Consider the following 57545-nt stretch of genomic DNA (forward strand, 5'->3'; position numbering starts at 1 on the left):
CGGAAAACGCAAAGACGGCCGCACCGAATGGCGACCCCCACCGCAGTTGGACACCGGCCAGGCCCGGGTCAACAACTACCACCACCCCGAGCGTTACCTGATCCCCGACGACGGCGCCCACGACGCCAGCGACGACGACCGCGCCGAAAGACCCGACCCCACCGACACCGACCGCGACGCCAACTGACACCGCGGAACCCCACACGCGCGTTTGACGCAAGCTGCGCCGGGTAGCCCGCGAACATGGCACAGGCACGACCGCTCGCACTAGTCACCGGCGCTTCCAGCGGAATCGGATTCGAGCTCGCGAAGCTGTTCGCCGACGACGGCTACGACCTGGTTGTCGCCGCCGACGACGACGCAATCCACGCCTGCGCCGAGAAACTCCGGGCCAGCGGCGGGGAAGTGCGTGCAGAGCAAGTCGACCTTCGTAAACCCGACGACGTGGATCGGCTCTACCGCAGCGTCACCGAGAACGGCCGTCGTCTCGACGCCGCCGCGCTCAACGCCGGCACCGGCGGCGGCGGGCGCTTCGTCGACCGCGGGCTCGAAGAGGACCTCAACACCATCGACCTCAACATAAGAGGCACAACGCATCTGGCCAAGTTCGTACTGCAGGACATGGTGAGCGCGAACTCCGGCAAGGTGCTGTTCACCTCATCCCTGGTGGCGACCATGCCCGGTTCACATCAGACGGTCTACAACGCATCCAAGTCGTTCGTTCAGTCCTTCGCTGAAGCCCTGCAGGACGAACTCCGCGACACCGACGTCACCATCACCGTGCTCATGCCGGGAGCGACGGAAACCAACTTCTTCCGACGCGTCGGCATGCCCGACACGCTCGTGGGTCGGATACCCAAGGACGATCCCGGCAAGGTCGCCAAACAGGGCTACGACGCGTTGATGCGCGGCGAGAAGAAAGTCGTTGCGTCGTCACCACTTTCCAAGGGAATGGGACTGATGAACAAGTTCTTGCCCGATTCGGTCAAAGCCGCGTCCAATCGGCTGATCTCGAGGTGAGTATCCCGACCACCGCCGACGCCGTGGTGATCGGAGCCGGTCACAACGGTCTGGTGGCCGCCGCCATGCTCGCCGACGAGGGCTGGGACGTGGTGGTGCTCGAAGCCCAGGACCAACCCGGCGGCGCGGTCAAGAGCGCCGAACTGTTCCCCGGCTACACCAGCGACCTGTACAGCGCGTTCTATCCGCTCTCGGTGATGTCGCCCGCGCTCAAGGCCCTGCACCTGGAGGACCACGGCCTGCGCTGGTCCCACTCACCCGCCGTCGTCGGGCACGCCCGCAACGCCGAGGACGACGACGCACCGGTCCTCTGGCGTGAACTCGACCGCACCGTCGCCGATCTCAACCGCCGCACCCCCGGCGACGGGGACCGCTGGCGCGACCTGTTCACCCAGTGGCGCCGCATCAGGGAACCGCTGCTCGAGACCTTGTTCTCACCGTTCCCGCCGGTGCGCGGAGCGGTCGGGCTACTGAAGGAACTCGGCACCGCCGAAGCGTTGCGCCTCGCGCACCTGCTCCTGCTGCCGGCGGGGATCATGGCCGAACGACTCTTCGAGGGCGAGGACGCCCGACTCCTGTTGCTGGGCAACGCAATGCACGCCGACGTGCCGATCGACGCCCCCGGCAGCGGCGTCATGGGCTATATGCTGATCATGATGGGCCAGGACGGCGGATTCCCGGTCCCCGTCGGCGGCGCCGGACAACTCACCGCCGCACTGGTCAACCGCGCCACCTCCGCGGGCGCCCGCATCGAATGCGGCCACGAAGTCGAGGCCATCGATGTTCGCGGCCGTCGCGCAGTCTCCGTCAGAACCACCGGCGGCAACACCGTACGCGTACGCCGCGCGGTCATCGCCGACACGTCCGCCCCCGCGCTGTACCGAAACCTGCTGCCCGCCGACGCGCTACCCGCCTCGGTCCTGCAGGACTTCGACCGATTCGTCTGGGACACACCGGTGCTGAAAATCAACTACGCGCTCGACGCGCCGATTCCGTGGCGCTCGAAAAGCCTCAGCGACGCCGGCACCGTCCACCTCGGCGCCGACCACGACGGCCTGATCCGCTGGATGGCCGACCTCAACACCGGCACCGTACCGCTGCACCCGTTCCTGCTGTTCGGCCAGATGACCACCGCCGACCCGACCCGCTCACCGGAGGGCACCGAAAGCGCCTGGGCCTACACGCATCTGCCCCGCGGTGTCGACGACGACGCATCGGCGGACCAGCTGTCGGCCGCCGTTGACGTCGTCTTGGAGAAGCACGCACCCGGATTCAGCGACCACATCGTCGGCAAAACCATCCAGCGGCCGTCCGACCTGCAGGCCAGCGACGCGAATCTGCACGCCGGTGCCGTCAACGGCGGAACATCACAGCTGTTCCAGCAGTTGATCTTTCGACCCATCCCCGGATTCGGCGGCGCCGACACCCCGATCGAGAACGTGTTCCTCGGCAGCGCCGGCGCCTCGCCCGGCGGGGGAGTGCACGGCGTCTGTGGCCGCAACGCCGCCCGCGCCGCGCTCGGCGGCGACGGGAAATTGGGCTGGCCGCGCCGCCAGTTCAACCGCGCAGTCCTGGCTCTGACGACGAAGTGAGCGACAGCGATCGGCTGCACAAAGCACCGCCGATGTTTTCGGCTGGCATGAGCTAGCAACTCGAGGCGATGACGGGCTCGGGAAAGTCGGCGATCTACCAGGTGCCCGCGGTGCTGCTGCCGAAGCCGGTGATCGTCATCTCCCCGCTGATCGCGTTGCAGCACGACCAGATTGCCGCGCTCGAGAAATCCGACGCCGCGGCCGCGGTCGATCGCGGCGACGCCCGCTACGTCTTCCTCGGACCCGAGCAGCTGATGAAGGACGACGTGATGAAGCGCCTCGCCGCGACCGAACCGCACCCGCGTCGAGATGATGCGCTCCTACGCCGAGACCCCTCGAACCGTGCGGCAACTGCGACCGGTGCCGTGACCACACTGCCGCCGACCGCGGCGTCCCGCGCTCGCACCGGGCACGGCGGTCGACCACCGCGAATGGGCGCGGGCACGGTCCTCGGCGGCAACCCGCAACGGCTCACCGTGCGGGCTCCACGCCGAGCAGACGCAAAGTGACCCTCATGCGGCCGAAAACAGGGCACTTTGCGGCTGTTCGCGCGGGATGGGCGGGTGCGCGAAACCGCGGATCAGTAGTCCGGGGTGCTGACGGCCTCGAGCTCCTGCTCCTCCGGCGAGGGCTGAAACGGCTTGGGTGTCGCGGGTGCCGCCGGCTGCGCCGGAGCCGTGCACTCCGCGCCCGAGACGCCGGTCGGGCAGGCGACGTTGCTGGCCCCGGGCGTGTTGGGCACCAGGTAGGGGACGCAGGCGCCGGTGTAGAGGTCGCCTTCCTCCCCGGTGGAGCATCCCGAGTCCTGGGCGACCAGGGGACCCGGCGTGGCCAGGACCGGCGCGATGCTGGACAACGTGGCCGCGACGGTGAACGCGCCGGCGATGATCAGGTTCCGAGCAGACAGCTTTGAGGTTCGCACGCCGACAGTATTGCCTAACCCGTGGCTACATTGGGGAGATGGCTCGGATCCTGATCATCGGCGGCCACGGCAAGGTGGCCATGCACCTGTCCAGAATCCTGCGCGAGCGCGGCGACCAGGTCACGTCGGTGTTCCGCAACCCGGACCACTCCGAGGAGGTCATGGTGACCGGCGCCGAGCCGCTGGTTGCCGACATCGAGCAACTCGACACCGCGGCCCTGGCCGAACTGCTCGACGGGCACGACGCGGTGGTGTTCACCGCAGGCGCCGGTGGCGGCGACCCGGCGCGCACCTACGCGGTGGACCGCGACGCCGCGATCCGCGTGATCGACGCAGCGGGACAGGCCGGCGTTGCCCGGTTCGTGATGGTGTCGTACTTCGGCGCCCGCCCGGATCACGGTGTACCGAAGGACAGCTCGTTCTTCCCCTACGCCGAAGCGAAAGCCGCCGCGGACGCTCACCTGCGCGACAGCGACCTGCGGTGGACGATCCTCGGGCCGGGCCGGCTGACGCTGGAACCCGCGACCGGGCGCATCGCGGTCGGTCCCGACGCCGCCGACGGCGAGGTGTCCCGCGAGGACGTCGCAGCAGTGGCCGCCGCGTGCCTGGCCGACGACTCCACCGTCGGCCGCACCATCGAGTTCAACAACGGCGACGTGCCGATCGCCGAAGCGGTGGCTCAGGGCGCAAAGCGGTAGCCCATCCCGGCCTCGGTCAGCAGATGCACCGGGTGCGACGGGTCGTCCTCGAGCTTGCGCCGCAGCTGCGCCAGGTACACCCGCAGATAGTGGGTCTCTTTGGCGTACGCCGGGCCCCACACCTCTTTGAGTAGCTCCTCGCGACCGACCAGCTTGCCGCGGTTGCGCACCAGCATCTCGAGCATGCCCCATTCGGTGGGCGTCAGATGCACCTCGACACCGTTCTTGGTCACCTTCTTGGCAGCCAGATCGACTGTGAACGAGGAGGTTTCGATCACCGGCTCGTCGGTGTCGACGACCGTGGCCCGTCGCACCGCCGCGCGTAGCCGGGCCAGGAGTTCGTCCATGCCGAACGGTTTGGTCACGTAGTCGTCGGCGCCGGCGTCGAGGGCCTCGACCTTGTCGGTGGAGTCGCCGCGCGCCGACAGCACGATCACCGGCGCGGTCAGCCATCCGCGCAATCCCGCGAGCACATCGATGCCCGACATGTCCGGCAGCCCCAGATCCAGGATGATCACGTCGGGTTTGTGGTCGGCGGCGGTCGTGAGCGCCTCGGCGCCGGTGGCCGCGGTGAACACCTCGTAGCCGCGCACCGACAGGTTGATGCGCAGCGCGCGCACGATCTGCGGTTGGTCGTCGACGACCAGCACCCGCGTCTTGCGTTCGGTCATGGCGCCGCCAGGTCGATCTCGACGGTGAGACCGCCGCCCGGCGTGTCGGTCGCCGAGATCGTGCCGCCCATCGCCTCGACGAACCCGCGCGCGACCGACAGCCCCAGACCCACTCCGCTGGTGTTGTCCTGGTCTCCGAGGCGCTGAAACGGCGCGAACATCTGCTCCTCGGCGCCGCGGGCGATGCCCGGTCCCTCGTCGATCACCGCGATGAGCACCCGGTCGCCGACCCGTCCGGCGGTGACCCGCACCGGTGCGTCGGGGGCGTAGCGCAGCGCGTTGTCGATCAGGTTCGCCAGCACCCGCTCCAGCAGTCCGGCATCGCCGAGCGCCGTCACATCGCCGACGTCGACCTTGACCCGGCGCTTGGATTCGTTGTCCCGCCCGGTGATTTCCAGCAGCGCCCGCTGCACTGTCTCTTCGAGATAGACCTCGCGCAGTTCCGGCTTCACCACCCCGGCGGCCAGGCGCGAGGAGTCGAGCAGGTTGCCGACGAGCGCGGTGAGCTGGTCGACGGACTCCTCGACGGTGGCCAGCAACTCGGCGGTGTCTTCAGGCGAGAAGCCGACGTCGTCGCTGCGCAGGCTCGACACCGCGGCCTTGGCGCCCGCCAGCGGTGTGCGCAGGTCGTGGCTCACCGCAGAAAGCAGTGAGCGCCGCATCTCGTCGGCCTGTGAGATGGCTTCGGCCCTGGCGGCTTCCGCGGTCAGCTCGCGCTGCCTGATGAGGCCGGCGGCCTGCTTGGCGACGGCGGTCAGCACCCGGCGGTCGCGGGCCGCCAACTTGCGGCCGGACAACAGCAGCCAGAACTCGTCGGCGTCGATCGCGGTGTCGGCGGAATCGACATCGACGCACGGGTCCTCGCCGACGCAGGCGACGACACCGCCGGGCGAGCGCAGAATGCTCACCGCGCGTTGGGAATACGTCTCGCGGACGCGTTCGAGCAGCGACTCCAGATCGGCACCATGCAGCACGGAGCCGGCGAACAGCGCGAGCAGCTCGGCCTCCTGCGAGGCGCGTCGGGCCTCGCGCGCACGGTTGGCGGCGCTGTCGACCAACGCCGCCACCGCCACCGCGACCGCGAGCAGCACCACGCTGGTGATCGCGTTGTCGGGCCGCGCGATGTCCAGCGTGTAGCGCGGCTCGATCAGGAAGTAGTTCAGCAGCAGACCGGAGAGCACCGCCGACAATGCCGCAGGCGCAACGCCTCCCAGCAGCGCGACGATGAGCACACCGACGAAGAACAGCGCGCTCTCGCCGCCCACGTCGAGATAGCGGTCGAGGGCAAGCGCCGACAATGCGCACACCGCCGACGGCACGACGAGCGCCGCGCACCAGGACGCGAGGTGTCGTCGCCGTGGGGTGGCGCGGGCCCACAGCGACGGCCTGCGCGCCTCCGGGTGGGTGACCATGTGGACATCGATCGAGCCGGACTGCTGGACCACGGTGGCGCCGATGCCCTCGTCGAAGATCCGCGCCCACCGGGACCGCCGCGAGGTGCCGATCACCAGCTGGGTGGCGTTCTCGTCGCGGGCGAAATCCAGTAGCGCAGTGGGCACGTCGTCGCCGACGACAGTGTGCAGCGTGGCGCCGAGATTGGCGGCCAGCTCACGCACCTTGCCCATCTGCGGTGCGGACACCCCGGACAGGCCGTCTCCGTGGACGACGTGCACCACCATCAGTTCGGCGCTGGACCGTGACGCGATGCGTGATGCGCGCCGCACCAGGGTCTCGGATTCGGGTCCGCCGGTGACCGCGACGACGACGCGCTCGCGGGCCTCCCAGGTGGCGGTGATCGCGTTCTCTTCGCGGTACTTGTCCAGCGCCGCGTCGACCTGATCGGCCAGCCACAGCAGCGCGAGCTCGCGCAGCGCGGTCAGGTTACCGCGGCGGAAGTAGTTCGACAGCGCCGCGTCGATCCGCTCCGGGGAGTAGACATTGCCGTGGGCGAGCCTGCGGCGCAACGCTTCCGGAGTGATGTCGACCAGCTCGACCTGGTCGGCGGCGCGGACCACCTCATCGGGCACCGTCTCCTGCTGTTCGACTCCGGTGATCGTCGCGACGACGTCGTTGAGGCTTTCGAGGTGCTGCACGTTGACCGTCGAGATGACCGTGATGCCCGCGGCGAGCAGTTCCTCGACGTCCTGCCACCGCTTGGGATTGCGGCTGCCGGGGGTGTTGGTGTGGGCGAGTTCGTCGACCAGCACCACCTGGGGGCGACGGCGCAGCACCGCGTCGACGTCGAGTTCGGCCATGCGCTTGCCGCGGTACTCGAGGTAGGTGGGCGGCACGGTCTCGATGCCCGCCAGCAGCTCGGCGGTCTTTGCGCGGCCGTGGGTCTCGACGACTGCGGCGACGACGTCCGTGCCGCGTTCCAGTCGCCGGCGCGCCTCACCGAGCATGGCGTAGGTCTTGCCGACGCCCGGTGCCGCACCGAGGTAGATGCGCAGTTCACCGCGCTTCCTCGACGGCCCGGGCGCGGTGCTCACCTGCCCATCATCCACCCGGATACCGGGCGTCGAGCGCCATGTTCAGTTTCAGCACGTTGACCGTGGGTTCTCCGAGGAAGCCGAGCGTGCGCCCGTCGGTGTGCTCGGCGACGATGCGCCGCACCTCATCGGCGCTGACACCGCGCGCCTTCGCGACCCGGTCGACCTGGATGGCGGCGTAGGCGGGGGAGACGTGCGGGTCGAGGCCGCTGCCGCTGGCGGTGACCGCGTCGGCGGGTACCGCCGGATCGAGGGCCGGGCCGTGGATCGGCACGATCTGGCCGATGCGGTAATCCTCGCCGGGTGCCGCGCATTCGACGCGGACGTTCTCGTAGGTGGCCAGGAACGGGGTCCGGGTCGTCGCGCAGGGTTCGTTGACGCTGACCACCCGCGTCGGCCGGACGACGTTGCCGGCGGCGTCGGGGGGCCCGATCACCGAGAGCACCGCGCCCACACCGTCGCCCGTGCAGAACGGCCGGGCGCCGTCGACGCCGTCGAGTTCGCCGACGGCCTTGCTGCGCTGGCAGACCAGGGTGAGCAGGCTCGGCTTGTCGGGTTGGTCGACGATGCTCTCGGGCCCGAGGTTGCTCGCGCTGGTGGACATCGGGTCGTAGCCGTCGCCGGCGGACGACGGCCGGCTCTGGAAGTATTGCGGCAGCGGGTTGCCATCGGCGTCGGTGAAGGACTGCCCGATCAGGCTGCTGCCCACCGGTTTCCCGTCGACCTCGAGTATCGAGCCGGTGGCGTTGTCGCGCAGGCCGGGCAGCTGGGCGAGCAGCCAGATGAACACGGGGTAGGCGATGCCGAGGATCGCGGTGAGCACGAGCAGCGCGCGCAGCGCAGCCCAGTGCTGGCGGACGAGGGTGGTGAAGGTCATGTCACATTCCCGGGAAGAGTTGGACGATCAGGTCGATCAGTTTGATACCGACGAACGGCGCGATGATCCCGCCGAGGCCGTAGACGTACAGGTTGCGGCTCAACAGTTTCGACGCGCCGCCGGGGGTGTATCGCACACCGCGCAGCGCCAGCGGAATGAGCGCGACGATCACGATCGCGTTGAAGATCACCGCGGACAGGATCGCCGACTGGGGGCTGTGCAGCCGCATGACGTTGAGCAGATCCAGGCCGGGGAACAGGGACACGAACAGCGCGGGGATGATCGCGAAGTATTTGGCGATGTCGTTGGCGATGGAGAACGTCGTGAGCGCGCCACGGGTGATCAGCAACTGCTTGCCGATCTCGACGATCTCGATGAGCTTGGTCGGATCGGAGTCCAGGTCGACCATGTTGCCGGCTTCCTTGGCCGCCGACGTGCCGGTGTTCATCGCGACGCCGACATCGGCCTGCGCGAGCGCCGGGGCGTCGTTGGTGCCGTCGCCGGTCATGGCCACCAACTTGCCGCCGGCCTGTTCCTTGCGGATCAGCGCCATCTTGTCCTCGGGGGTGGCCTCGGCCAGGAAGTCGTCGACGCCGGCCTCGTCGGCGATGGCCTTGGCGGTCAACGGGTTGTCGCCGGTGATCATCACGGTGCGGATGCCCATGCGACGCATCTCGTCGAAGCGTTCCCGCATGCCCTGTTTGACGACGTCCTTGAGGTGGATGACGCCGAGCACCTCGGCGGCCTTCGGGTCGGTGTCGTCGGTGACAACGTGCGCGACGACCAGTGGGGTGCCGCCGGCCGCGGAGATCGAGTCGACGAGATCGCCGAGTTGAGTTGGCACCGTGCCGCCTTCGGAGCGCACCCACTCGACGACGGCTGAGGCGGCGCCCTTGCGTACCCGGTGTTCGCCGATGTCGACGCCGGACATCCGGGTGGTGGCACTGAACTCGACCCAGTGCGCGTCGTCGAGTTCACCGGAGGTGCGCGCCCGCAGCCCGAAGTGCTGTTTGGCGAACACCACGATGGAACGGCCCTCCGGGGTCTCGTCGGCGAGGCTGGCCAATTGTGCTGCGTCGGCGAGGGTTTCGGCGCTCACCCCGGGCAGCGGAACGAACGCCGCCGCCTGCCGGTTGCCCAGCGTGATGGTGCCGGTCTTGTCGAGCAGCAGCGTGTTGACGTCACCGGCCGCCTCGACGGCACGGCCCGACATCGCCAGCACGTTGCGCTGCACCAGGCGGTCCATGCCGGCGATCCCGATGGCCGACAGCAGCGCGCCGATGGTGGTGGGGATGAGGCACACCAGCAGCGCGACCATCGCGATGCCGCTGATCCCGTCGCCGTTGAGCGCCAACGAATCCGGGACACCGGGATTGTTGGCCTTGGAGTAGATCGCCAGGGGTTGCAGCGTGGCGACGGCGAACACGAAGATGATCGTCAGCGACGCGAGCAGGATGTTGAGCGCGATCTCGTTCGGGGTCTTCTGCCGGTTGGCGCCCTCGACGAGCGCGATCATCCGGTCGATGAAACTCTCGCCCTGGCGCTGGGTGATCCGCACGACGAGGCGGTCGGAGAGTACGGTGGTGCCGCCGGTGACGGCGGAGCGGTCGCCGCCGGATTCGCGGATGACCGGGGCGGATTCCCCGGTGATGGCCGATTCGTCGACCGAGGCGATGCCTTCGATCACGTCGCCGTCGCCGGGGATGGTCTGGCCGGCTTCCACCACGACGATGTCGCCCTCGCGCAGCAGCGATGCGGCGACCTCCTCCTCGACGCCCGACTCGATCAGGCGGCGGGCCACGGTGGCGGTGCGGGTGCGACGCAGGCTGTCGGCCTGCGCCTTGCCGCGGCCTTCGGCGACGGCCTCGGCGAGGTTGGCGAACACGACGGTCAGCCACAGCCACACCACGATCAGCCACGCGAACCACGACGGGTTCAGGGCAGTGAGGATGGTGCTCCAGACGGCGCCCAGTTCGACGATGAACATTACGGGGTTACGCCACAGTGTGCGCGGATCGAGTTTGCGTAGAGCGTCGGGGAGGGCCTGCCACAACATCTTCGGGTCGAGCAGCCCGCCCTGCACCCGCTTGGGTGCGTGACGCTGGGCGTGGATGCGATGTTCGATTGCGGTGACGGTCATGGTCAGTGGATTCCTTCGGCGAGGGGACCGAGCGCGAGCATCGGCAGGAAGGTGAGTGTCACCAGGATCAACGTGACGCCGGTGAGCATGCCGACGAACTGCGGACGGTGGGTGGGAAGTGTGCCGACTGACTCGGGCGTCTTGCCCTGCCGGGCCAGCGAACCGGCGAGCGCGAGAACGATGATGATCGGCAGGAAGCGGCCGAAGACCATCGCGAGGCCGAGTGCGGTGTTGTACCACTCGGTGTTGACCGAGATGCCGGCGAACGCCGAACCGTTGTTGTTGCCCGCGGAAGTGAACGCGTAGAGCACTTCGGACAGGCCGTGTGGCCCGGTGTTGAGCATGCCGGCGCGTTGACCGGGCATCGCCATCGCGACAGCGGTGCCGGTGAGCACGATCAGCGGGGTGATCAGGAAGTATGTTGCGGCCAGCTTGATCTCGCGGGGGGTGATCTTCTTGCCGAGGTACTCGGGGGTCCGGCCGACCATCAGACCGGCGACGAAGACGGTGATGATCGCCAGGATCAGCATGCCGTAGAGCCCCGAACCGACACCGCCGGGCGCGATTTCGCCGAGCTGCATGTTGAACAGCGTCATCATGCCGCCGAGGCTGGTGTAGGAGTCGTGGAACGAGTTCACCGCGCCGGTCGACGTCAGCGTCGTCACGTCGGCGAAGACGGCGGAGTTGGCGACGCCGAAGCGTTGTTCGACGCCCTCGGTGGCGGCGCCGACGGCGGTGGGAACGGTTCCGTGGTGCTGCAGTTGGAAGGTCAGGATCAGCGTGACGCTGGTCAGCGCGATGGCGGACATGGCGGCGACGATCGCGTAACCCTGCCTGCGGGATTCGACCATCCGGCCGAAGGTGCGGGGCAGTGAGAACGCGATGCAGGCCATCAGGAAGATCTCGACCCAGTTGGTCCAGGCGGTGGGGTTCTCGAACGGGTGGGCGGAGTTGACGTTGAAGAAGCCGCCGCCGTTGGTGCCGAGTTCTTTGATCACTTCCTGGCTGGCGACGGGTCCGCCGGGGATGGTCTGCTGGGCGCCGTTCAGTGCGGTGACGACCTGGTCGTGCACGGCGAAGTTCTGGATGACGCCGCCGGCAACGAGGATCGTCGCGCCGATTACGGCTATCGGCAACAGGATTCGCAACGTGCCGCGGGTGAGGTCGACCCAGAAGTTGCCGAGGTCGCCGGTGTTGCGGCGGGCCAGGCCGCGGATGAAGGCCATCGCGACGGCCATGCCGACGGCGGCCGAGACGAAGTTCTGCACGGCCAGGCCGGCCATCTGGACGAGGTGGCTCTGGGTGGACTCGCCGGAGTAGGCCTGCCAGTTGGTGTTGGTGACGAAGCTGACCGCGGTGTTCCAGGCGAGGGCCGGCGTCATCGGGGTGGCCGGATCGTCGAGGTGCAGCGGGAGGCGGCCCTGGACGAGTTGCAGAACGAAGAGGAACAGGATGCCGACGGCGGAGAAGGCCAGCACGCTGCGGGCGTAGGAACCCCAGGACTGTTCGGCGCGGGGGTCGGCGCCGATGAGGCGATAGACGAATCGTTCAGCGCGCAGGTGCTTTTCGGTGCTGTAGACGCGGTACATGTAGTCGCCGAGCGGGACGTGGACGGCGGCGAGCGCGACGATCAGCGAGAGCAGGAACAGGATGCCCGCGGTGGTGGTGGACATCAGAACCGCTCCGGGAACAGCAGCGCGGCGAACAGGAAGATCGCGACGAGGACCGCCAGCACGAGGCCGACGGTGTTGGCGTAGCTCACAGGCGCTCCACCAACCGTTGCACCAGGCCGAGGACGGCGAAGACGCCGACGGTCAGCACGGTGTAGACCACTACGGACATGTCACTCCGAGACGTTTACGACCCGCCGGATCTCGGCGGCCTGGTTCAAGGAAACGCCCAGTTCAGAGGGGCTGCGAGCGCCTTGACGGTTTCTTGACGCCTTCCCCCGGCGTCTTAACGCTTCTTGTCGGCCGAACGTGGGTTACCCGCACGCTTTGAGCGGCCGAAGCGGTCATTGATCCCACACTCGGCGGGGTGGGTCCGATTTGGCGCAACGCTGGCACCGATGTGCGTCGTAGTCTGGAATGGCTAAGTGGGGATAGATGGTGGCAAAAGACTTGGACGTGGATGCGAGCGGGTTGATGTCTGCGGCCGCTGACAGCGTCGCTGTCGCCGGTGATGTGCTCGCCGGTGGCTTTGACGGTCCGGTGACTGCTCGCCCGAGTGGTGCGGGAATCGCCGCATTTGAAGCGGCAAGTGCCACCGCACGTACGCGTGTTTCTGTTCGTATCGCAGGTCAGGCCGGTGCTGTCGCTGCGGCAAGCGATCACTATGACGCCACGGACGGGGGCAGTGCCGACGCTATCTCGGTGACCATGTGAGCCCGGCGGCCGCACCAATGGGTCCACCCAGCAGGTCGGGCGTCGAGGCCTGGGACAGTTCAGAGCTCGATGCTTCCGCTACCCGCTGGCGGACATTGGCAGGCGTACTGGAATCAGCGTTCGAGCAGCACAGGCAGAACATCCTGACCCCCGGCGGCACCTCATGGGAAGGTGACGCCAAAGATGCCGCTGTGAACCGAGTAACCGCGGATACCTCGGTCGTGCGTCGGCAGGGCGATGTGCATCGCGAAGCTGCCGATACCGCCACGCGTGGCAGTGAGGACATCCGGGGTGCTCGCAGTCGCGTGCTCGAAGCGATCGCTGACGCCGAGCAGGACGACTTCACCGTGGGTGAGGACCTCTCGGTAACCGACAACCGTGCCTACGACGAGGAGATGCCGCCGCCCGCATGAGGGCTGCGACCGAGCACGCGGAATTCATCCGATGGCGGGCTGAGCAGCTCGTCGCCACCGACGCCCTGATCGGGCAGCAGCTTAAAGCGAAGGCTGCTGACCTGGAAGGAGTTCGGTTCGAAGGTGATCGCGGTGGAAATGAGACCGATCCGACGATCCGGCTCGTGGACAACAAGACTGAGGACACCGGCTCTAGCGCCGAGTCGTCAGAGAACACGGACGCGGGATCGTTACCGAAGGAATCTGCGGGCAGCTGGCAGGGCATGTTGGTACCCGAGGGGTCCTCTGAAAGAGCTGAAGGCGCCGAAGCAGGTGAGTCGCCGTTGGAGGCGATGCTCGGTGAAGGAAAGACCGCAGAGGGGCAACAGCCGTCGAACCTGGACGAGGCGTTGACGGAAGTCGCGGGGAAACCGGTCGAAACACCGCCTACGGCGGTGGAGCGCATCCTCAATCCGCACGCTGGAACTGGCAGGGAAGAGGATCGCCGGTACACGCGACACCCCTTGGAGGCGCCCATCGTTGGCGCCGATCCGTCAGTGATTAGTGATCAGCAGGCCAGGGTGGACGCTGCGCGTGAGAGCGTGGCGTCGGCTCAAGGCGCGCTCGACGATGCGCTGGCTCAGTCGACTGTCGCTGTTGCGGGTGCCGGCCCGACCCGCGACCAACTCGACGCTTTGGGACAGGCCTTGTTTGATGTACGCGGTGAGGTAACCACTCAGACCGAGGTTCTGGAGAATCTCAACGCGGCGGCCGGTGAAGTCGGTCAGGGGCGCGTGCCGATCCCGGCGCTTCCAGAGAATGCCGATGTACAAGCGTTTCCTGCGGAGCCTTCCGCGTTCGCCGAGGGAAGCCGTGCACTGAGCGAGGGCAGTTTCGGTTTGATTCCCGATGTCGCCCACGACATCGATGTCTTTCGAAATTGGAGCGAAGCCTCACTCGAGGATCGGATTGGTGCTGTGCTCGACGTGGCCGGGGTGGCACCCATCCCTGGCGGCAAGTTCGTCACAGAGGGTCTCGAACACGCTGTTGACGCCTTCAACGCCGGGCGCCACGTCGACGACGCCCTGGACGCCGGCAGTGCGGGCGCACATCACCTACCCGACACGCCATCGGCTCCCCATATCGACCACACCCCGGATGCGGGCGGACCGCCCGGTGGAGGCGGTGCCGACGCAGGGCCTGTCGGTAACTTCGGGTTTGAGGATGCCACCGCGATCTTGCAGAGCAGTGAAGCGAATGGGGGACACCTCATCGAGCGTCATGTTGGAATGACCCCTGACGATTTAGCGGCACGGATGGAGTCGTCTGGCCTACAGACGGTCTCCACTTTCGCAACATCTGATGAAGCGGCATCGGCGGTCAGCGCCGCCATCCGAGAGAATCAGGACCTGTTGAACAGTTGGGTCGCGGAGGGGGCACCTCGCAAACTTGAGTTGGATGCACCGTTCGATGGCGGTTCCGTACTGGTGCAAGGAGCGACCGAGGCCGTGACAGGTAGCACCGTTAGAGTTGTTCTGAAAGGTGATGGAAATGGCGGGTGGTACGTGCTAACAGGGTTCCCTAAACCATGAATGACGGGTCGATCTCTCGCGAGCTGTACCAGTTTCTGGCTACCAATTTTCACCAGGACTGGGACCTTGAAGCGGACGACTGGCAGGGAATCGTTGACAACTATGTCGACGCAGATCCGACGCCTGCGCCACTGCAGCTGTTGGCTGAGCAGATTGACGAGCTGCGTGGATCTCGTCAGGAGCCGGAGCTAAAGGAATTTCTCGTCCGTCAAGTCGGGGTGGACTACGGCCCAGCGCCGTTGACGTATGGCGAATGGTTGAAAGAGATCGCTAACCGACTCCGGCTGCGTAGCACCCAGACTGGCCCTGGGACTACACCTCCGCAGGTTTGACAACGAATTGGTAGGAGTGATGCGGAAACGGCCGTGAACGACGATTCGATGTCGGAGGAGTTACGCCATTTCTTCGGCGCCTACTTCCACGAGGATTGGGGCCTGGAAGCCGCAGACTGGCAAGAGGTTGTCGACAGTTACGTGCAGGATGAAGAGCCCTCTGTGGACCTGCTCCGATCGTTGGTCCATGAGATCGATGATGTGAGTGCTAGGTCCGCCGAGTCCGATATGAGGCGACTCGTGACGCGCACGTTAGAGGCCAACTATTACCCACTGCCGGAATTCACCTACACAGAGTGGGTCAGGCAGGTCGCTGCACGGCTGCGCAAGCATGCCAACGAGATTGACGGTCGTACTGCGTCGTCTGATGAATAGCCTCGGCGTCTGAAAGTGCGGAGGGTGCGTCAGGTGTCCGAATACACATCACTCGCGAAAAAGTGGGTCGACGTGACCAGAAGTATCGCCGCAGGTTCGTGGGATGGCGTCGTATGCCCCAAGAATGCTGACGCGGATGTGTTGATCGAGGTCCGTGAACAGGGCAGTGGCGCCGACGATGCTCGGTTTGAGTACTGGGTCCACTGCCCGGGATGCAGCGCTGAGATCTACTTTCACAGCAAGGATCGGTACGGTCCGGTGACTCCTTCGGCCAGCTAGATTTCGCCAGGTCGTAGCCGCTATCCGACCGCAGATTGCGGCGGGCAGCTTCCGTGATGGCCACCTATAAGGCGGATGACTATCACGGATTACTGCGGAATGTTCAGGCCGTGACGACCCGGAACGAGCGAGCGGGGATCGACGACCGTTGGCACAAGCGCGTCAAGGATCCGGACGGCACGATGCGCACCGAGAGATCTGCGGTATGCGGCAAGGTCTCCCGCTGGCGTGTCAGGTGGGTCGACGCCACCGGAGCCGAGCGGACGAAGAGTTTCCAGCGCAAGCCGGATGCGCAGGCTTATCTGAACGGACTCACTGCGGATGTCCAGCGCGGGGAGTATGTCGACCCCCGTAAGAGCGCGGAGACGTTTGGCTCGGTCGCCGAACGGTGGTTCGCCACCAAGCAGCACCGCAAGCCGAAAACCGTTGCAGGATATCGCTCTTTGCTCGACACGGTGGTACTGCCTAAGTGGGAGAACGTACCGCTGAAACGGCTTGACTATGAGTCATATTCACGTGGCTGGGAGCGCTTTCGGTTGACGGTGGGCAGCGCCGTGCGGGCTTATCTGCAAGTCGGATCACCCAGGCTCACCAACTGGTCGGCGCTGTCCGCAAGTACGTGCAACGGATCGGCAAGGTCGCCAAGAACGTCGCCCATGAGATCAAGCGGGACCAAGATTTTCCGGAACAGGCCGAGCGGGAGCGGCGCTACCTGAGCCACGCCGAGCTTCTGATGCTGGCCAAGGCCGCTGATCGTTTCGAGACCCTGACACTGGTCCTGGGCTACAGAGGGCCGAGGTCGGCGAACCGGTCGCGTTGCGGCGCCGGCATGTGGGGGATCGGGTGCTGACGGTGCGCTCGTCCGCGACCGCGGTCACCGGTAAGGTCATCGTGGAGTCGACGACAAAGACCAGGCGTGATCGCCACGTGCCAGTCCCTGAACCTGTCTGGAAGAAACTCACGGTCGAGTTGCCCGCCGACCCGAATGCGGTGGTGTTCCCGAGTCGCAAGGGCGCTACCTGCCACTCGGTGAATACCGCTGGGCTTTCGACAAGGCGTGCGCAGAAGTCGGTATCGACGGGCTGGTACCGCACGGTCTGAGACACACCACCGCGTCGCTGGCGACCAGCGCAGTCGCCAACGTCAAGGTCGTGCAGAGACTGCTCGGACACGCGACCGCCGCGATGACCCTCGACCGCTACGGCCATCTCCTCATCGGCGATTTAAGCGGTGTGGCCGACGCGCTGGGCAAGGCGATCCACAGTACTGCGGTATCGCTGCGTTAGTCAGGACGAGGAAACGAGGCTGAAACAGCCTGAAGTACCCTCTGAGCTGCGACGCCCCCATAGCCCAATTGGCAGAGGCAGCGGACTTAAAATCCGCCCAGTGTCGGTTCGAGTCCGACTGGGGGCACGGGTGTCGACGCAGGTAGGGGCCATTTCTCGGCCGTCGTACCATGGGGTCGGCTATGCCGGAAGTGATATGTTCGGCTTCCGAGACGGTCATGCCGGGAGCGCCCATTGCCGACGATTCTGCAGATGAGGACACTTGTCGCGGTCGCGGAACACGGCGGTTTCACCGCGGCGGGTTATGAATTGGGCATATCCCAGCCTGCGGTCAGCCGAGCGATCGCCGCCCTGGAGAAGGAGCTCGGTACGCCCTTGCTGCACCGGGGGCGCGACGGTATCGCGCTGACCCAAGCCGGATCTGTGGCGCTGGCTCATGCACGAGAAGCGCTGCGCCACATCAGGTTGATGCGTGACGAAGCCGCCGCGTCGACAGGGCAGTTGGTCGGCACGCTGAGCCTGGCGAGCCTCCCGAGCGTCACCGCCTCACTCATCGCACCGCACATCAAGACCTTCACTCAGCGCTATCCCGCCGTCGAGTTCCGACTCCTCGAGGGCAGCGAGGAGGAAGTGCGCGACTGGTTGGACGGAGGCGCGGCAGAGGTGGGTGTGGTCAGCCTCCCCATCCACGGGCTGGACTCCGTCGTCCTCGGAGAGCAGGACATGGTCGCGGTGGTTCCGGCCGACCACCGCCTCGCCGGCCTCAGCGCCCTGCGCTACACCGACCTGGCCACCGAGCCCTTCATCTGGTCGACCGGCGGATGTGCATCGGCGTTCGCGCCGGTGGCGCAGACCGAGGGCGTCGAATTCGACGTGGCGTTCGAAGCGCGGTCAATGTCGGCGGTGCTGGAAATCGCCCGCGCCGGGCTCGGCGTCAGCATCATGCCAAGCGCCGGACTGCCCGAACTCCCCGACGGTGTCGTCGTGCGCACACTGGTGCCCAGAACGGTCCGGAAACTCGGTGTAGCTGCCTCGGCCAGCGCATCAGCGCCCGCGCGGGCCTTTCTCGAACACGTCTCGCAGCACTGAACCGCTCAGCCACCAGAGGTCGTCGGCACCGAGGTGGGAACCGGATCCCACTCGGCCCTACCGTCCGCGGTGGTGACCACGCGCCCGAACGACCGATCGCCGAAGTGGATGCCGAACCCGATGGTGTGCGGTACCGACAACTCCGCGAGCAGCCGCTGCCGCGCCGAGAAGACGCCAGCCGCATCCGAGTCAGCGGCTGACAACAACTCGGGATGGGTTATCTGCACCGGATTGTGGAAGGCGTCCCCGAACGCCACCAGTCGGTTACCTGCCGGCGACGTGACGACATAAGCCGTGTGTCCCGGGGTGTGCCCACCGGTCACGACAGCGCGCACACCGTAAGCGACCGCTGCACCGTCGGCGATGAACTCGGCATCGCCGTGGGCCGCCAACTGTTCGACGATCTGCCCGGCGACGGCGCCATCGTCGCCGGACTCCTGGTGGCTGTGCGGGGCCCATTCCTGGGCGGACAGCACATAGCGCGCAATCGGGAATGTCTTCAGCCCGTTGATGTACGCCCATCCAGCGTGGTCGAAGTGCAGATGCGTGAACGCCACCACATCGATGTCGCCGACCCCGACATCGAGGGCGTCGAGCACGTCGAGCAGCGTGCCGCAGTCCGCGTGGCCGAAAACGAAATCTCCTCGCATCACGCCGACGCCCGCGTCGATCAGGATGGTGTCGTCCGGCGTTTGCACCAGGAGGCCACCCACTCCCACGGCGAGCTCACCCGTCGCTGTCAGTGAATCCTCGAAGTACTCGGCAGGCGCCGTGGGAAAGAAGATCTCCGGACGCGTAATCAGCACACCATCGACAACGAAAGTAGCTCTTATACCGTCGAATTCGACCGACTGTGCTACTGCTGAACCCCCGCGCCGACCGATCGACAGATCCGGTGTGTCGCTCATGAGCCGATGCTTCCGCCGCCGTCGACCCGGATCACCTGGCCGGTGATGTAACCGGCGTCCTCGTCGAGCAGGCTGCAGATCGCATGAGCGATCTCTTGAGGTGTGCCCACCCGGTGCATCGCGATGGTCTCCAGAAAGCGCGCCTCACGTTCTGACCCGATCGGGCTTCTCTCGCGGTACATCTCGGTCTCGGTGGGCCCGGGCGCGACTGCGTTGACCGTGATACCCGTCAACGCCAATTCGTTCGCCCAGATCCGCGTACATGCCTCCAGCGCAGCCTTCGCCGCGGCGTACGGGGTGCGTTCCGGGGTACCCAGTGTGGTCAGGCTCGTGACATTGACGATCCGTCCCCACCGCGCGGCAAGCATGCCCGGCAACGCTGCCTGCACCACTTGGATGGCCGTCCGCACGTTCAGGTCGTAGGTGTCGGACAGATGATCGAGATCGATGTCGCCGATGCGACCGAACCGCGCGAACCCGAAGTTGTTGACCACGGCGTCGACGGGTGCGCTCGCCACGATGGTCTCCAGCACCTCCGCGGTGGCGTTCCGGTCGGCGAGGTCCACCCGATGAAACTCGCCCGGGAAGTCGGACGGTTCGGTGCGCGCGAGGCCGATCGGGATGGCGCCACCCGCGGCAACCTTTCTCGCGGTCGCCATTCCGATGCCCTTGGAGGCGCCCGTGATGAGTACTCGGCGCGTTGACATGAGTTCCTCCTCTGTTGCTCCAGCAGTCATGTCAACGCCGCAACCGCCGCAGATCTATAAGCCTCGTGTTATGGGGACATGCCACGGACCGGATCGACCTCCTGCGGCTCGACTGGCCGAAGATGGCCACGACATTGCCCAGACGGACTACGCCGCAGCGAGAAAGACCCCGGTATCGGACGACGACGTGCTCGGCTGCTTGAGCTCGGCGATGATCGTCTCGTAGTCGTCGGTCTGCCACGCCTTCGTGAAGGCATTCAGCGGATCCTTCGTCGGCTGATTGTGTCTGTTCAGACGCCACGAGGGCAGTGGGCCGCGAGCGCGATGAGCTGCAATTCCGTCGCGAGGGTGCTCATGGCGTCCGCATCGCGGGGATGCAGGCGTTCCAGGGCGCAGAAGGTCAGGTGGTCGGCGATCATCATGCGGCGCACGTGCGATTGGGGCAGTTCGCCGGTCAGCGGTCCGGCCGGCAGGACTTCGGTCAACGCGAACGCGGTACCCACCATGAGCGGGCCGACCGCGGGCGGCATCGAGCACGGATCGCCGGTGGCGGGGAGGTCGGCCGCGCCCGCTACGGCAGCAACGCGATGGTCGGGCGACGCGTCGAGCAGATGGTGGATCGCTGCATCGACGGAACAGCGCAGTCGCTTCAGCATGGCCGTCCAGCGACCGGTGGAGACGGCGGCCACCACCGCTGCAGCCCGTCGCGCCGGCCGCGGGTAGGGTGCGGGCGCCCCGAAGGCCGCGCACAGGGACTCGGTCGTCGTGATCGCGATATAAGCGATTGCGGCCCGGGCGCCGCGGCTGCGGATGCACGGGCCGAGCCGGGCCAGCAGGGCGAAGCTCCCCAGCGCGGAGACCAGCATGCGCTGCAGTACCGCCTGTGTCCGGTCGCCGCCGTGCAGCACCAGTTCGCCGACCTCCCAGTCGTCGGCCAACTCGACTGCGGCGCCTACGCATCCGGCCAACTCGCCCAAGTCGGCCTCGGCGCAGACCCCCTCAGTGACCAGCTCGCATACGTAGAGCACCGCCGGCCCGAGCGCTCCCACGCCGTGAGCGCGACCGACATCGACCAACAACCGGCCGACCCGCTCCTGTCCCTCGAAAGGCAGTTCCGACAGCAACACTCGCACATCGCGCAGGCGCTCGGTCAGCACGGGGCCCACCGCCGGCTGCGGCAATGCATCGGTGTCACCGTTCAGGTAACCGACGACGCGGTGGTTGCTGTAGGTGTTCAGTATCCGGCAGGCCAGCAGGGCTGTGGTGGCCTCGGCCCGTAGGTTCGCGGGAAGGAAACGCACCGCGACGTCGAGGCTGCGGGCCGCCCTCACCGGGACACCACCCGAACGGCGAGTTGACGCAACCGTTCATGTGCGGGGGAGGGTGGGAGCGCGTTGATCGCGCGGCAGGCATTGCGCGCAGCGCGGGCGGCGACGGCACGGGCAGCGCGCGTGGCGCCGCTGCTCACCAGGTCGGCCTGCAGGTCGACACTCTCCGTCACCCTGGAAAGCCACATCTCATGGGCGCCGGGCCGCATACCCAGCCATTCGATCACCGGCCAGGTCGGCACCCGGCGGTCGAGGTCGCCGCCAGCCTCCTTGCCCAGCGAGGGGCCGCCCTCGATGTCGCGGACGTCGTCCATGATCTGAAAGGCGAGCGCGAGTTGGTCCGCGTACCGCATCAGCGCGCACAACTGGTTGCGGTCGAGGCCGCCGGCCGTACCGCCGTACGAGCAGGCCAGCCGGAACAGCGTGCCGGTCTTTGCCCCGGCCACCAGCTCGTAATGCCGGCGCATGGCGACGTCGTCCACCGCGGGCGGCATGGTCTCGATGAGCTGCCCGAAGGACAGATCCGAGATGCGGTCGAAGTAGGTGACACCGGATTCCTCACCGAGCCGTGCGAACACCTCTGGATGGTCGGCCAGTACCTGCGCGAGCGTCTCCAAAGCCTTGCCGAGCAGATGGAATCCCGCCTGGGCGGCGGTGCGGACGCCGAACACGGCTGGTACTGACGGCGCATCGCGCCTCGACAGCGATCCGTCGCAGATGTCGTCGTGAACCAGCGATGCCTCGTGGATCATCTCGATCGCACACGCCACATCGACGCAACCGCGCAGCGGCACCGCGGAAGCCGAGGGCAGCAGACTGGCGCAGGACAAGACCATCGTGGCTCGGAGCCGTTTACCCGGGGCAGCCAGGATGTGCCGATAGATGGCGTCGAAACCACAGCCGCTGATCAGGATTTCGCGTAACCGATCCGCGACCAGGGGCAACTGTTCGCATGGGTCGGTCGGCGTCATCGTTGCTGTTGCGATGCCATTGCTTCCCACAACGACATCGTCGTCGCTCTGTGACCCAAGCAGCACAGTGGTCTGCTACTGCTTTCTCGTCCGATCTCCGGCCGGTACCACTGAGAACAGCCCACGCCGGGTGACTCAGTAGCGCGCGTCGAAACGCGCGCCGATTGCGGTAGGCCGCTACTGAGGTCCTCGTCGTGACTCCGAGTGAGGATTCCTGTTGCAGTGGTTGTTGCGTCGAGAGAGCCCAGACGAGCGGAGGCGGCAACGATGAAGCTACTCACACCGATGGCGCCGCGGGTGATTGCGGGACGCACGATCGACATCAGCCGAGGCATGTCGCACGGGTTGGTGCGTGTCAATCTCAGCGATCCCGTCTTCTTCGATCATCCGCTCGACCACGTGCCCGGCATGCTGCCGGCGACGGCTGTTCTCGAACTGGCAGAACATGATTCGATGCTCATGCAGGACAGCGTGACCTACCGTCTCACCTTCACCAGGTTCTGTGAACTCGACGCTCCGATACAGGTGGCGGCCATCCGGGAAGCCGGCGGAACATACCGGATCGAGGTCACCCAGTCCGGGCGCGATGTCGCGACGGGGTCACTGAGGTCACGTGAAAGGCAGCTGTGCACAGAGCATGTCGCCGTGCCCGCGCTCGAGGCCGGGCCCATCTCCAGTGAACTGGTGCATCGCGCCGACACCCGCAACGTCGCGATCGGGCCGCTGACGGTCGACGGCGGGCGGGTCTGGGCTCGGATACGCGAGCAGGACGCCATCGATGGATTACCGCCGCGGGTCGGCGCTGTCGCGTCCCTTCTGGAGGCGGCCCGCCAGCTCGCCACTGTGATTCTGCACAGGTGGGGTGAGCACCCGTTCGGGACGAAGATGATCTTCGTCGGGTTCACCGCGGAGGTAGCCACGGCAGTGCCGCGAAGTGGTGAGGCGCGGGCGGTGTCGTGGCAGAGCACGCCGCCCGAACAGACGTGCAAGCTACGCATCGACGTGCACTCGGTGGGTGATCACGCGATCGAGGTCGGTTCGATTCTCATCGCGACCCGGTGTGTCGACGGAGATGAGTATGCGCGGCTACGGGCCGGCTGATCGGCTTACCACCCGCTTGCTCCGCGCGCTGTTGGTGTCGACAGCGGGTGCTCTCGTCGGTGCCCTGGCGGTCCATGCGATCGGCGGGCGCTTCGCCGCGGCGGCGTTCGTCGGCGCCTATCTCGGATGGCTGCTGTCAGAGGCACGAATCACGGCCGGCACACCGCGCGAGTCTGCCGCAGAGAACCGCACCCTCGTCCCGTATGCGGCGGCGCGCATCGCGACGGCTCTTGCGGCCGCATACGCTTCGCCGGCCGTCTCCGGGAGGGCCGGTGTCGTGCTGGCCGGCGTATTCCTCGCGGGTGTGGCACTGCGCGCGTGGGCGATCCACGAACTCGGCGCCGCGTATTCACACCGGGTCACCCCGATCTCCGAAGGCGGCGTCGTCGGCTCCGGCCCGTACCGTGTGCTGCGCCATCCCGCCTATGCCGGGATGCTGCTGGCCAACATCGGCTTCGTCGGTTACTTCGCCAGCCCGGCGAGCGTTGCGGCATTGGCGCTGCTCGCAGCGGCGGTTCTCTGGCGCATCAGGGTCGAGGAAGGGCTCCTCCGCCGGTCATCCGAATACCGCGAATTCGCAAGCGTCCGAAGCCGGATCGTACCGGGAGTGTGGTGATGATCAAGATTGTCGATGCGCCGGCCGAACTGGCCGACGCCAGCCTGGTGGGCCACAAGTTCGCGCGTCAGCAACGGTTACGTGATGCCGGGGTCCGGGTTCCGCCGTTCTTCTGTGTCGTCGTCGAGTCACCATGGGCTGCCATCGCCGACGTGGTGCCCCCGTTTCCGGGGGTCGGCGCCGGTATCGAGCGATTGACCGCATGGGCCGAGGCTGCCCGCAGCGCTGCCGAACTCGTGCCTCTGGCGCCGGAAACCCAAACCGCGATCCTGATGAAGGGCATCGACCTCGGCCTGCGTGACGTCGCGGTCCGCGCCTGCGTCGTCGGACGCGACGGGCACCTGGGTGAAGACGACGCCGCCGACGCCTTCGCGGGGCTGACCGACAGCTACCTCTACGTCAGCGCCAACGCGGTGATCAACCGGATCGCGGCCTGCGCCGCGTCAGTCTTCAGCGTCGAATCGGTGCTCTACCGCGCGCGACGCGGGATCGACCCAAGCGTTCTCGGCGTGTGCGTGGGCATCCAACAGATGGTCGATGGGCGAAGCTCATTCGTTGCGTTCACCCATGACCCGGTGACCGGGCTGCGGGGGACGAACGTCGCGGCGGTTCACGGTATCGGAGAAGGCGTGGTGGCCGAGCGCGCCGACATCGACCACTTCTTCGTGCGCTCGGGTGGAATCGAGAAGCGAATCACGCACAAACAACGCATGCTGTGCCGGGCACCCACCGGAGGCGTGGCCGAGTATCGGGTGCCCGATCGCCTCGCCGACGAACCCGTGCTCTCCGATGCTCAGATCGAGCAGATCGTGACTCTGGCGGACACCGCGGAACGACTCTTCGGCGGTCCCCAGGACCTCGAAGGCGTCATCACCGCCGACTCGGCGGTCCATTTGGTGCAGGCGCGACCTGCGGTGCGAAGCCGGGAGGCCGGCCGGCCCGTCGAGTGGACGAACCACAATCTGACCGAGAGCTTTCCGGGTGTGACGACAGCCATGACCTACTCCCACGCACGAGCGTTCTACCGCATGAGCTTTCGCGACTTCTACCGCATCGTCGGCGTTCCGGATTGCCAACTGCGCAGTCGTGAGCACCAGCTTCGTCGCATGGTGGGATACCTCGACGGTCGCCTCTACTACCGCCTCGACGCGTGGTATGCGCTGCACAGCCAGATGCCCGGTTGGGACGTCGTGCGCCCGTTGTGGGAGCGGTCGCTCGGGTTGCAGACAGACGGTGCTGACCTTCATTCGGCGCTCGACCGTGGTGCCGGGCTACGACTCCTCGCGCTGTTGCCGAGGCTGGCGTGGGTGGCCGTCCGGTTCCCCCGGCAGCTACGAAACTTCCTGGCCTGGTGGGATGGCCGGCATCTGGCCGGCACGAACTTCGAGCATCTGGCGGCCGACGATATCGTCGCCGTCTATCGAAAAGTGTGGGCGGAGGCCGAGTGCCGTTGGGGCGTCACGATTCTGGCCAGCTATCTGGGTCTTGCCGTTTACGCCGCATCGATAGTGCTGGCCCGGCGCTGGACCCATACAGCCGATGTCAACCCCGCTGCGCTGTTGCCTGGAGGGCCGCCGAACCGGACATTGGAGTCGGTGCACTCCACGGTGGCGCTCGCCGAGCAGATCAACGCCATACCAGGTCTGTCCGAGCGCGTGCTGACCGGCGACGCAGGGGACACGTGGCGGCAGCTCGAGGGTGGTCGCTACGGCAGCAAGTTGGCCGCCGATGTCACCACGCACCTTCGGAGATTCGGCGATCGTGCGATGAGCGACCTCAAGATCGAGGAACCGACACCGCGTCAAAGACCCGAGATGCTCATCGAGTCGTTACGGCCGTTCGTGGCGGCGGGAACGACGATGCAGCAGATCGCTTCCCAAGAGCGGTCCGCGGAGCGAGGAGCGCTCGACGAGCTACGACGGATCTGCCCGTCCAGATCCCGGCGTGCCGTCTTGAAGGTCGCGCTGCGCGCCGCACGGTTTCTTGCCAGGGCCCGCGAGGACACCCGGTTCTGCCGAACCCAGCTGTACGGCCTCTCGCGGGAGGCCATGAGCCGCCTGGGGGCGGATCTGGCCGCTGCCGGAGGGCTCGACTCACCCGACGACTACGTTCACCTGGAAGCCGAGGAGCTGCTCGGCGCCTTCGACGGAACGTGCACGGTCGGCGATCTCCGCGGCTTGGCACGAGCACGGAAGGAAGCCTTCCTGCAATCATGCAGTCGCCCCGCGCTGGCGCCCCGCTTCGTGACCGCGACGCAGCCCATCGGTGTCGGCGACCTTCGTCGCGGCGCGGCGAATACACCGTCGACCGGCGGTTCCAGCACCGTGCTGTCGGGCCTGCCGTCGAGCGCCGGGATCGCCCGTGCACAAGCGAAATTGGTGCTGCACCCTGATGTGCGGGCCGACGATTGCGCGGGACGCGTTCTCGTCGCCCTCGAGACGGACCCCGGCTGGCTGCCGCTGATGCTCAACGCCGCGGGACTCGTCGCCGAGCGGGGCAGCATGTTGTCCCACACCGCGATAACCGGTCGCATGCTCGGGGTTCCCACCGTAGTGGCGGTTTCCGGGGCGACGAGCACCATTGCCGACGGCGACGAGATCGAAATCGACGGCCGTTGCGGCACCGTCCGCATCTTTCACGGGCACCGATGATGTGTCCACTTCCCGAACCCGGACCGGGTACGTCACTGCCCCGAGAGTACGTCGACATGTTTCGCGCGTGCCCGACGGTTGACGTCGACTTGCCGGACGGCACGGCCGCCGTCGCCGTAGCGCGCCAATCCGATGTCCGCACCGTATTGAGCGATGACCGGTTCAGCCGCGCGCAGTTCCGAATGCGCACGCCGAGCGCCGGTTCGGACTTCGGGTTGGTCAACGTGGATCCGCCGCTGCACACGGTTCGGCGCCGTCTCCTCCGCGGCTGGCTGACGATGCGAAGCGCGCAACAAGCGCGCCCGCGCATCGAACTTGTCGCCAACGGACTCGTCGACGATCTGCTGGAAAAAGGGCCGCCCGCAGACATCTACGCGCAGTTCTGCCACCCCTTCCCGACCCTTGTCCACATGGACCTGCTCGGCCTGGACGTCGCTGATCTGCCGTATCTCGCACCCCGGCTGGCGGTTGCCTGGTCGTCTGACCGGTACCACGGCGACGAAGCTGCTAATCAACTGCGCGAGTATCTCGCAAGCCAGATAGCTCGTGCGCGGCGCGCGGGCGCCGCCGGCGGGCTGATCGCTGCACTGGCGCGGCAGGATCCCGCGAGCGGGCTCACAGACCCGGAAATCGTGGCGCTCAGCATGGGTCTGCTGATGGCCGGCGCTGAGACGACGGGAAGCCACCTCGCGCTGAGCCTTGTCGAGATACTCGAACGGCCCGGGCTGGCAGACGAGCTTCGCCATAATCCCGGCGCCATCCCATCCGCCGTCGAAGAACTGCTCCGCTGGGTGTGGTTCGACGGCAGGGCTGGCGGTCCGGGAAAGCCGCACGTCGCTACCGCGGACGTCGAACTGCACGACCGCCTGATTTCGAAGGGTCAGGTCGTCATCCCCCTGGTCGATGTCGCCAATCGCGACCCCGACGTCTTCGCCGACCCCGACGACTTCTGTCCGCACCGATACCCGAATCCGCATCTCGGGTTCGGCCACGGCCGGCACCAGTGCATCGGAATGGCTTTCGCGCGGGTCGAACTCCAAGTTGCACTGCAGGTCGTGCTGTCTCGACTGGACGGGATGGCGCTGGTTCCTGGCGCTCGAATCAACTGGCGCACAGGTATCTTCACGCGCGGCGTGTCGGATCTACCGGTAACGTGGCGAAGAGGCGGGCAATGATCACCGCGGAGCGCATGTCACGTTTCGTGGCCGACCGATATCCGCCGGTCTCCGCGAGCGCGTATGCCGTTGCGTTCGGTATCGGAGGAATCGGCCTGTTCGCGGCTCTGGGCGGGGAGCGGATTCCGGCCGGCGCGATACCCATGTTGGGGGTCGTCGCCGTGACCGTATTCGCCGACCTGCTGATCCTGCGTGTCCTCGACGACGTCCGCGACAGCGACTACGACCGGATTGCCAACCCACACCGCTGCGTGGCGTCCGGGGCCGTCACACATCGCGACTTGTCCACCCTGTGCGCGCTGTGCGTCACAGTGCTCGTCGTCGCGAATCTGTGCCTTCTCGAGGGGTTGTTTGTCCTCGTTGTCCAACTTCTCTATGCCGGTGCACTGTTGGCTGCCGCGCAGCGGTTCCCGGTCACCCGCGGCGATAACCTGGTCGTCAACTTGGCTCTGGGTATTCCGGTTCAACTACTGCTGTACATATACCTGCTCGTGGCGTTCGCCGACATCCGGGGCCAGTCGCCGACCGTAGTCGTCGGGGGGCTCGGAGTTCTGATCATCACGCTGTGCGCGGGCCAGGTCGAGTTCGGCAAGAAGCTTGTCCGGCAGCCCGAGCCGGGCGAACGGAGTTACGTCAAGTCGATTGGTTACCACGCGACGGCGTTGATGACCTTCGGCACTGGGCCGCTCGCCGCCGCACTGTTCGCGATCGCTGCCCCCGTTTCTCCGCTCGCCAAGGTGGTTGTCGCATTGCCTGCGGTCGGTGTAGCCGGCATGGGTATCAAGTACATCGGTAACAACGACAACAGATGGCCGGCAGCGGTGTCAGCGCTCGGCCTGATGGGCACGCTGGTCGCCTTCGCCGTCGTCGGAACGGTCGGCTAGTCGGAACTCCGGATAGAGCGAAACCGTCTCGTCGATGAGTTCGGCGAGATCAGTGACACATCGCGAGTCACCACCGAACGACGCGAGCGATTCGTGAGCGGTACGGACCATAGGCCGGATCGCCTCTGCGTAGCCCGAAACCATGTCCGGCGCCACCATCGCTTGTTTCAGTTCAGCCCGCGCCGCCTCCGACGTGCGCGCTTGCCGATGAAGGCCGATCAATTCCGCGCGCCGGGCAGGCGACACCGTGCGAAGGAGGTGAACGAGCAGATAGGTCGCGGTGCCGTTTCGCAGATCCTCGTCGCGCCCGGTGATCAGGTCCCGCTGGTCGTTGACCAGTTGACGAAGCACTCCGAACTTTCTCCCGAACGAGCGCCAGGCGTCGACTCGGTCGGCGTCGCACTCCGCGAGGTGGGCACCGAGCGCGGCGGCCATCCCGTAGGGCCCACCGGTCTTGCCCTCGTAGCTGCGCAGTACATCGTCGAGAGTAGCGGTCTCCGCATCCAGCACCAGGTCGGTCAACTGCCCGCTCAATGCGGCGACAGAGCCGCTCCCGTACTCGGTGATGAGTCGAAACCGAACGCTGTCCGACACAATCAGGTCGCCGAATATGATCTGCGGCAGACGATTACCCACCGCGATCGCGGTCATCAACCCGCAGTTGAGTTCCGTGGGATCGGCCTGAGTGAGTTGCGCAGTATCGATCACGTCGTCCACATACCGCGCCGCCGCCCACCACAGTGTGTGCACGAGCGCCAAGGGTGTCGCGCACATCGGCGCCGCGGTCTCGACGCCGAACACGAGCACCGGCAGCATGGCGATGCCGTTGATGCTGGGCGTGCTGCCGTCCAACGGAATCCTGGTCCGGAACTTGCTGACGAACGCCCCCATCGCGCATTCGCCCGGTGAACTGCTGGCCGACAACCGTTCGGTCATCACCGAGGCTTGTGCTGCGACTTCGGCCAGCACGCGTTGCCGTGGTTGCAGTCTGTATGTCTGGGTTTCCACAGTCCCTCCTCATGCGGTGGCGTTCCACCGCTCAGCCGGCCGCCAACCGCGCCCTCAGTTGACGCACGGTCAATTGAGAGGGGCGACGTGCCCCGCCCACGAGAAGGTGGGCGGGTCGCCGTCGCCAACGAGGCGCCCACCAATTCGCGCTACCCAACAGCGTCATCGCGGCGGGCATGAGTACCGCACGGATAAGTGTGGCGTCGAACAGGATCGCCAGCGTCACCCCCACACCGAGCAACTTCACGAAAGAAACCGCAGACGTGGCCATCGCGATGAACACGACCGACATGATCAATGCGGCTGCAGTGACCACGGGCCCGACGCGCTGCAGCCCGAACATGACCGCGCGGTTGGTGTCGCCGTGCGTGCGGTACTCCTCGGTGATGCGCGACAGCAGGAAGACCTCGTAGTCCATGGACAGTCCGAATGCGAGGCAGATGATGAGGATCGGCACCGGAGTGGCCAGTGCCCCGGTGACAGCGAACTCTCCGACCAGCCACCTGAGGTGACCCTCCTGGAAGATGAACACCATCGCGCCGAGAGTCGCACACAAGCTGACCACGTTGAGTAGCAATGCTTTCACCGGCAGGACGACGCTTCTGGTGAACGCGAACAGGACCCCGAACATCGCCACCACCATCAGCGCCGCGGCCAAGGGAACCCGGTCGAACAAGGCGTTCTTGGCGTCGAGGTTCTCTGCGGTGAGTCCGCCGACGTACACGGCGCCGGGGGCGGGGGTCTGGCGTACCTGACCGAGCAGCAGGTGGGCCGCGTCGCTGTAAGGGTCGACGTCTGGCAGCAACCGTAGATAGGCGTGCTCGGTGTCGAGTACGGGACCTCCGCCGATCCGTTGTCCGTCGACATAGCTCGTAAGACCCAGCTTCACAGCCACGACGTGCGGCAACTGCGACAGCGTCGCGGCGTACCTGTCCAATTGACCCTCGCCCGCGAAACCTTCGACGACCACATCCATCGCCGCAGTCGCTTGTGCCGGAAACTGGGAGCGGACAACGTCGCCGACACTTCGGCTTTCGATCGTCGCCGGCAGCGACCGGTCATCCGAGAAGCTCAAGCGGATGCTACTGAAAGGTGCCGCGAGCAAGAGCGCCAGAAGCAGCACCGCGGACCCCATCAGGATCGGCCTGCGCATGACCAGTCGTGAACTGCGGAACCAGAATCCGTCTTCCTCGGTCCGATCGGCCGGTACGCGACGCCTGAACCGCTTCGGGACCACCCGACGCACGTCGATCGAGTCGATCCGTGGGCCCAGAAGTCGCAGCAAGGCGGGCAGGACAACCAGCGCGCACATGGTCGCGAGCAGTATCACCCCGATACACGCGTAAGCGATCGAACGCAGAAACATCATCGGGAAGACAAGCAGCGCGAGCACCGACAGCGCCACCGCAGCGGCGGAGAACACGACCGTGCGGCCCGCGGTTCGAACCGATGCGGTGATCGCATCATCGAGAGATTGAGTCCGAGTGCGCTCCTCGCGGAACCTGGTCAGCACCAGAAGGGTGTAGTCGATCGCCAGAGCCAGACCGAGGATCGTTGTCACGTTCAGCGCATAGTTCGAGACCGGGGTGAGCGCCGACAGCAAGGCCAGGAGGCCGAGCGAACCCACGATCGACAGCACCCCGATCACGAGCGGCAGGCTGGCCGCGACGAGACTGCCGAACACCAGCGTCATCAGCACCAGGATCACCGGCAGCGCAATCGCTTCGCTGACCGCCAGGTCGTGGTTGAGCTGATCGGTCACATCGTCGTAGCTGACTGCCTCACCGCCGAGCTCGAGTTTCAGCGGACCGCGCTCGGTGTCACGATAGGTTGCGATGAGATGTCTGGCCGTCGCCGCGAATTCGCGCTCATCGCCTTCGACGTGCGCCACGATCAGCGCCCTCGTACCGTCGTTGCTGCGGAGCAATTCGGAGCGGTCTGGCCCCCAGTACGAGCTGACTGTCGTGATTGCGGGCGCGGCGGCCAGCTCGCGCGTGAGCGCCTCGCCGGCGGCCACCGCAACGGGGTCGTCGACAGACCGACCGCGGGTGTCGGTCGCCAGAATTACCAGGTTGGGTTTGCCGACGTGAAAACGCTGCTCAAGCGCAGCGGCGGCGCGCTGCGCTTCGGAGGAACCGCTGTAGAAGCCGCCGCCTGCCAGCCGCTCTGTGATCCCCGCGCCGAATCCGAGCGCGGCGATCATGAGTACCAAGGTCGCAGCGAGAACCGTCTTCGGCCGAGTTACGGCCAGCCGCGCGAGCCGCTCCAGCATCACCACCGCAGCCGTCCTTCCCGCCGTAGCCGGGATGAAGAAGCCTGACAGTTGAATCCTCAGGCGCGGTCGGTGCGGCGAACGCAGTGCCGCGCTACTGCATTTGTGGTCCCGTCCGGGCGCGGCACTACTTAGTCTCCGACGCACGCGATCTTCGCTGTGCAAATGTGGCTACCCCAACGCCGGGCGCAGAGCCGGCCGATCAGCCTCGACCACCGGCTCGTCGAGGATCTGTTCGACCCTCACGGTCGGCAGATCACGGATGGGCCCGATCGGAGTGGACGGTGACCCCGCACTCTCGGCCGGCGGAGCGACGCAGACATCTGACGCCGCGGACCACAGGCCGCCGCTTTTGAAGCAGCACCATTTCTGGTTCTCTTCCTCCTGGGCGATCGGTTCGCTCTCACTCCCGTCGATGCCGTGAAGCATTCGTGTGCACGAGTCGTACTCCTCGATATCCCAAACCTGCTCGGCAGCCGCCACGGAGGGGAAGGTGACCGCGGCGGCCGCGACAGCGGCGAGAATCCACCCGGTGCGGGCCAGGTCGTAGCGCTTTGTACTCATATCGTGTCCTCCAATCGACGGCTTCGATCGTGCGCTGTCGCCCGGCGATTCGTAATGCCGTCCGGGGCTAGATTCCGGCCCGCAGAACGGCAGAGTTTCCTGTCCGTCCGGCAACCCGACCAGCGATGGTTGAGCCGACCCAGGCTCAAAGGGAATGATGTGGGGATGGGAATACTGGGACGCAAGACCGGGGACCTGCGCGTCTACCTCGGCGCGGCGCCCGGTGTCGGCAAAACCTACTCGATGCTCGCCGAGGCGCACCGCCGTCTCGAGCGCGGCACCGACGTGGTCGCCGCGGTCGTCGACACGCACGGACGCCGCAAGGTCGGCCAGCAGCTGATGGGCATCGAGGTCATCCCGCCCCGCACCACGGTTCAGGATCGCACGCAATACCAGGAGATCGACGTACCCGCGATCATGCAGCGCCGCCCCAAGGTCGTGCTCGTCGACGACTTCGCGCACACCAACGCCCCGGGCAGCAAGAACAAGAAGCGCTGGCAGGACGTCGAGGAACTCCTCAACGCCGGCATCACCGTGATCACCACGGTCAACATCCAGAACCTGGAGAGCGTTTCCGAACTGGCCTTCCAGATCACCGGCGTCGAAGAACCCGATCGCATCCCCGACGAAGTGGTACGCGCGGCCGACCAGATCGAGCTGGTCGACATCACCCCGGAAGCGTTGCGGCGCAGACTCGCTCACGGCAACGTCTACCCGCCCGAACGCATCGACGCCGCGCTGTCCAACTACTTCCGCGCCGAAAACCTCACCGCGCTGAGGCAATTGACGCTGCTGTGGTTGGCCGACCAGGTCGACGCCGCGCTGGCCAAGTACCGCTCCGACAAGAAGATCAGCGAACGGTGGGGCCCGCGCGAACGCGTCGTCGTCGGCGTCACCGGCGGCCCCGAATCCGAAGTGCTGGTGCGACGGGCGTCGCGGATCGCCTCCCGCACCGGTGCCGACCTGCGTGTCGTCTACGTCGTCGACGGCGGTGGTCTCACCGCGATCTCCGACCAGCAGAAGAAGACGCTGCGCGATCTGGCGGCCAGCCTGGGCGCCACCATGCACACCGTCGTCGGCGACGACGTCGCCTCGTCGCTGATCGCCTACGCCCGCGACGTGAACGCCACGCAGTTGGTCGTCGGAACCTCACGGCGATCGCGGCTGTCGCGGATGTTCGAGGAGGGCATCAGCGAAGCCGTGGTGCAGCAGTCCGGCGGTCTCGACGTCCACATGGTCACCCACGACCAGGCCGCCGGTGGTTTCTCGTGGTCCCTGCGCTCGCCCCGTCAGCGTCGAATCACGTCATGGCTTGCCGCGGTTGCGATTCCGGCCGCTGCGGGTGGGCTGTCCCTGCTGCTGCCGGATGACTTCTTGCGCGTCGGCGGCTCGGGTGCGCTGTTCTTCGTCGGGGTGCTGTGCACCGCAGTCCTCGGTGGGCTCGGGCCCGCGCTGCTGGCCGCGGTGCTGTCCGCCGCGCTGATCACCTACTTCCTGGTGGCGCCGACGAACGCGTTCGCGATCCACGACACCGCCAGCGCCGTCGGGTCGGCGGTGCTGCTGCTCGTCGCCCTCGGCTTCGCCGCGCTCGTCGACCGCGCCTCCTACCGGGTCCGCGAAGCGCGCCAGGCCACCGGGGAAGCGGCGCTGCTGGCGATGTTCGCCGACGGTGTCCTGCAGGACGGCGACCTCGACCAGCTGCTGGAACGGGTCCGCGAAACCTACAACCAGCGCGCGGTGAGCCTGGTCCGCAGCCAGACCGGCGACATCGTCGCCTACGCCGGCTCGGACCCCTGCGCGGAGGTCGGTGACGCCGACACCCCGGTGGAGATCGGCGACGACGAGTACTGGCTGCTGCTGTCCGGGCCGCCGCTGACCACACGCGACCGCCGCGTCCTCAGCGGCGTCGGACGCCAGGCCGTCAACCTGGTCAAGCAGCGCGAGTTGGTCGAAGCCGGCAGGGCCAAGGTCGCCGGGCAGTCGGAGAAGCTGCGGCAGGAGCTGCTCACGGCGGTCAGCCACGACCTGCGCTCACCGCTGGCGGCCGCCAAGGTGGCGATGTCGCGCATCCGCAACAGCGACGTCGACGCCTCCGCGGAACTGCTGGCCACGGTCGAGGAGTCGGTCGATCAGCTGACCTCGCTGGTGGCCAACCTGCTGGACTCCGCACGCCTGGCCGCCGGGGCGGTCCGCGCGGAGATGTGTCGTGTCGAGCTCGAACCCGTCGTCCAGCGCGCGCTGCTCGGAATCGGCGGCGAGTCAGACGAATTCGCCCGACCGGGCAGCGAGCGGGTCAAGGTCGAGATCGACTGCGACGCGGTGCTGGCCGACAGCGAACTGCTCGAGCGCGTGATGGCCAACCTGATCGACAACTCACTGCGCTACGCCGAGGGAAGCCTGGTGCGGGTGACCGCGGGGCAGGTCGGTCAGCGGGTGCTCATCGCGGTCGTCGACGAGGGGCCGGGCATCCCGCGGGGCAGCGAGCAGCAGGTGTTCGCCGCGTTCCAGCGGCTCAGCGACGACGACACGATCGGACTCGGTCTCGGACTGTCGGTCGCCTCGGGTTTCGTCGAGGCGATGGGCGGCACGATCTCGGCCTCCGACACCCCGGGCGGCGGGCTGACCGTCGAGATCGACCTGCAGGCACCGCCCACCTGAGCCGAATTGACGGCGCCGTGAAAACCCGGGTGGGCGCGGGGGCGGTCGGGCAAACTGACCGGATGAGCATCGCGACCGTCGTGACCACCACCCTGGTGCCGTTCGCCTCGGTGGTGTCCACGGCGACCGTCGCGATCTGGACCAAGCGCCTGGACACCAGAAGCAAACGCGAAGAACGCATGCACGCTTTGGTCCTCGACTACGAGAGACGAGCGGGCGAGGACAAGAAGGCCGCGTTGAAGACGTTGATCTCCGCGACCCTGCACGTCAAGCGCGGCGCAGAACTGCGCGCCGGGGCCGAAGTCACCGAGGAAACCACCGCCCAACGACGGATCGACGCCCTGCGAGAGTTGTACGAATTCCGCGCGCGGCTCGGCCTGGACGACGGCATCGCCGAGCTGATGATCTACGCCTCAGCACCCGTGCGTGAGCTCACCGACCTGGTGCTCGACGAGTGGGACCGCCAGTTCCGCGAGCACGGCTACTCGATGACCCAGCTGGACGCCTGCAAACGGCAACTCCTCAAGACCGCCGCCGAGACCCCGGCCGACGATTCGGCGATCCTCAGCGGCGAGGAGAAGTGGTGCGCGCTCAAAGAGGAAGAACACCTGTGGCTCAAGCGACTTGGTGACGGGTCGGACCTCGACGTCGATGCACTGCTGGACCTGTGCAACCGGGTCCTGAAGGCCGCCCACATGGACCTGCGCGGCGGCTACGGGATCGCGACCGAGTAGTCAGCGGTACTCCGGCGGCGCGGGCTCGGGCAGATCCCACGTGGAGTAGGTGTAGCGCTGTTCGGGCCGGTCGGCCGCGCCGAGCATGAACGCCCGGTGGTAGCGGCCGGCACGCGCTATCGAGGCCAGCCAGGTGACGACGGTGCTGATGCGGTTGCTCACCCCGGTCAGGAACGCGATGTGGATCAGCCCCCACGCCGCCCACCCCAGATACCCAGACAGCCGGATCGGGCCGACCTGCAGCAGCGCGTTGCCGTGGGATATGTAGGCCGCCGAGCCGAGATCGCGGTAGCGGTACGGCCGTCGCGGCTGCCCGGCCAGATCGCGGCGGATACAGGCGGCCGCGTGCAGGCCGCCCTGCATGGCGTTCTCGGCGACACCCGGGAGCCGGTCCCGCCCGACCAGGTCGCCGATGACGAAGATCTCGGGGTGCCCGGGGACGGTGAGGTCCGGCTCGACCTGGATGCGCCCGCCGCGGTCGGTCGACGCGCCCAGCACCTCGGCCACGTGACGCGCGAACGGGACGGCTTCCACGCCGGCCGTCCACAGCACCGTCCGGGTCTCGAACTGCTGTTGGGCCCCGCCCTGCTTGGCGGTGACCGTGACGCCGTCGCGGCGCACATCGGTGACGTGCACACCGAAATGCATCTCGACACCCAGTTCGGTCAACTTCTCGCCGGCCTTCGCCGAGAGGTCGGGCGCGAAGCTCTTCAGCACCCGGTCGCCGCCGTCGAACAACAGCACCCGCGCCTCTTCCGGCTGGATGCTGTGGAACTCATTGTTCAGCGTGAGGGTGGCGACTTCGCGGATCTGCCCGGCCAATTCGACCCCGGTGGGCCCGCCGCCGGCGACCGCGAAGGTCAGCCAGCTCGTGCGTTCCGGACCCGGCGGCAGGGTCTCGGCGATCTCGAACGCGGTGAAGATGCGCTGCCGGATCTCGAGCGCGTCGTCGAGCGTCTTCATCCCCGGCGCCCAGTGCGCGAACTCCTCGTGACCCAGATACGACTGCCGCATGCCCGCCGCCAGTACCAGGACGTCGTAGTCAACGACGAACGTGGTCTCGTCGGGGCGCAGCACGGTGACGGTCCGGGCGTCCGGGTCCAGTTCGTTCGCCTCTCCGAGCAGCGTTCTGATGTTGGAGTGGCGGGCGAACTCTTCGCGCAACGGACGGCTGATGTGTCCGATGCTGAGCTTGCCGGTCGCGCACTGGTAGAGCAGCGGCTGGAACAGGTGCTCTGCGGACCGGTCGAGCAGCGTGACGTCGACGTCGACCTTCGCCAGTCGGCGCGCGCAGAACAGGCCGCCGAATCCTCCGCCGATGATCAGTACTTTGCGTCGTTGCGAGCTCATCACCTCACCGTATTACCCGCTGCGCTGTTCGCGAAGCATGGCTGAGGGTGGCTACGAAGCGGTCCGCACCATGTAGACCCGCGCGTCTGCGCGGGTCTACACGGTGACCTCAATTACTCCTCGCCGCTTGGCGTTCCGGGATCGTCCTTCGGCGAATCGCCGAGGTTGCCGTTCTGCGTGGCGCCTTCACCGCCGTCCGGCGCAGCGATGTTCTCGGTCGAAGGCGTCTGCGGACCGACTCCACCGCCGGAGTTGGCATCGGGCGATCCGGTGCCCTTCTGATTCTTCGACGGTGTGAAGTTGGGCGATGACCGCACGACGTTCTGCGTCGGCGCCGGACCTGTCTGTTCGCCGGAATTCGCCTGTGCCGCAGGGGGTGTCAGATTCTTCGACGGTTCCTGGCCCGAGGCGGTCGGCGTCGTCGCCGGCGCGGAATCAAGCTGCCCCTGGTCGTCGTCGCGCACCGTCACGGTGAGCGTCCGCCCGTTCGGGATGGAAGTGATCGAGTTCTCCGCGGATGTGTCGTTCCCGAGGTTCTCGCCGCCCGTTGTCTGGAACGTCTCAGCTTCCTGAGGTTGCACAGCGCCACGGATCACGGCATTGATCTGTTGGGTGACCGCCCACGCGCTGTTGCGCAGGTTCTCCACGAGCGCATCCGCTCCACCGAATGGCGCGGGCAGCGCATCGCGCAACCCGTACAGCGCCGGGTCGGCCACCCACAGCGGGCCGTCGACGATGTTCTCGATGATGTCCAGCGCCTGGTCGGTGTCGCCTTGCGCGACCGCGGCCGCCAACTGGAGGACACCGATGGGTGTCAGCACAGCCGACTGCGCCAACCGCAGCCCCGTCGCGACGACACCCTGGGCGATGCGGGCGAATCCGTCGATCGGCCCACCCACCGGGGCGTAGGGAACCGGGCCCGGCTGCTGCGCGGCCAACAGTGTGCCGTCGATGAAGTTCTGCAGCACCCCAGCCGGATCCGCGATCGCGGCGTTGATCTCCTCGGTGGCCAGCCAGATCTGGTTGCGGAAGTTCTCGATCGCGCCGCCCGGGCCGCCCAACGGTGCGGGCAGGGCGTCGCGCAGTCCGTAGAACGCGGGGTCGACCGCCCACAGCGGGCCGTCGACGATGTTCTCGATCGCGGCGAGCATCCTGGCGGTGTCGCCCTCGATGAACGCGCTGGCCACCTCGAAGAAGCCCAACGGTGTCAGGATGAATGCGGAGCCCACGCGTAGGCCGGTGGCGGTGAATCCCTGGCCGATTCGTGACAGACCGTCGAGCGGTCCGTCCGTCGGTGTGTAGGGCACCGGACTGGAGGCCGAGAAGGCCGCCAACGTGCCCTCGATGAATTCGCGCAGTGCGTCGACAGGGTCCGCGCCTTGCAGCAATGCAAAGGCCTGGGCGCTGTCGATCGGAACACTGGTGGACCCCACGTCCGCGCGCAGGCTCACCTCCGGTGAGCGACTCGCCTCGTAGGAGTCCTCTGGTAGCGGTGCGATTCCGCTTGCGCCGATCACTCCGGCCCCGATGAGGGCAACCCCCGCGGTCACGCACGACTTGGTAGTGGCTTTCATGTACATCCTCCCCGAAAGTTTTCCTAGCCAGCCAGCAATCTACGCCTATGACAAAAAGATTGAAAGAGGTAAGACTCAGCATCTTTATGGCGAAGAGCCCCGCAAGGCTTGCGGTGGACTCCACGTCGGTAGCGAGCCGACTGGGCGGCCCTGAACTCGGCGCCTTCGCGGTGAATCCGACAGACGGTTGAAAACACCTCTGAAATGCGATTTGGACGCGGGCCACGGTCGTCATGTCGGCTGTGGCGGCGCTGAAACGCAGCGGACCGGTCGGCTCCGACTCTTGCCAAGGCCTGTCGAAACCGCGGCCGCAGTGCTTGATGTGCAAACTGGACCCGACGAGCTGCGACGACACACCTCCTAGGTCCGGCAAACTGTTGTCATGATCTTGATCTACCTGCTGTGACCCGCGCGTTTGCATCAGTGGTAAACGGGTGACGAGCGTCCTCCGCCTGCCGCCCGGGCGGAGTGCTCCTCGGCCGAGTTGTTAGCTGGATCGCCGCCCCAGGCGGCCCGGAAGCACCGCAGACCGGGGCCGACGCAGGTGTCGGCGCCGGCTTCGTAAACCTCACCGCAACATCGGCGCAACACCGCGTCGGTAGCTTCGGCCGGACCGAACTACCGGAGGTCATGTGATGAGTGAGTCGTTCGCGCGCGACGCCGCCGAGACGATCAGCAGAGGAATCGGCCGACGCGACTTCGTCCGGGCCGTTGCCGCGGTCGGCGCGGGGGCCGGCATCGCCACCACCCTCGGCGCCTGCACAACCAAGGACACCCCGCAGGCCGCCGGAGCGACAACGGATTTCGACGTTCTGCAGCCCGGTCAGGGGGAGATCACCGGGGACCACTATCTGCAGTCGGATCCCGACCAGGTGCTGTGGGGCTACGTGCCCACCGTGCACGCCGCGGCGGTGATGCGGATGAAATCCGGGCAGACGGTCACCATCGACACGGTCTCGCACGAGGGGATCCTCGAAGACCAGGGACGCAACCCCGTCGAGTACTTCGCCGCCGAGGGCGTCGACGAGGGCGACGTGCTACAGGACGCGATCGCCGTGGCCGCCGATTACCGTCGCACGCACCGCAACTTCGACAAGGACGGTCCGCACGTGGTGACCGGGCCGGTCTTCGTCGAAGGCGCCCAGCCCGGAGATGTCCTGAAAATTGAGACACTGCAGGCGATCCCGCGCGTCCCGTACGGTGTGGTCTCGAGCCGCCACGGCAAAGGAGCGCTGGGGTGCAAGGCCGACGGCACCCCGCCCGCGGGTATCACGCTCGACGAGGTCATGCCGCCCGTCGCCACCGACGGCAGACCCAGCGCGAACCCGACGCAGTACGGCAACGTCTCCACGTTCACCGCCGTCGAGGACGGCCACGGCGTGATGTCCTACGGCGACGCGCGGGTGCGGTTCCCGCTCGCGCCGTTCATGGGCATGATGGGCGTCGCGTACTCGCAGGACCGCGAAATGACTGCGGCGTCGGCGAACTCGATCCCGCCGACACTCGGCGGGGGCAACATCGACATCCGCCTACTCGGCGAGGGCTCGACGCTGTATCTGCCGGTCTTCGCCGAAGGCGCGCTGTTCTACGTCGGCGATCCGCACATGGCGATGGGCGACGGCGAGGCCGCACTGACCGCGATGGAGGGGTCGCTGCGCGGCACGTACCGGCTGACCGTGTGCAAGCCGGGATCCGGGGACGCGCCGTCGGTGGCCTACGCCTACCCGTTCGCCGAGACCGGTGACGCCTGGGTGCCGATCGGGCTGTCGGATCCGGACGGTTCGATCGGGGAACAGGGCAGCGATCTGGGGATCGCGATGCGACGGGCCGTCGTCAACGCGCTGGACTTCCTCGAGACCGATCAGGGCATGGACCGGGCGACCGCCTACGCGTATCTGTCGGCCACCTCGAACTTCACGATCTCGCAGGTCGTCGACCGCACGGTCGGGGTGCACGGCCAGATCTTCAAGTCTCACTTCGCGGCCTGAGCTATCCGAGGGCCAGCACGGCGCGCAGGAACTCGCGGGTGCGTTCGTGCTCGGGCGCGGTGAAGATCTTCTCGGGCGGGCCGTGCTCGATTACCGTGCCCGCGTTGAGCATCATGACGCGGTCGGAGACGTCGCGGGCGAAGCTCATCTCGTGGGTGACGCACAGGAACGTGATGTCGGTGGTGCTCGCGATGTCCTTCAGCAGCGCGAGCACATCGGCCACCAGTTCGGGGTCCAGCGCCGAAGTCACCTCGTCGAGCAGCAGCACGTCGGGTTGCATCGCCAGGGCGCGCGCGATCGCGACCCGCTGCTGCTGGCCACCCGACAACTGCGACGGGTGGCTGTCGGCCCTGTCGGCCAGACCCACCAGCGCCAGCAGGTCGTCGGCCCGGCTTTCGGCTTCCCCGCGGGACAGCCCCAGCGAATGGATCGGCGCCTCGGTGATGTTGCGTCGCACCCGCATGTTGGGAAACAGGTTGAACTGCTGGAACACCATCCCGACCCGCTTACGCAGCCGCCGCTGGTGTTTCTCGTCGGCGGGCACCTCGCGGCCGCGGCGCGTCATGTGGCTCAGGCACTCCCCGCCGATGTAGATGCGGCCCGCGCTGACCTGCTCGAGCGTCATCAGCAGCCGCAGGATCGTCGTCTTGCCGCAGCCGCTGGGCCCGATGAGCGTGACGAATTCCCCTGGTGCGACGCTGAAGTCAAGGCAGTCGAGCACCACGTCGTCACCGAAGCGCTTGACCACCTGGTCGAACCGGATCATCTCAGTGGGCGTATCGGACACGTCGCTCCATCCATCGGACGAGTAGGGAAGCCGCATAGCTGAGCACGAGGAACAGCACACCGGCGATGGTGATCGGCTCGACGTAGCGGAACGCCCGCGAGCCGAGTTGGTTCGCCACGCCGACGATGTCGAGGACCCCGATCATCAACAGCAGCGGGGTCTCCTTGAGCATGGAGATCGTGTAGTTGCCGAGCGCGGGCAGCACCCGCGGCACGGCCTGGGGGAGGATCACCGCCGTCCAGGTCCGCACCCGCGGCAGGCTCAGCGCGACGGCGGCGTCCCACTGCCCCCGCGGGACCGCCTCGATGCCGGCGCGGTACACCTCGGCGGTGTAGGTGGCGTAGTGCAGACCCAGGGCGATCACCCCGGTGGTCAGCGGATCGAACTGCACGCCGAAGTCGGGCAGCACGAAAAAGAAGAAGAAGATCTGAACCAGAAGCGGTGTGCTGCGGACGAACTCGACGAACCCCCAGGTCGCCGTGCGCACCAGCGTGAACCGCGAGCGGCGGAGCAGCGCGAGCACCAGGCCCAGCGCGTACGCCACCAGCGAACCGAGCACGGTGGCCACCAACGTGATACGCAGCCCGTTGATCGCGATGTCCGGGAACACGTCCCAGGCGTACTGCCAGTCCCAGACCACGGTCAGCGCACCCCGCGGCCCAGCATCGACATCAGCCCGCGGCGCGGCTGCGGGGTACGCCCCACCATCGCGGCGGCGCGGCGCTCCAGCCACCGCATGGCGGCGGTGATGCACACCGCCAACGCCAGGTAGAACAGCAGCACGATGGTCCAGATGGTGGCGGCCTCGGAGATGAACCGGTCGATGAGGACTTCACGCGCCTGATAGGTCATCTCGTGCACGGTGATGATCGTCAGAAGCGAACTGCCCTTGAGTAGCTGGATGAACAGGTTGTTGAACGGCGGCACCATCTCCACCATCGCCTGCGGCAGGATCACCCGCATCATCCGCTGTCGCGGACTCAGGCTCAGCGCGATGGCACCTTCGTACTGCGCCCGCGGCACCGACTGCACCGCGCCGCGCACGATCTCCGCTCCGTAGGCGCCGAAGTTCAGCCCCAGCACCGCGATACCGGCGGCCAACGGCACGATCTGGTAGCCGACGAGGACCGGCAGCACGAAGTAGATCCACATCAGCTGGACGACTTCCGATGTCCCGCGCCAGATCTCGACGTAAACCCGGGCCAGTGCACGCACCAGCCGCCACCGCGACAGCATCGCCAGCCCGGCCACGAACGACAGCACGGTGGCCAGCAGGATGCCGCCGACGGTCGCCTGGACCGTCAGAAGCAGTCCTTCGGAGATGGTCTCGACGAACAGCCCGACATTGTCGAACATCGGCTCGACCTAGCTGGGCTCCGCCTCGCACAGTTGCTGGGTGGTCACGTCTTCGGGCGGCACGTTGTCCTCGGTGAAGCCGAACGGTTCGACAATGCGCAACCAGTCGCCGCTGGTGTGCAGATCCTTGAGTTTGGCGTTGAACTCCTCGACCAGTTCGTCGTCGCCCTTGCGGAACACGAAGCCGCCGGCCTGGATCTGTTCCTTGCCGTCGACGACGGGCACGAAGCCCTCGGTCACCTGAAGCGGCACCCCGGGATTGTCGGCGAGCATGCGGCGCAACGAGATATCGGTCAGGGCGCCGGCGTAGGCGCGGCCGTCCAGAAGTGCCTGCAGCATCTCCGGCTGCCCCTGGTACGGCTGGATGAGGTTGGCCGGGATGCCCAGTGACTGTGCGACGGCTTCCTCGACGGTGCCCGACAGCACGGCCAGCGGCAGGCCCTTGGCCTTGATGTCGTCGAAGGTGTTGACGTTCTGCGGATTGCCTTGCGGCACGAGCATCGCGGTCGGGGTGACGTAGTCGACGGCCGAGAACTGGGCGTTGGCACAGCGGTTCGGCAGGATCGCCATCCCGGCGGCCACCATGTCGTACTGGCCGGCGTTCAGTGCGGGGATGAGCTGGCTGAACTCGACCTGGGTGGCGTCGACGTTGTCGATGCCCATCGCGGCGAACACGGCCTTGGCGACCTCGGGCGCCTCGCCGGTGACCTCGCCGTTCTCGGTGTACCCGTAGGGCACCTCACCGGCGATTCCGATTTTCACGGTGCCGGCGTCGCGTAACCGTTGCAGCGTGCCGCCTTCGCCCGCCTCCGGCACTTGCGAACATCCCGCGAGTGTCGCCGCCCCGAGGGCGAGCGCCGCGGTCGTCGCACCGAACCTGATGAGTTTCCGTCGTATCCAGCTGGCCATGACCAATCCCTTTTCGTATCCACGTGTTCGCACAGATGACAGCGTCGGTGTACTGAACGTATGTGTAATGCGCGATCGGGTCAAAGGTCCGGCAGCAACTGGCACGTCGCGGACGCCGTTTTGTGACAGGGTGATACGCGCCAGTCGAGAGGGAACCGTCAACAGTGAGGCCGCAGCCGCCGTCCGAGCCCATGCAGGGCGCGGTGCTGGTCTGCGTGACCGCGATGGCCGCCGGCGTCGTCATCGGTTTCGTCGGCGGCGCGTTCCGCTGGTGCCTGCAGAAGGCGGAGGTGCTGCGGATCGACTTCGTCGACTGGACTCACCGTCTGGCGGGCCCGGGTTGGCTGCTTCCCATCGCCGCGGCCGCTGCAGGCGCGACGCTCGCCGCGCTGGTCGTGCGCTGGATGCCGCTCGCGGCGGGCAGCGGTATCCAGCATGTGGAGGCGGTGTTCAAGGGTCACGCGCGTTCACCGCAATTTCGGTTGTTGCCCGCCAAGTTCGTCGGGGGAGTACTGGCGATCGGCTCCGGGTTGGTGCTGGGCCGCGAGGGGCCGACCGTGCACATGGGCGCGGCGATCGGCGCGGAGGCCGCGCGCCGGGCCCGCGTCCCGGACTCCGATGCGAGGATGCTCCAGTCGGCGCTCGGCGGTGCCGGGCTCGCGGTCGCGTTCAACGCGCCGATCGGCGGCGCCCTGTTCACGCTGGAGGAGGTCGCCAAGTCATTCCGGCTGTTGACCGTGCTGGCGACGATCCTGGCGACCGCCACCGCTGTCGGGTGCTCGCGGCTCGTCATCGGTGACCAACCGGACTTCGATGTCGCGGCCCTCGAGTCGCCCTCGCTGTCCTGGCTTCCGTTGTTCATCGTGTTCGGTCTGCTGACCGGCGTGCTCGGGGTGCTCTACAACCGCGTCGTCCTCGGGTTCCTGGACCGCGTCGGCGCAGTGCGCCGCGTGCCGACCATCGTGAAGGCCGCCGTGATCGGCGCGATCATCGGGTTCGTGGCCTTCGTCGACCCGCTCGCCGTGGGTGGCGGTGACACCCTGACCCAGATGCTGCTCGGCGGGGACAGCCTGGTGCTTCCGGTGGTGGCGGGGTTGCTTGTGCTGCGGTTCTTCGCCGGGCCGCTGTCGTATGCCGCCGCGGTGCCGGGCGGCCTGTTCGCGCCGCTGCTGGCGCTGGGCACGCTGTGGGGGGTGTTGTTCGTCGGCGGGTTCGACGCGGTGTGGCCGGGCAGCGCATCGTCTCTGGCGCTGCCGATGGCGATCGTAGGGATGGCGGCGTTCTTCGCGGCGACGGTCCGCGCGCCGCTCACCGCGCTGGTGTTGGTGATCGAGATGACCGCGACGACGACGGTGGCCGTGCCGATGCTCGGCGGTGTCGCCGCCGCGGTCCTGGTCGCCGAACTGCTGAGGGCCCCGCCGATCTACGACAGCCTGCGCGAACGCATGGCCACCGACCGCGACGGTGCGGCGTGAGCGCGTGTCACCGTGCCGACAGGAGCTTTTCGAGCTTGTCCAGCGAGGCCTTGTAACCCCACTTCATGCCGAACGCGGCCATCTTCGCCTTCGCGCCGATGTTGGTGATCGTGATCTGCAACTGCACGACGGTCTTGCCGTCGCGCTCGGTCAGCGTGATGTCGTTGACATGCTCGATCGTCGAACCGTCCTCCTCGCCCTCGGTCCACGATCGGGCGTCGTAGGTCAACCGCACACCGTTCTCGATGTGGGTGAACGTGCCGGCCATCGGCCAGCGGGTGCCCTGGTACTTGCCCATCTCCTGGCCGGCCTCCATGACGAGGTAGATCCGGCCGCCGACCGTGAGGTCGACCTCGCATTCGGGGATGAACGTCTTTTCCGGACCCCACCACTGGCGCAACATCTCCGGGTCTGTCCACGCCTGCCACACCGTCGCAATCGGGGCGGGGTACGCGCGTTCGAAGTTCAGGGTCTTGGTCTTCTTGAACAGCTGCAAGATCATGGTGTCCTCGGTTTCGGTTGTGGACGTGTGATTGCGTTGTGCGACAGAGCGTTCAGGGTTTGTCACGCTCGGTCATCGACTCCAGGAAGTCGCCGAGCGAGTCGAGCCGCGACTCCCACAGCTGGGCGAACGACTCGGCCCATCGACCGATCTCCTCGAACGGCGCCGCCTCGAGACGGTAGATCCGCTGCCTGGCCAAGGCCTCACCGGTGACGATGCCCGAATCACCCAACACGCGAAGGTGTTTGCTGACCTGTGGCTGGCGGATCTCGAGTCTCTCGGCGATCTCACCCACGGAAAGCGGTCCTGCGCGCAGCAATTCGACGATCTTGAGACGACTTGGCTCGGCCAGCGCGCCGAAGGTCGTCGACTGCATGACACGAAGCTAACCGCCACGACATATTCCTGTCAAGGAATACGTCGTGCAGTGCTCAGTCGTTGGATCGCGACCTGCCCAGACGCCACTTGGTCTTCTTCGGCGTCTGGTATGCGTCGTGCTTCCAGGCGTCCCACATCACTTCGTTCTCCGCCTGCACCGGGCTGTTCGTCACGTTCCATCCCAGGCGTTCGGCTTCGCCTGTGCACCAACGGATCAGCGAACCGTCGGCGCCGATCTCCTCGGCCAGCGCGACCCGCTCCTCGGTGCCGAGGCCGTCGCTGAACGCCTGCATCGCGTTCTTGAGGCGCCAGTAGGGGACCGCGCCGTCGAACTGGCGGCACAGCTCGAGCAGCTCCCGGCGGGCGCGATCGAGGAAAGCCGCCCCCTCCCCGTCTGCTTGTGCCTCGATCTCCGCGGTGACGCGGGGCTGGGGGACGTCGTCGGCGGCGACCTCCGGTTCACGGCGCGAAGCGCGCAGCTCCTCGAGCTCGGCCACCGCGGACAACGCGGTCTCCCGCCACCACGCGACGTGATATTCGAGCAGCATGGCCTCGCAGTCGGGGCATACCCTGTCCGGTGAGCGGCCGGAATCGAGGCGCGTCGGGCGCTGCAGCGCCCGCCCGCACAGCGCGTGATCGTCGCGCCGGTTCAGGTAGTCCCCGTGGTGCACCACCGAAGCGGAAGCTTCCTGCAGGTAGCTGTGGGGCGGTTCCACACCAGCAAAAGTAGTCCAACCGCTTTGACTGAGCTGTCAGTTTTTGCAAACGGCCGGAGTCTCAAGTTATTTCGCCGCCCCGCAACGGGGCCGGATCGGCGACGGGCCCCGCGGGGTTTGTCCCCGTCGGGGTAGGGGTAGGAGCACGGCATGAACAGGCATGCCATCGTCGCCATCGCCGCCCTCGCAACACCGGCCGTCGTCCTGAGCGGATGCGCCAACGAGTCGTCGGACACCGAAGCGACCACCACGACAAGCGCCGAGTCCGGCGCGCAAGCGCTGACCACCGAGCTCAAGACCGCCGACGGCACCTCCGTCGCCAATGCGACCATCGACTTCACCGACGGCTATGCGACCGTGACCGTCGAGACCACGGGGCCCGGCGCCCTGTCTCCGGGCTTCCACGGTCTGCACCTGCACACGTTCGGCCGGTGTGAGCCGAACTCGACCGCTCCCGATGGCGGACCCGCCGGCGACTTCAACTCGGCGGGCGGGCATCTGCAGGCCCCCGGGCAGACCGGTATGCCCGCCAGCGGAGACCTTCCCCGCTGCTGGTGCGCTCCGACGGTGCCGGCCGGCTCGTCGCGACCAGCGACGCGTTCACCGAGGACCAACTCACCGGCCCGGACGGATCGTCGATCATCCTGCACGAGGGCGCCGACCTGCCCGGCGCCACCAAGGGGGCCGACGTCAAGCTGGCCTGCGGTGTGATCAGCCCCGCCAGTGCGACTGCCTCGGTTTCGACCGTCACCTCCACATCGGTGGTCACGACGACCGCCGTCGCGCCCCCGCCGCCCGCCACCGTGACCGAAACACCGCCGCCGACATCGCCGTCGCCGACGACAACGACGGTCAGCCCGCCGACCGAGACCAGCACCGTCACCGAGACGACGGTGACCACCACTGCGGTGCCGAGCCCGACTTCGGAGAACCCGCCTACGCCGTGACGGCTCAGGTCACCGGCTCGAAGGTGAAGTGCCGCCACTCCAGCTCGTAGTTCTGCAGGCCGTGGCGTTCGAGGCCGTCCTCGAGTAGCAGCCGGTTCCTGCGCTGCTCGCCCTGGACCCGGGGATCGAGGGAGACCGTCCCGCTGTGCGTACGACACCGACCCCGACAACGCTGAGTGCGAGTCGTCTCGGCATTTCGGTATTCAACCCGCAGCGCACAGGAGCACCGCAATACGGGCGCATCCCCGCCGACATTCTGCGTTCATTTACCGATCGGCCGCGGCGTGACAAATATGTCAAAACCCGGGCCTCGGTCCGATTTATGCGCACGTCGGAATATGGCCGTCGCAATGGCGTATAGGGCGCTCGGCCAAGTTTGCTCAGCGGTTCCGACTTCAGGCTCCGGATCTGTCCCAGCAACCGCCGTCAAGTCGGAATTCCCCCGGTGCAAGTCCAGAGGCGATACCCCTGGCGAGTCGGTCTCAAACCCACCTCAGGGGAACTTGTTCGCCACATCGGAAGCCGGCCGGGTGCGCATTTCGGCGGACACCGAATCACGCACGCAGCGATGACCGGGCCGCCGGAGCGCTTCTCTGGGCGAAGCGCTCGGAACCGCCGCGCCGACGACGTGCGAGCGGCCGTGTCCCGGTACGTCGACAGGGCCGATCCCACGCTCTACCAGCGAATTCCGGGTGGCCCCTCGCTGGGGCGGGATCGCGGCGTTATCGCACCGCAATGGGCTCGTGACCAGACGACCTCCGTCGTCCGTCACTTTCAGCGAACCCGCCCGAGGGAATGGAGGTAGGAAATTCAGCACGGTCGAAGTTTGGGCTGAAATGGTCATACAACGGCGCGTATGTATCTGTCTCAGCAAAGCCGGATGGTTTGCGTTCCCGGAGGCCGAGTCCCGATTGTCTGATGCGTCCGGAAGCCGATCTTGTGCCGGCGTTGTCACCCATTCTGCACCGCGCCGGCCGTCTCAGCTAACTTCGCCGCGCGGCGTTGCCGAAAGCGGGCGTCTTACGCGCTAGACAATTTGCGATGCATCAGTGGCAATGCATTTCTTCCTTTGCCTTGGCGTGGTAATTTCTTTGCTGTCTCAACAGCCCTATGAGGGGGATCACATGAAACTCGCAATTCGTCCATATGTGACCACCGGTGTAGCGATCGTTGGAGCCAGCGTGATCACGGTGGCTCCGGTGAACGTGGTCCCTACCGCGTCGCCCCAACAGAATGTCGCGCCGAGATCGGTCAGTAACCAACCGCTGGAGCTCACCAGCCTCAGCAGTGCGCTCAACTACTACGCCGGCCAACTCGGCCAGCTCACTCAGTTCGCGATCGGCGGCGCCGGTGATCTGACCCGGTTCGCGATCGGGGGTACCGGCGATCTCGTGCAGTTCGGCATCGGTAGCGCCGGCGACCTGACGGAGTTCGGCCTCGGCGCCGTCGGTGACGCGGTCCAGGGTGCCCTCGGCAACTTCACCGGCAACGTGAACCGCACGGCCGCATCGGCCAGCCTGGTTGGCCCGCAGGCGGTGAGTGCGGGTGATGCCGGTGATCTGATTCAGTTCCTGTTGGGTGAGTTGGGTCAGGCGGTGCAGTTCGGTATCGGTGGTGCCGGTCAGTTCACCCAGTTCTTGTTGGGTGGTCTGGGTGATCTGACGGAGTTCGGGATCGGTGAGCTCGGTAACGGTGCGGAGTTCCTGCTCGGTGAGACCGGTCAGCTGGTGCAGGCGCTGCTCAATCTGATTGTCGGGTTCCTTCCGGCGGCTCCGGAGCCTGAGGCGCCGGAACTGTTGGCGGCCAGCTTGGTTGGCCCGCAGGCGGTCAGTGCGGGTGATGCCGGTGACCTGGTTCAGTTCCTGTTGGGTGAGTTGGGTCAGGCGGTGCAGTTCGGTATCGGTGGTGCCGGTCAGTTCACCCAGTTCTTGTTGGGTGGTTTGGGTGATCTGACGGAGTTCGGGATCGGTGAGCTCGGTAACGGCGCGGAGTTCCTGCTCGGTGAGACCGGTCAGCTGGTGCAGGCGCTGCTCAATCTGATTGTCGGGTTCCTTCCGGCGGCTCCGGAGCCTGAGGCGCCGGAACTGTTGGCGGCCAGCTTGGTTGGCCCGCAGGCGGTCAGTGCGGGTGATGCCGGTGACCTGGTTCAGTTCCTGTTGGGTGAGTTGGGTCAGGCGGTGCAGTTCGGCATCGATGGTGCCGGCCAGTTCACCGAGTTCGTCGTGGGCGGGCTCGGCGATCTGACGCAGTTCGGGCTCGGTGAGCTCGGTAACGGCGCGGAGTTCCTGCTCGGTGAGACCGGTCAACTGGTGCAGGCGCTGCTCAACGTGATCGTCGGGTTCCTCCCGGCGGTTTCACCGCCCGAAGAGGTGGAACCGTTGGCCGCCAGGGCGATAACCGCGCAGGCCGAACCCGGTGACGCCATCCAGTTCGCGCTCGGCTCGCTCGGCGAGATCGGGGAGTGGGCCATCGGCGGCACCGGCGACCTGGTGCAGTTCGGTATCGACGGTACGGGGCGCCTGGTGCAGTTCGGTATCGGCGGCACCGGTGATCTGGTCCAGTTCGGCTTGAAGGGCGTCGGCGACGCGACCGAAGCCGTGCTCGGCGCGATCGGCAAGGCCATCCAGAACGCGCTCACCCCGCCGGGAGCCGGCGCAGTCGGCACCCTGGATGTGTCGGTCGACGAGGCCTCGGAGATCCCGAACTCGGTGCGCACCTCGCTCGCGGCGGGTGGGGCCGAGGCGCAGCCCGCCGCCGGTGCCAGGTCGGCCGCTGTCACCAACACGGCTGTCACCAACAGGGCAGTCACCAACACGGCAGCCGGCGACAGCGCGGCGGGCACCGGAACGTCGAACACCGGCGGAACGGGCGTTGACAACGCGGCCGACGATTCGGGGGATACCGGCGACACCAAGCCGGCCAAGAAGCCGACCAACAAGAAGAAGGTCAACGACAAGAAGGTCACCACCGACACGTCTGCCTCCGACGACACCGACAGCGACGACTCCTCGAGTTCGTCGACCGGCGGCTCGTCGACCGGTGGTTCGTCGACCGGCGGTTCCGCGGGCGGCAGCTCGGCGGGCGGTGGCTCTGACTCCGGCGGCGGCTCCGGCTCCGGCGGCGGCTCCGGATCCGGCGGAGGTTCCGGGTCCGGCGGTGGCTCCGACTCCGGCGGCGGTGACTCGGAGTAACTGATCGCATACCGCGAATCGGCCCCTTCCACTCGTTGGAAGGGGCCGATTCTGCGTCGGCGTCAGAACGGGTACATTCGTGAATGGCCGTTCACATCCGAGGGGCCGGAGACCACCGACATCCCGCTCCACCGGAGGTGAGCCAGTTGCGTTCAGTGCTCAGCACGCTGACCGCCGCGGTGATCGCGGCGTTGACATTCGCCGCCCCCGCGGCAGCCGACGAGGCCGAATTCCTGCGGAAGCTGCAGGACCAGTACGTCTACCTGACGCCCGACCAACTCCTCGCGGCGGGCCACCAGGTCTGCGCGGCGGCGCGCCAGGGCGTCCCGGCGTCGGAGTCGGTGATGATGGTGCGCGACCTGCTCGGCACCTCGGTACCGGCGGCGGGCGACATCGTCAGCACCGCCGTCGTCGAACTCGGGTGCTGAACGCTCGCGACAAGCTTTGGTAACGAGCCGATCAAGCGGCGCGCGCCACCCGTGAACCGCCCGCTGTCGCTGCTAACTTGCCCCGCATAGGTGACCGTGCGACAGATGGGTGTGGCTGCGATCGTGAGGCGTTCGCTCGGCAAGTTCTGCAGTGTGCTGTTGACGGCGCTGCTGCTGGCTTCGGTGGTTCAGATACCAACGGCCGCAGCGTATTCGCGTGACGGACTGCCCGTCGAGGTGCTGGAGGTGCCGTCGCCGTCGATGGGCCGCAACATCCGCGTGCAATTTCAGGGCGGCGGACCGCATGCGGTCTATCTGCTCGACGGACTTCGCGCGCAGGAGGACGCGAACGGGTGGGACATCAACACCGGCGCGTTCGAGTGGTTCTACCAGTCCGGCGTCTCGGTGGTCATGCCCGTCGGCGGACAGTCCAGCTTTTACACCGACTGGTACCAGCCGGCGACCGGCAGCGCGGGCACCGTCACCTACAAGTGGGAGACGTTCTTGACCCAGGAACTCCCGGGGTGGCTCGCCGCCAACCGGGGACAGTCGCCCACCGGCAACGCGGTCGTGGGGCTGTCGATGTCGGGCAGCGCGGCGCTGAACCTGGCCACCTGGCATCCGCTGCAGTTCATCTTCGCGGCGTCGCTGTCGGGCTACCTGAACCCGTCAACGGGGTTGTGGCCCACGCTGATCGGGTTCTCGATGAAGGATGCGGGCGGCTACAGCGCGACCAACATGTGGGGCCCGACGTCGGACCCGGCGTGGCGGCGCAACGACCCGATGGTCAACATCCCCACGCTGGTTGCCAACAACACCGCGCTGTGGGTCTACTGCGGCAACGGCGCGGTCTCGGACCTCGACGCCGGCGCGAACTTCGGCGCCCAGTACAGCGCGCAGTTCCTGGAGAACATCACGCTGTCGACGAACAAGGAGTTCCAGCGCAAGTACCTGGCGGCCGGCGGACGCAACGCGGTCTTCAACTTCCCGACCGACGGCACCCACAGCTGGGGGTACTGGGGCGCGCAGCTGCAGGCGATGAAGCCCGACCTGCTGCGCATCCTCGGCGCCGCACAGCCCTGACCCGGAAGCCGCCAAGCAAACCGGGCCTCGACGCCCGAGAATGATCATTAGCAAATCGCAATCAGCGATTTATGATTCCGTCACCAAACCCTGACAGGGTTCGGCTGTGCGCTCGATCATGATCAATCGTGCCCGTCAGCGGGCCTCGGCCTGCATGGCGGTGGCCGTCGCGCTGACCGTGCTGTCGGCGACACCGGCCGCTCAGGCTGAACCGAGATCGGTCACGGTTAACACCGGATCCGGCGAGCTCAATGTTCGAGCGGCGCCGTCGGCAAACAGCAAGAAGATCGGCTCGGTCGCCGACGGCAGCCGGGTCGTGATCGTCTGTCACGCCCGCGGGGCCGAGTTCGCGGGCGGCCCCTACCGGCTGACGACGAATCTCTGGAACCGCCTCGACACCGGCGGCTACGTGACCGACGCGATGCTCGTCACCGGGTCCAACGACGCGGTGGTGCCGCGCTGCGAGGATGGGCCGACACCGCGCGCAACGACCGGCGAGACGGCCGCGGCGAACACCGAGAAACCCGGCACACCCGGCTGGGCAGCGCTGGAGAAGTGGCATCAGGTCTCGAACAGAAAGCACTACCCGGCGCTGCGCGGGCCGCTGCGGGACTGGGCGGCGTCGGCGCGCGCCGCGGGTTGGACGGTGGTCACGACGCCTGAGCCGCGCGCGATCGTCGTGTTCGCGCCCGGCGCCGACGGGGTGCCCGCCTCGGGCCACGTCGCCTGGGTGGACACCACGGACGTGCGCGGCCGCGACCGGTACCTCGGAATCACCGAAGCGCACAAGACCGGCGACGGGTTGGTCGTCTGGTCGGCCAGGGAGGTGAGGCATGCCGCCGGGATGTCGTACATTTTGCTCCCCTGACCGGCGCGTTCGTATCCCCGCCGGTGCGTCGGGTCAGCACAGTCAGCTACCCTGTTGCGCGGGTTCAGACTGCAGCCTCTCGTTACCGGCCATGACCGCTACGGTGGTTGCCAAACAAGAGGTGAAGCTTGGACGGACAACTTTGCACCGAGTCCTGGGTGGACCAGGTGGCGGTCGTCACCGCCTCCGGCGATCTGGACATGCTGACGGCTCCCCAGTTGCGGGAGGCCATCGCGGCGGCGCTGGCGAAGAACCCGACGGGCCTGGTCGTCGACCTGACTCCGGTCGAGTTCCTCGGGTCGGCCGGCATGCAGGTACTGATGGAGACGCACAACCAGACCGACGGCACCGAGACCCGCTTCGCGGTGGTAGCCGAGGGACCCGCCACCAGTCGACCGTTGAAGATCACCGGGATTGCCGACGTGATCGGGTTATTCTCGTCACTCGACGCGGCGCTCGAGAATCTTTCTGCGTGAGCGCGCGACCGAAGGGGTAACCAGACGGCATCATGAACGCTCCTACGGAACTCGGGTTTTCTTCCAACGGCCGCGCCGACGCGCAGACGGTGGCCGAGTTCCGCAATGCCTTCGCCCAGTGGCTGCGGGAGAACTTCGCGCTCGACGCCGAGCGATTCAACGATGTCCTGCTGGCGGTCAACGAGGCGCTGACGAACTCCGCGGAGTTCGCCTACGTCGACCGTCCCGAGGGCGGCACGATGTCGGTGACCGCCCACTACAACGCCGCCGACCGCCGCCTCGTCGCCGTCGTGGCCGACCAGGGCGCCTGGCTTCACAAAGAGCCTGACGGCACCCCGAACACCCGCGGGCGCGGTATCGAGCTGATGGAAGCGCTGTCCGATCGCGCCACCATCGACCGCACCCCGACCGGCACTCAGGTGCGCCTCGAATTCAACGGCTGCCCGCTTTCCTCGGAAGAGCCGTTCGCCACGTCGGCGTAACCGGCATCTCTTTGTTTGCTTCGCCCGCGGCGTGGGTACAGGCGGCTAACTGAGTCGATCCGCAGGAAGCGAGCGCTCATGTCTGTTGCGGCGATCCCCCGCCCGGTGTCAGGGCCGGGGCGACGGCTGACGGTGACCTGCGGCGCGTGGGCGGGCCCGGGTGCGGCGAACGTGACCATCTTCGCGACCGGTGAGGTCGACGCCGCCAACGCCAAGGAGTTCTCGCTCGCGGTGTGCGAGGCCGTCGGCGACGCCGAACGAGTCCTGCTCGACCTGTCCGCGCTCGAGTTCATCGCGATCGACGCCGTCGCGGCCCTGCACGCCGTCAACGCCCACCTGACCCGCGCGGGAGTGCCGTGGTCGGTGCTGCCCGGTGCGGCGGTCGCCCGGGTCCTTGCGATCTGCGACCGCGAGCACGTCATCCCGCTCCTCGATGCGGGCCCGACAGCGCGCCGCGGCGAGACCGTGCTGCGTCTGGTACAGCCGGCCTGACACCGATGTGACCGACGAGGCTGCTGTTGTCTCTTTGCTGGCGTGTCGGTATGTGATCTACCGCTCACTTTGTCCGGCAAGGCTAAGAGTTTGTGATTCCGCGTGCGCTGTCGGCCTGTGTGAAGAGCGTTGCGGGACAGGCATTGTCACTGATCAAAGCGCCAATCCCGGTTGCTCCCTAGAGATAACGAACAGGTAACGGGAAGTTTTCTAAGTAGTGTCTGAGAGGTTCCCGCGGACAACGGCGGAACCGGGTTCGCGGCACGGCGGCTTGTCGTATTTCGTCGCTAGACTCGAACAAGAACCGCGCCGCCTTGGCGCGAATTGACTTGAACTCGAAGGCCGGTGCACGTCATGCCGGCGGAGGTACCGAAAACTATGGCTGATCTTTTTTCGCGCGCAAGTGCTGACAAGCCCGGCACCAAACGCACGGATCCGAACGCCACCACGTTGGGCGCCACCGATGTGCGCCGCGGCGCCGTCGGCGACATCGCGGTCACCACGACCGGCCGCATCCTGACCACCCATCCCGGCGACGACAGCGTCGCTGTCCTGAACGCCCGCACCTTGGCGGTCGAGTCGATCATGGCCGTGCACGGGGAACCGTTCGCCGTGGCCGTACACGACGACCGCGCCTACGTGAGCACGTCGTCGTGGACCCACAAGGACGAGGTGACGATCATCGACACCACCTCCAAGGCGGTGCTCGCGTCGTACCCGCTGACCGAGAACGTGACCGCCCTGGCGGTCAGCCCGGACGGCAAGCGCGTCTACGCCGGGCGCACCGGTGACGGCCACATCGACGTCGCGGTCATCGACGTCACCGCCGAGCGGGTGGGCACCATCGACGTCGCCACCGGCGCCGGCATCGGCATCGACGCGCTGGCCGTCGACCCGGCCGGAACCCGTCTCTACATCGCAACCACCGACGCCCGCGGCAGCGCGGTCGTGATCGTCGACGTCGAGACGGCCCGCGTCGAGCACGCCGTGCGCATCGGCGCGCCGATCCGCGACATCGCGATCAGCGGCGACACCGGATATGTCCTGAGCTCGGACCGCGCCCGCGGCGGCGTGCTCCACGTCGTCGAGCTGGCGACCGGCCGCATCACCGGGATCGTCGACCTCGGCGGCGCCCCGACCCAGCTGGCCGTCGGCGCCGACAAGTCCAGGGCCTACGTCGTCGACTACGACCGTGTGGTCGTGGTGTGCACGCTGACCCTGCAGGTCATCGACGCCCTCACCGTCGGCGCGCGGCCGTCCTGCGTGACGGTCGACTCGCACAGCGGCCCGCTCTACGTCGCCGACTACGACGGCCACGTCACCGCGTTCGCCGTGGAGATGACGATGCCGCTGCTGTACTCGGAGTTCATGGCGACCGACCCGATCGTCGCCGACCACCGCGAACTGGAGCCCGTGCACGCCTGACGGTCAGCGCCACTGATAGCGGGTCTTGGGCCGGCCGGCCTTGCCGTAATCGGTGTGCCGGGTCAGGACGCCGTCGTCGGCGAGCCGTTCGAGGTAGCGCCACGCCGTCACCCGCGACACCCCCACCAGTCGTGCGACGTCGTCGGCGGTGACCCCGTCCGCGGAATCCCGTACCGCGCGCGCGATCTCGTCGTTGGTGCCCGGCGCCGTGCCCTTGGGTGTCGAACCCTTCGCCGGGCTGACGCGCAGTTCGGCCAGCGCGCGGTCCACCTCGGCCTGGCTGGCGGCCTGGGTGCCGGCGGGCAGCGCCCGCCGGTAACGCCGGTAGCCCTCCAGCCGGTCGCGGAACGCGGCGAATGTGAACGGTTTGAGCAGATACGCAAGCGCCCCGTGGCCCACCGCCGCCCGCACCATCTCCAGGTCACGCTCGGAGGTGATCGCGATGATGTCGGGCGCAGGCACCAGCCCGGACAGTGCCTTGGCCAGCGCGATTCCGTTCGCATCGGGCAGCCCGATGTCCAGCAGCACCAGATCGACCGGGGCGTCGGTGGCGGCCGCGGCCGACGCGTGCCGCATCGCGTCGCGGGCGGTGTGGGCGACCGCGCTCACCGAAAAGCCGGACAGCCGAGCGAGATACGTCTGATGGGCCTCGGCGATCAGCGGCTCGTCCTCGACGATCAGCACGTTGATCACGACGCCTCCGGCACGGTCACCGTCACCACCGAACCGTAGGTGACGTCGGTGGTCAGGGTGCCGTGGTGGCGGGTGACCACCTGCGCGACGAGCGCCAGCCCGAGACCGTGATGGTCGGGGTCGCTCTTCGTGGAGTATCCGCGCTGCGTCGCCCTGGCGAAGGTGTCGAGGTCCATGCCCGGCCCGCTGTCGGCCACCCGCAGGATCAGCGTGCCGTCGACCATCTGCACGGTGACCTCGACCCACGGGTCGTCGCGGTCGCAGGCGTCCATCGCGTTGTCGATCAGGTTGCCCAGCACCGTGACCATCTCCGAACCGGTCAGCGGGACGCGGTCGCTGTCGGACGGCAGCCGGGTGTCCTCGGTGACGGTCAGCTCGATGCCGCGTTCGTCGGCCTGCGCGGTCTTGCCCAGCAGCAGCGCGACCAGAGCGGGTTCGCCCACCGCGGCCGACAGCCGGTCGACAAGCCGCTGGGTCAGTTCCAGTTCGTCGGTGGCGAACCGCACCGCCTCCTCCTGGCGGCCCATCTCCACCATCGTGACAACGGTGTGCAGCTTGTTGGCGGCCTCGTGCGCCTGCGAGCGCAGCGTGTCGGTCAGCACCTTCAGCGAGTTGAGTTCACCTAGGGCGCCTTGTAATTCGGTTCGATCGCGGATCGTGACGACCTCGGAGTCCGGGACGGCGGTCGCGACCTGCGAGCGGTTGACCAC

At 67.1% G+C, this 57545-nt stretch carries 53 protein-coding genes, 1 tRNA gene and 4 pseudogenes (1 of these 58 running past the window's edge); 32 read left to right on the top strand and 26 right to left on the bottom strand.

Annotation, left to right across the window (positions count from 1 at the left end; all coding sequences use genetic code 11):
- The 4 genes and pseudogenes from BHQ18_RS30605 to BHQ18_RS30950 all read left to right on the top strand — a co-directional run.
- A pseudogene (locus BHQ18_RS30605) lies at positions 1-187 on the top strand (HNH endonuclease signature motif containing protein); the annotation flags it as partial.
- A 56-nt stretch (positions 188-243) separates the two neighbouring features.
- Positions 244-1020 (top strand): SDR family NAD(P)-dependent oxidoreductase, encoded by a 777-nt coding sequence (locus BHQ18_RS23065; RefSeq protein WP_069415983.1) that lies wholly within the window; start codon positions 244-246, stop codon positions 1018-1020.
- Positions 1017-2612 (top strand): phytoene desaturase family protein, encoded by a 1596-nt coding sequence (locus BHQ18_RS23070; protein ID WP_069415984.1) that lies wholly within the window; start codon positions 1017-1019, stop codon positions 2610-2612. The genes BHQ18_RS23065 and BHQ18_RS23070 overlap by 4 nt, the downstream gene beginning before the upstream one ends.
- 68 nt (positions 2613-2680) lie before the next feature.
- A complete protein-coding gene (locus BHQ18_RS30950; RefSeq protein WP_069415985.1) occupies positions 2681-3121 on the top strand; it encodes a hypothetical protein in 441 nt (146 codons plus the stop codon).
- 71 nt (positions 3122-3192) lie between these two features.
- Here BHQ18_RS30950 and BHQ18_RS23080 read toward each other — a convergent pair whose 3' ends face one another.
- Positions 3193-3534, bottom strand: a complete 342-nt coding sequence (locus tag BHQ18_RS23080) for a hypothetical protein (RefSeq protein WP_069415986.1) — start codon at positions 3532-3534, stop codon at positions 3193-3195.
- Between the two features lie 38 nt (positions 3535-3572).
- Here BHQ18_RS23080 and BHQ18_RS23085 point away from each other — a divergent pair, with 38 nt between their 5' ends.
- Positions 3573-4232 carry an SDR family oxidoreductase gene (locus BHQ18_RS23085; protein ID WP_069415987.1) on the top strand — a complete coding sequence of 220 codons (660 nt, stop codon included), beginning with the start codon at positions 3573-3575 and terminating at the stop codon, positions 4230-4232.
- Here BHQ18_RS23085 and BHQ18_RS23090 read toward each other — a convergent pair.
- Genes BHQ18_RS23090 through kdpF form a run of 6 tightly spaced genes read right to left on the bottom strand, consistent with a single transcriptional unit; the run spans position 4214 to position 12171 of the window.
- Positions 4214-4903: a response regulator gene (locus tag BHQ18_RS23090; protein WP_069415988.1), complete on the bottom strand. Its 690-nt coding sequence runs from the start codon at positions 4901-4903 to the stop codon at positions 4214-4216. The genes BHQ18_RS23085 and BHQ18_RS23090 overlap by 19 nt on opposite strands.
- A complete protein-coding gene (locus BHQ18_RS23095) occupies positions 4900-7413 on the bottom strand; it encodes a DUF4118 domain-containing protein (protein WP_234794283.1) in 2514 nt (837 codons plus the stop codon). Before BHQ18_RS23095 ends, BHQ18_RS23090 begins: the two co-directional genes overlap by 4 nt.
- Positions 7400-8269: a potassium-transporting ATPase subunit C gene (locus BHQ18_RS23100; RefSeq protein ID WP_069415990.1), complete on the bottom strand. Its 870-nt coding sequence runs from the start codon at positions 8267-8269 to the stop codon at positions 7400-7402. The genes BHQ18_RS23095 and BHQ18_RS23100 overlap by 14 nt, the downstream gene beginning before the upstream one ends.
- Before the next feature lies 1 nt (position 8270).
- Positions 8271-10409: a potassium-transporting ATPase subunit KdpB gene (gene kdpB, locus BHQ18_RS23105; protein WP_069415991.1), complete on the bottom strand. Its 2139-nt coding sequence runs from the start codon at positions 10407-10409 to the stop codon at positions 8271-8273.
- Between the two features lie 2 nt (positions 10410-10411).
- Positions 10412-12082: a potassium-transporting ATPase subunit KdpA gene (kdpA, locus tag BHQ18_RS23110; protein WP_069415992.1), complete on the bottom strand. Its 1671-nt coding sequence runs from the start codon at positions 12080-12082 to the stop codon at positions 10412-10414.
- On the bottom strand, positions 12082-12171 hold the full coding sequence (gene kdpF, locus BHQ18_RS29285) for a K(+)-transporting ATPase subunit F (protein WP_084294285.1): 90 nt from the start codon (positions 12169-12171) through the stop codon (positions 12082-12084). Before kdpF ends, kdpA begins: the two co-directional genes overlap by 1 nt.
- Positions 12172-12517: 346 nt before the next feature.
- Between kdpF and BHQ18_RS29910 the strand changes: the two genes are divergently transcribed.
- From BHQ18_RS29910 to BHQ18_RS23150, 9 genes and pseudogenes are all read left to right on the top strand, one after another.
- The gene (locus tag BHQ18_RS29910; protein ID WP_131815724.1) at positions 12518-12793 is read left to right on the top strand and encodes a hypothetical protein; all 276 of its coding nucleotides are present in this window, start codon (positions 12518-12520) and stop codon (positions 12791-12793) included.
- Positions 12790-13206 (top strand): hypothetical protein, encoded by a 417-nt coding sequence (locus BHQ18_RS30615; protein WP_234794277.1) that lies wholly within the window; start codon positions 12790-12792, stop codon positions 13204-13206. The genes BHQ18_RS29910 and BHQ18_RS30615 overlap by 4 nt, the downstream gene beginning before the upstream one ends.
- Entirely contained in the window at positions 13203-14777 is a 1575-nt protein-coding gene (locus tag BHQ18_RS29295) for an RNase A-like domain-containing protein (RefSeq protein WP_234794278.1), read from the top strand. Before BHQ18_RS30615 ends, BHQ18_RS29295 begins: the two co-directional genes overlap by 4 nt.
- Positions 14774-15109, top strand: coding sequence for a contact-dependent growth inhibition system immunity protein (locus BHQ18_RS23125; protein ID WP_069415994.1), 336 nt, complete (start codon positions 14774-14776; stop codon positions 15107-15109). Before BHQ18_RS29295 ends, BHQ18_RS23125 begins: the two co-directional genes overlap by 4 nt.
- 33 nt (positions 15110-15142) lie before the next feature.
- Positions 15143-15484 (top strand): contact-dependent growth inhibition system immunity protein, encoded by a 342-nt coding sequence (locus BHQ18_RS23130; protein ID WP_069415995.1) that lies wholly within the window; start codon positions 15143-15145, stop codon positions 15482-15484.
- Between the two features lie 335 nt (positions 15485-15819).
- A complete protein-coding gene (locus BHQ18_RS30855; RefSeq protein ID WP_131815725.1) occupies positions 15820-16479 on the top strand; it encodes a hypothetical protein in 660 nt (219 codons plus the stop codon).
- A gap of 127 nt (positions 16480-16606) precedes the next feature.
- A pseudogene (locus BHQ18_RS30860) lies at positions 16607-17049 on the top strand (tyrosine-type recombinase/integrase).
- A gap of 53 nt (positions 17050-17102) precedes the next feature.
- Positions 17103-17176, top strand: a tRNA-Leu gene (locus BHQ18_RS23145).
- Positions 17177-17301: 125 nt separating this feature from the next.
- The gene (locus tag BHQ18_RS23150; protein WP_234794279.1) at positions 17302-18138 is read left to right on the top strand and encodes a LysR family transcriptional regulator; all 837 of its coding nucleotides are present in this window, start codon (positions 17302-17304) and stop codon (positions 18136-18138) included.
- 5 nt (positions 18139-18143) lie between these two features.
- Here the strand turns inward: BHQ18_RS23150 and BHQ18_RS23155 are convergent, their stop codons facing one another.
- From BHQ18_RS23155 to BHQ18_RS23170, 4 genes are all read right to left on the bottom strand, one after another.
- Positions 18144-18944 (bottom strand): MBL fold metallo-hydrolase, encoded by an 801-nt coding sequence (locus BHQ18_RS23155; RefSeq protein ID WP_234794280.1) that lies wholly within the window; start codon positions 18942-18944, stop codon positions 18144-18146.
- Positions 18945-19042: 98 nt separating this feature from the next.
- A complete protein-coding gene (locus BHQ18_RS23160; RefSeq protein WP_069415999.1) occupies positions 19043-19753 on the bottom strand; it encodes an SDR family oxidoreductase in 711 nt (236 codons plus the stop codon).
- Positions 19754-20043: 290 nt separating this feature from the next.
- A complete protein-coding gene (locus BHQ18_RS23165; RefSeq protein ID WP_069416000.1) occupies positions 20044-21084 on the bottom strand; it encodes a hypothetical protein in 1041 nt (346 codons plus the stop codon).
- Positions 21081-22052 (bottom strand): polyprenyl synthetase family protein, encoded by a 972-nt coding sequence (locus BHQ18_RS23170; protein ID WP_069416001.1) that lies wholly within the window; start codon positions 22050-22052, stop codon positions 21081-21083. Before BHQ18_RS23170 ends, BHQ18_RS23165 begins: the two co-directional genes overlap by 4 nt.
- Before the next feature lie 267 nt (positions 22053-22319).
- On the opposite strand from BHQ18_RS23170, the gene BHQ18_RS23175 reads away from it, so the two are divergent.
- The 5 genes from BHQ18_RS23175 to BHQ18_RS23195 are packed head-to-tail and all read left to right on the top strand — an operon-like array spanning position 22320 to position 28479.
- Positions 22320-23153 carry a hotdog family protein gene (locus BHQ18_RS23175; protein ID WP_131815726.1) on the top strand — a complete coding sequence of 278 codons (834 nt, stop codon included), beginning with the start codon at positions 22320-22322 and terminating at the stop codon, positions 23151-23153.
- A complete protein-coding gene (locus BHQ18_RS23180; protein WP_069416003.1) occupies positions 23131-23769 on the top strand; it encodes a methyltransferase family protein in 639 nt (212 codons plus the stop codon). The genes BHQ18_RS23175 and BHQ18_RS23180 overlap by 23 nt, the downstream gene beginning before the upstream one ends.
- The gene (locus tag BHQ18_RS23185; RefSeq protein WP_165614596.1) at positions 23769-26420 is read left to right on the top strand and encodes a PEP/pyruvate-binding domain-containing protein; all 2652 of its coding nucleotides are present in this window, start codon (positions 23769-23771) and stop codon (positions 26418-26420) included. Before BHQ18_RS23180 ends, BHQ18_RS23185 begins: the two co-directional genes overlap by 1 nt.
- A 56-nt stretch (positions 26421-26476) precedes the next feature.
- Positions 26477-27595: a cytochrome P450 gene (locus BHQ18_RS23190; protein WP_069416005.1), complete on the top strand. Its 1119-nt coding sequence runs from the start codon at positions 26477-26479 to the stop codon at positions 27593-27595.
- On the top strand, positions 27592-28479 hold the full coding sequence (locus tag BHQ18_RS23195; protein ID WP_069416006.1) for a UbiA prenyltransferase family protein: 888 nt from the start codon (positions 27592-27594) through the stop codon (positions 28477-28479). Before BHQ18_RS23190 ends, BHQ18_RS23195 begins: the two co-directional genes overlap by 4 nt.
- Here BHQ18_RS23195 and BHQ18_RS23200 read toward each other — a convergent pair.
- From BHQ18_RS23200 to BHQ18_RS23210, 3 genes are all read right to left on the bottom strand, one after another.
- A complete protein-coding gene (locus tag BHQ18_RS23200) occupies positions 28420-29487 on the bottom strand; it encodes a polyprenyl synthetase family protein (RefSeq protein WP_131815727.1) in 1068 nt (355 codons plus the stop codon). The two genes, BHQ18_RS23195 and BHQ18_RS23200, sit on opposite strands and share 60 nt — an antisense overlap.
- Positions 29488-29518: 31 nt before the next feature.
- Positions 29519-31759, bottom strand: coding sequence for an MMPL family transporter (locus tag BHQ18_RS23205; protein ID WP_234794289.1), 2241 nt, complete (start codon positions 31757-31759; stop codon positions 29519-29521).
- A gap of 171 nt (positions 31760-31930) precedes the next feature.
- Positions 31931-32323: a hypothetical protein gene (locus BHQ18_RS23210; protein WP_069416009.1), complete on the bottom strand. Its 393-nt coding sequence runs from the start codon at positions 32321-32323 to the stop codon at positions 31931-31933.
- Positions 32324-32488: 165 nt separating this feature from the next.
- Between BHQ18_RS23210 and BHQ18_RS23215 the strand changes: the two genes are divergently transcribed.
- Both BHQ18_RS23215 and BHQ18_RS23220 read left to right on the top strand, forming a co-directional pair.
- On the top strand, positions 32489-34981 hold the full coding sequence (locus BHQ18_RS23215) for a sensor histidine kinase (protein ID WP_069416010.1): 2493 nt from the start codon (positions 32489-32491) through the stop codon (positions 34979-34981).
- 62 nt (positions 34982-35043) lie between these two features.
- On the top strand, positions 35044-35715 hold the full coding sequence (locus tag BHQ18_RS23220; RefSeq protein WP_069416011.1) for a hypothetical protein: 672 nt from the start codon (positions 35044-35046) through the stop codon (positions 35713-35715).
- Here BHQ18_RS23220 and BHQ18_RS23225 read toward each other — a convergent pair whose 3' ends face one another.
- Positions 35716-37065 (bottom strand): NAD(P)/FAD-dependent oxidoreductase, encoded by a 1350-nt coding sequence (locus BHQ18_RS23225; RefSeq protein WP_069416012.1) that lies wholly within the window; start codon positions 37063-37065, stop codon positions 35716-35718. It abuts the gene before it with no gap.
- A 113-nt stretch (positions 37066-37178) separates the two neighbouring features.
- On the bottom strand, positions 37179-38639 hold the full coding sequence (locus tag BHQ18_RS23230) for a hypothetical protein (RefSeq protein ID WP_131815728.1): 1461 nt from the start codon (positions 38637-38639) through the stop codon (positions 37179-37181).
- Between the two features lie 635 nt (positions 38640-39274).
- On the opposite strand from BHQ18_RS23230, the gene BHQ18_RS23235 reads away from it, so the two are divergent.
- The gene (locus BHQ18_RS23235) at positions 39275-40627 is read left to right on the top strand and encodes an acetamidase/formamidase family protein (RefSeq protein ID WP_069416014.1); all 1353 of its coding nucleotides are present in this window, start codon (positions 39275-39277) and stop codon (positions 40625-40627) included.
- Position 40628: 1 nt separating this feature from the next.
- Here the strand turns inward: BHQ18_RS23235 and ehuA are convergent, their stop codons facing one another.
- Genes ehuA through ehuB form a run of 4 tightly spaced genes read right to left on the bottom strand, consistent with a single transcriptional unit; the run spans position 40629 to position 43679 of the window.
- Complete coding sequence (gene ehuA / locus BHQ18_RS23240) at positions 40629-41393, bottom strand: ectoine/hydroxyectoine ABC transporter ATP-binding protein EhuA (RefSeq protein ID WP_069416015.1); 765 nt, start codon at positions 41391-41393, stop codon at positions 40629-40631.
- A 1-nt stretch (position 41394) separates the two neighbouring features.
- The gene (gene ehuD, locus BHQ18_RS23245) at positions 41395-42060 is read right to left on the bottom strand and encodes an ectoine/hydroxyectoine ABC transporter permease subunit EhuD (protein ID WP_109789391.1); all 666 of its coding nucleotides are present in this window, start codon (positions 42058-42060) and stop codon (positions 41395-41397) included.
- Positions 42057-42770 (bottom strand): ectoine/hydroxyectoine ABC transporter permease subunit EhuC, encoded by a 714-nt coding sequence (ehuC, locus tag BHQ18_RS23250; protein ID WP_069416017.1) that lies wholly within the window; start codon positions 42768-42770, stop codon positions 42057-42059. The genes ehuD and ehuC overlap by 4 nt, the downstream gene beginning before the upstream one ends.
- A gap of 9 nt (positions 42771-42779) precedes the next feature.
- Positions 42780-43679, bottom strand: a complete 900-nt coding sequence (gene ehuB, locus BHQ18_RS23255; RefSeq protein ID WP_069416018.1) for an ectoine/hydroxyectoine ABC transporter substrate-binding protein EhuB — start codon at positions 43677-43679, stop codon at positions 42780-42782.
- Between the two features lie 191 nt (positions 43680-43870).
- Here ehuB and BHQ18_RS23260 point away from each other — a divergent pair, with 191 nt between their 5' ends.
- Entirely contained in the window at positions 43871-45154 is a 1284-nt protein-coding gene (locus tag BHQ18_RS23260) for a H(+)/Cl(-) exchange transporter ClcA (protein ID WP_069416019.1), read from the top strand.
- 7 nt (positions 45155-45161) lie between these two features.
- On the opposite strand, the gene BHQ18_RS23265 is transcribed toward BHQ18_RS23260, so the two are convergent.
- From BHQ18_RS23265 to BHQ18_RS23275, 3 genes are read right to left on the bottom strand one after another with little or no spacing between them, the layout of a single operon-like run.
- On the bottom strand, positions 45162-45656 hold the full coding sequence (locus BHQ18_RS23265) for an SRPBCC family protein (RefSeq protein WP_069416020.1): 495 nt from the start codon (positions 45654-45656) through the stop codon (positions 45162-45164).
- 52 nt (positions 45657-45708) lie between these two features.
- The gene (locus BHQ18_RS23270; RefSeq protein WP_069416021.1) at positions 45709-46032 is read right to left on the bottom strand and encodes an ArsR/SmtB family transcription factor; all 324 of its coding nucleotides are present in this window, start codon (positions 46030-46032) and stop codon (positions 45709-45711) included.
- 55 nt (positions 46033-46087) lie between these two features.
- Positions 46088-46750: a hypothetical protein gene (locus tag BHQ18_RS23275; protein ID WP_234794281.1), complete on the bottom strand. Its 663-nt coding sequence runs from the start codon at positions 46748-46750 to the stop codon at positions 46088-46090.
- Between the two features lie 150 nt (positions 46751-46900).
- Between BHQ18_RS23275 and BHQ18_RS23280 the strand changes: the two are divergent.
- Positions 46901-47697: pseudogene (locus tag BHQ18_RS23280) on the top strand (superoxide dismutase family protein).
- A gap of 1046 nt (positions 47698-48743) precedes the next feature.
- On the opposite strand, the gene BHQ18_RS29920 reads toward BHQ18_RS23280, so the two are convergent.
- Positions 48744-50003, bottom strand: a complete 1260-nt coding sequence (locus BHQ18_RS29920) for a hypothetical protein (RefSeq protein WP_131815729.1) — start codon at positions 50001-50003, stop codon at positions 48744-48746.
- Here BHQ18_RS29920 and BHQ18_RS29925 point away from each other — a divergent pair.
- The 8 genes and pseudogenes from BHQ18_RS29925 to BHQ18_RS23320 all read left to right on the top strand — a co-directional run bounded on the left by BHQ18_RS29925 (position 49920) and on the right by BHQ18_RS23320 (position 56142).
- Positions 49920-50888 (top strand): hypothetical protein, encoded by a 969-nt coding sequence (locus BHQ18_RS29925; protein ID WP_131815730.1) that lies wholly within the window; start codon positions 49920-49922, stop codon positions 50886-50888. The genes BHQ18_RS29920 and BHQ18_RS29925 overlap by 84 nt on opposite strands.
- 155 nt (positions 50889-51043) lie before the next feature.
- Positions 51044-51316 (top strand): DUF732 domain-containing protein, encoded by a 273-nt coding sequence (locus tag BHQ18_RS23290; RefSeq protein WP_084294303.1) that lies wholly within the window; start codon positions 51044-51046, stop codon positions 51314-51316.
- Positions 51317-51421: 105 nt separating this feature from the next.
- Positions 51422-52396 (top strand): annotated as a pseudogene (locus BHQ18_RS23295) (esterase family protein); the annotation flags it as partial.
- Positions 52397-52505: 109 nt separating this feature from the next.
- Positions 52506-53267 carry a CHAP domain-containing protein gene (locus BHQ18_RS23300; RefSeq protein WP_234794282.1) on the top strand — a complete coding sequence of 254 codons (762 nt, stop codon included), beginning with the start codon at positions 52506-52508 and terminating at the stop codon, positions 53265-53267.
- 128 nt (positions 53268-53395) lie between these two features.
- Entirely contained in the window at positions 53396-53743 is a 348-nt protein-coding gene (locus BHQ18_RS23305) for an STAS domain-containing protein (RefSeq protein WP_069416023.1), read from the top strand.
- A 32-nt stretch (positions 53744-53775) separates the two neighbouring features.
- Positions 53776-54225, top strand: coding sequence for an ATP-binding protein (locus BHQ18_RS23310; protein ID WP_069416024.1), 450 nt, complete (start codon positions 53776-53778; stop codon positions 54223-54225).
- Positions 54226-54303: 78 nt separating this feature from the next.
- Positions 54304-54717 (top strand): STAS domain-containing protein, encoded by a 414-nt coding sequence (locus BHQ18_RS23315; protein WP_131815731.1) that lies wholly within the window; start codon positions 54304-54306, stop codon positions 54715-54717.
- Positions 54718-55095: 378 nt separating this feature from the next.
- Positions 55096-56142, top strand: coding sequence for an MmpL3/TtfA transport complex stabilizer (locus BHQ18_RS23320; RefSeq protein ID WP_109789390.1), 1047 nt, complete (start codon positions 55096-55098; stop codon positions 56140-56142).
- A 3-nt stretch (positions 56143-56145) separates the two neighbouring features.
- Here BHQ18_RS23320 and BHQ18_RS23325 read toward each other — a convergent pair whose 3' ends face one another.
- Both BHQ18_RS23325 and BHQ18_RS23330 read right to left on the bottom strand, forming a co-directional pair.
- Entirely contained in the window at positions 56146-56835 is a 690-nt protein-coding gene (locus BHQ18_RS23325) for a response regulator (RefSeq protein ID WP_069416026.1), read from the bottom strand.
- Positions 56832-57545: the 3' end of a sensor histidine kinase gene (locus tag BHQ18_RS23330; RefSeq protein WP_069416065.1), read on the bottom strand. 840 nt of this gene lie beyond the right edge of the window; 714 of the gene's 1554 nt are visible here — the last part of the coding sequence; its start codon lies beyond the right edge, outside the window; the stop codon is at positions 56832-56834. The genes BHQ18_RS23325 and BHQ18_RS23330 overlap by 4 nt, the downstream gene beginning before the upstream one ends.

The organism is Mycolicibacterium flavescens, assembly GCF_001722335.1.
Taxonomy (GTDB): Bacteria; Actinomycetota; Actinomycetes; order Mycobacteriales; family Mycobacteriaceae; genus Mycobacterium; species Mycobacterium flavescens.

Bases quoted from the DNA above. Each gene is read 5' to 3' on its own strand.
- BHQ18_RS23065 (WP_069415983.1), top strand. From the start codon at position 244: ATGGCACAGGCACGACCGCTCGCACTAGTCACCGGCGCTTCCAGCGGA.
- BHQ18_RS30950 (WP_069415985.1), top strand. From the start codon at position 2,681: ATGACGGGCTCGGGAAAGTCGGCGATCTACCAGGTGCCCGCGGTGCTG.
- BHQ18_RS23085 (WP_069415987.1), top strand. From the start codon at position 3,573: ATGGCTCGGATCCTGATCATCGGCGGCCACGGCAAGGTGGCCATGCAC.
- BHQ18_RS23090 (WP_069415988.1), bottom strand. From the start codon at position 4,903: ATGACCGAACGCAAGACGCGGGTGCTGGTCGTCGACGACCAACCGCAG.
- BHQ18_RS23100 (WP_069415990.1), bottom strand. From the start codon at position 8,269: ATGACCTTCACCACCCTCGTCCGCCAGCACTGGGCTGCGCTGCGCGCG.
- kdpB (WP_069415991.1), bottom strand. From the start codon at position 10,409: ATGACCGTCACCGCAATCGAACATCGCATCCACGCCCAGCGTCACGCA.
- kdpA (WP_069415992.1), bottom strand. From the start codon at position 12,082: ATGTCCACCACCACCGCGGGCATCCTGTTCCTGCTCTCGCTGATCGTC.
- BHQ18_RS29295 (WP_234794278.1), top strand. From the start codon at position 13,203: ATGAGGGCTGCGACCGAGCACGCGGAATTCATCCGATGGCGGGCTGAG.
- BHQ18_RS23125 (WP_069415994.1), top strand. From the start codon at position 14,774: ATGAATGACGGGTCGATCTCTCGCGAGCTGTACCAGTTTCTGGCTACC.
- BHQ18_RS30855 (WP_131815725.1), top strand. From the start codon at position 15,820: ATGGCCACCTATAAGGCGGATGACTATCACGGATTACTGCGGAATGTT.
- BHQ18_RS23150 (WP_234794279.1), top strand. From the start codon at position 17,302: ATGAGGACACTTGTCGCGGTCGCGGAACACGGCGGTTTCACCGCGGCG.
- BHQ18_RS23160 (WP_069415999.1), bottom strand. From the start codon at position 19,753: ATGTCAACGCGCCGAGTACTCATCACGGGCGCCTCCAAGGGCATCGGA.
- BHQ18_RS23170 (WP_069416001.1), bottom strand. From the start codon at position 22,052: ATGACGCCGACCGACCCATGCGAACAGTTGCCCCTGGTCGCGGATCGG.
- BHQ18_RS23175 (WP_131815726.1), top strand. From the start codon at position 22,320: ATGAAGCTACTCACACCGATGGCGCCGCGGGTGATTGCGGGACGCACG.
- BHQ18_RS23180 (WP_069416003.1), top strand. From the start codon at position 23,131: ATGCGCGGCTACGGGCCGGCTGATCGGCTTACCACCCGCTTGCTCCGC.
- BHQ18_RS23185 (WP_165614596.1), top strand. From the start codon at position 23,769: ATGATCAAGATTGTCGATGCGCCGGCCGAACTGGCCGACGCCAGCCTG.
- BHQ18_RS23190 (WP_069416005.1), top strand. From the start codon at position 26,477: ATGTTTCGCGCGTGCCCGACGGTTGACGTCGACTTGCCGGACGGCACG.
- BHQ18_RS23195 (WP_069416006.1), top strand. From the start codon at position 27,592: ATGATCACCGCGGAGCGCATGTCACGTTTCGTGGCCGACCGATATCCG.
- BHQ18_RS23205 (WP_234794289.1), bottom strand. From the start codon at position 31,759: ATGCTGGAGCGGCTCGCGCGGCTGGCCGTAACTCGGCCGAAGACGGTT.
- BHQ18_RS23210 (WP_069416009.1), bottom strand. From the start codon at position 32,323: ATGAGTACAAAGCGCTACGACCTGGCCCGCACCGGGTGGATTCTCGCC.
- BHQ18_RS23215 (WP_069416010.1), top strand. From the start codon at position 32,489: ATGGGAATACTGGGACGCAAGACCGGGGACCTGCGCGTCTACCTCGGC.
- BHQ18_RS23220 (WP_069416011.1), top strand. From the start codon at position 35,044: ATGAGCATCGCGACCGTCGTGACCACCACCCTGGTGCCGTTCGCCTCG.
- BHQ18_RS23225 (WP_069416012.1), bottom strand. From the start codon at position 37,065: ATGAGCTCGCAACGACGCAAAGTACTGATCATCGGCGGAGGATTCGGC.
- BHQ18_RS23230 (WP_131815728.1), bottom strand. From the start codon at position 38,639: ATGAAAGCCACTACCAAGTCGTGCGTGACCGCGGGGGTTGCCCTCATC.
- BHQ18_RS23235 (WP_069416014.1), top strand. From the start codon at position 39,275: ATGAGTGAGTCGTTCGCGCGCGACGCCGCCGAGACGATCAGCAGAGGA.
- ehuA (WP_069416015.1), bottom strand. From the start codon at position 41,393: ATGATCCGGTTCGACCAGGTGGTCAAGCGCTTCGGTGACGACGTGGTG.
- ehuC (WP_069416017.1), bottom strand. From the start codon at position 42,770: ATGTTCGACAATGTCGGGCTGTTCGTCGAGACCATCTCCGAAGGACTG.
- ehuB (WP_069416018.1), bottom strand. From the start codon at position 43,679: ATGGCCAGCTGGATACGACGGAAACTCATCAGGTTCGGTGCGACGACC.
- BHQ18_RS23260 (WP_069416019.1), top strand. From the start codon at position 43,871: ATGCAGGGCGCGGTGCTGGTCTGCGTGACCGCGATGGCCGCCGGCGTC.
- BHQ18_RS23265 (WP_069416020.1), bottom strand. From the start codon at position 45,656: ATGATCTTGCAGCTGTTCAAGAAGACCAAGACCCTGAACTTCGAACGC.
- BHQ18_RS23270 (WP_069416021.1), bottom strand. From the start codon at position 46,032: ATGCAGTCGACGACCTTCGGCGCGCTGGCCGAGCCAAGTCGTCTCAAG.
- BHQ18_RS23310 (WP_069416024.1), top strand. From the start codon at position 53,776: ATGAACGCTCCTACGGAACTCGGGTTTTCTTCCAACGGCCGCGCCGAC.
- BHQ18_RS23315 (WP_131815731.1), top strand. From the start codon at position 54,304: ATGTCTGTTGCGGCGATCCCCCGCCCGGTGTCAGGGCCGGGGCGACGG.
- BHQ18_RS23320 (WP_109789390.1), top strand. From the start codon at position 55,096: ATGGCTGATCTTTTTTCGCGCGCAAGTGCTGACAAGCCCGGCACCAAA.